The following is a 44319-nucleotide window of genomic DNA, read 5'->3' as shown; positions in this document are numbered from 1 at the left end:
CAAATCCAATAAATCCTAATTCAGACAATTAATGGAAACTTCGGTGCAAAACGCCTTGAATTCAAACAGGTTTACAATCATTACTGCCCCGAAAATATAGGCTGCAAAAACAATGGAAACGACAAAAAATAATCCTCCAATCATCAAATCCTATAAATCCTAATTCAGACAACCAATCCTAATTCAAACAACAATGAGCAAATTTACCGACACCTCCGAAAAAGCCTTTCAACACCTCATTGTCAAACATCTGGTCGAACAAAACGGCTTCCGCGAATCCCGTTCAACCGACTTCAACAAGGAGTTCTGCATCAACTCCGAACAGCTTGGTGAATTTATCCGCACCACCCAGCCCGAAACCTGGGAGATGATTCAACGCAAGGGAGAGCGGGCTTTCCTGGTGCGCCTGGATGCGAAAATCGCTAAATTGGGAGTTGTCGAGGTATTACGAAAAGGAGTAAAGCATTTCGATAAAACCGTCGATCTGTTTTATCGTCAGCCATCGTCCAATTACAATGCAAAGGGCCTCAGGCAATACGAAGCAAACATATTCTCAGTCACGCAAGAGTTGATCTACAGTAACGACAATGCCAACCGCCTCGACTTAACCATCTTCCTGAACGGTTTGCCGGTAATAACGGCAGAATTGAAGAATCCACTGAGCGGTCAAACCGTGTACAATGCCATTCGCCAATACCAAAACGACCGCGACCCCAAAGATAAAATATTTGCCTTTGCCCGTGGCATGGTGCATTTTGCAGCCGATACCGAGTTGGTATTTATGACCTCGCAGCTCAATAAGAAAAATACCTTCTTTCTGCCCTTCAATAAAGGGTTAAACGACGGAAAACCAATCCCTCCATTTGGTTCCGGCAATCCGGTGAACCCGGAAGGACTGAAAACGCACTATTGGTGGGAAGAAGTCCTCACGAAATCGTCGCTGGCAAACATCATCGACAAATTCGCCCAGGTAGTGGACGAAGAGGATGAGGAAACGAAGAAGGTGAAACGTAAAATGATTTTCCCCCGTTATCACCAGCTCACAGCCGTCCGGCAAATCCTGGCCCATGCAAAAGCCAATGGCGTAGGCAATCGCTACCTTGTTCAGCATTCGGCCGGTTCCGGGAAATCAAAATCGATTGCCTGGCTCGCTCACCAGCTGCATGGCTTGTACGATACTTCCGGCGAAGTACACCTGTTCAACTCGGTGATTGTCATTACCGATCGCATCGTGCTCGACAAACAATTGAGTGACGACATTAAGCAGTTCGCGCCTAAACGGGGAATTGTAGAACACATAACGGGCGAAAACGGCAGTAAAACCAGCCAACTGAAAGAGGCTTTGGCAAACCAGAAAAAGGTAATTGTTTGTACCGTGCAAACATTCCCATTTCTGCTCGACGAAATGGCCGACATGCCTGCCATGAATTTTGCCATCATCATCGACGAAGCCCACAGCGGTCAAAGCGGCCAAACGGCCTCTAAAATGAATGCCGTTCTGGCCGACAAGCATACCGAAGAAGAAGCTGAGGAGGAAAAATCACTCGAAGACAAAATAAACGAACTGATTGAAAGTCGGAAAATGATTACCAACGGTTCGTATTTCGCGTTTACAGCTACGCCTAAGAATAAAACACTCGAAACCTTCGGTATAAAATCGGCTGAAACCTATACCGACGAGTATGGCGAACTGAAACATAAATTCTATGCCTTTCATGTGTACAGCATGAAACAGGCTATCGAGGAAGAATTTATTCACGACGTATTAAAGAACTACACCACCTATAGTTCATTCTATAAACTCATCAAGGCAGTGGAGGATAATCCCGAGTTCGATACCAAACAGGCGCAAAAGAAACTGAGGGCCTATGTCGAAGGCCACGAATTTGCCATTGGTGAAAAGGCTAAAATCATGATCGACCATTTTCACCGCGATGTGAAAGGGCTCATCAATAGCGAAGCAAAAGCAATGATCGTGACCAAGAGTATTGAGTGTGCCATCAAGTACAAGCTGGCTTTCGACGAATACCTGAAAGAAATCAAATCGCCCTGGAAGGCCATTGTGGCTTTCTCGGGCAAGAAAACATATAACGGAGTCGAGTACGACGAAGTGTCAATGAATAATTTCAAAAACTTCCGCACCAACATCCCGAAAAATTTCAAACGCAATGAGTACCGCTTCCTGATCGTGGCCGAAAAATACCAAACCGGCTTCGACGAACCGAAGCTCCATACGATGTACGTCGATAAAAAACTCGCGGGCGTACAAACCGTACAAACCTTATCGCGTTTAAACCGGGCTTACAAACCACACAAAAAAGACACTTTCGTCCTCGACTTTTTCAACGAAGCCGAAGACATACAAAAAGCGTTTGCTCCTTACTATACCGCAACCATTTTAAGCGAAGAAACCAACCCGAATAAATTGAACGATTTGGTTGATAGCTTGGAGGAATTTGAGGTTTATACGGAGGCCCAAATCAACGATTTCTTCGTAAAATATATCGCTGGCGAAGACCGTACCAAACTCGACCCGATTATCGACCGGTCAGCCGCTTTTTTTAAAGACGAACTGGCAAAAGACCAGCAAATTGATTTCAAAGCAAGGGCAAAGTCCTTTCTGCGCGTTTATAGCTATCTCGGCAAAATTCTCGATTTTAATAACCAGTCGTGGGAAAAACTATTCTGGTACTTAAAGCTTCTGGTGCCAAAGTTGTACATTGAACAAACCGACGATCTGGCCGAAGGTATCCTCGAGAGTATCGATATGGAAAGCTATCGTCCTTCTAAGCAAACAACACAGAATATAATATTAGCCGAAGAGCCGGGCGAAGTCTCTCCCATACCTGTCGAAATAACCGGTGGTACCGCCGAACCAGTTTTAGATACCCTGGAGAATATTCTGAGCGCCTTCAACCAGCGTTTCGGCGATATCGATTGGTCCGACAAAGACAAAGTGCGTAAGATCCTGACCGAACAACTCCCTGCCGAAATGAAAGCCAGCAAGGAGATCATGGATGCCATCCAGCATTCCGATAGGCAAAATGCCAAAATCTCATCCGATAATAAAATTGAAGAGCTCATGCAGCAATACCTCTTCACCCAAACCGAAATCTTCAAAAAATTCACAACCGACAAAGATTTCGAGCGCCGCTATAAAGAATACATCTTCGACATGCTTATCGCAACGAAAGCTGGTGGCGATAGGATCGGGTTGTAGAGGGGTGCAACGTAGTAATACCGTATAAACTGAAAAACAAACGATGAAAATAGGTAAACTCGAAAAGGTGGACATCCGCCAACTATGGATCGGCGAGGCCAGTGATTTCACACCCTGGTTGGCAAAAAAAGAGAATATGGAGTTGCTGGGCGATGAAATTGGAATCGAACTCGAAGTGGTTCAGCAAGAAAAAAATGTGGGCTCCTTTCGTGCCGATATCTTATGCCGCAGTACCATCGACAACCATAACATTTTAATCGAAAATCAGCTCGAAAAAACAGACCATACCCACCTGGGGCAAATCCTGACCTATGCCGCGGGCCTCGATGCCGTGACAATTATTTGGATTGCAAAAAAATTCACCGAAGAACACCGCGCTGCAATTGACTGGTTAAATAAAATTACCGACGACAAATTCAACTTCTTCGGCATTGAAATCGAAGTGTACCGCATTGGCGATAGCCTGCCAGCCCCATTCTTCCAAATAGTCAGCAAACCTAACGATTGGTCTAAAGCAGTGAAAGCAACTACCCAGAGCCAGGAGCTTACGGAGACTAAGGCTCTAAACCTCGAATATTGGCAAGCAATGAAGCAGTATTTAGAAGATAAGGGAACATTGCTAAAGCAGCAAAAACCTCTACCTCAACACTGGACAAACTTCGCGCTTGGAAAAACTGACATATACATGGCAGCAGTGGCAAGTGTTCGCGATGGGTTTATTCGGGTGGAACTGAACATTAACACAACAAATGCCAAAGAGCAGTTCCGGATATTGCAATCAAAATACGAAGAACTTGCAGCGGTTGAAATTGGTGACAAAATCTTTTGGAATGAATTGCCTGACAGAAAAGTGTCACTTGTCAGTCTGGAGAAATCGGTTAATGTGGCAGACAAATCAAACTGGCCGGAACAACATCAATGGTTATTGGAAAACCTGGAGAAATTCGATAAATTCTTCCGACCAAAAATTAAAAACCTGTGAGTGTAAGGTACAAAAAAGCCCGGATTGCCGGGCCAATTTCTTCAGGGAGAACTGGATTGAAAACTCCCAACGGATTGTTCGCAATCACTGTCTCCCATCTTATATTTTTAACAATGATGATCTCCTTTACAAAACAAAATTAGTGCAAAAAATTGGATTTACAATGAATAATGCTACAAAATACTTTGTCAGTCGCTGTAATGAATTACTAAACCAAAAAACGTTTGACTCTTATCGCGTCAGTCTGCACAACCCCGTTAGTATTTTCAGAGAGTTAGAAAATACCATCAAAAAATTTCATAACAAGCAGGTAAAAAAGTATAACCCAACGATAACTGCTATCGTTGGTGAAGCGATTCAGATAGCTGAAAATGAGTGTATTGGTGGAGTGTTGGAGTTAAGTAATTACAAGAAGCATCAAGTTATTAGCATATTAAGTGCTTCCGCGAAAGATGAAAAGAGAATAAAATCGCTTTCACTGCTTTCGCGAAGTCTCATTCGTGCTAACAACGATTTTAAGTTTAATCTGTTCCGCGAAATAGAGTCATTGTTGATTGCTAATGAAAGTGTCGACATCAAAAAGATAAATTGTTTGTCATCCTGGTTGATGAGTGAGTTAATTTATACTGGTTATTCGAGGTCATTTATAAAAAGTCGGATAAGCAAATTCTCTGATTCATTAAATAGTGGTAACGCATTGCAGCCAGCATTTGTCAAATTTAGGTGTACCCTAAATCATGGTCCTGAAACTTATCGAGTTATTTTTAAAATTAAACTAAGCCAAAAGGACGCCTTTAGAGTGAATTCAGGCTCGCTATCTGTATTGGATGAGTTTCCTGGCCAGTTCCGAGAAAATGATCGGATTAAAAAGTCTTTTAGAAGTTTGAAAGCTGACGAGTTATATATCTCCATAAGTATTGATGCTTTTGATTTTAAAGAGGCAGTTAAGGATTCGTATCAACGAATTTCTGAGATTATTGATATAAATATTCTCCATCAAAGTGTTAATACGATAGTGTTTGAAAAACAAGCGTTTGCTTACCATTTGAGTTCTAGGAGATTTCGAATGGAGCCTTTAGAAGAGCTCCTTGACGGTTTCTACACCTATCAGGAACAAGAATTTGAAAGGTTTGCACAAAATTATACAACGGTTACTGAGGGAACTTCATCACGAGAAAAACTGAGATCAGCTATTCGCTTCTATAAATTAGGTAATGAATCAGCTGAACTTGAGCATAAAATTTTGAATTATTGGATCGGCTTTGAGCAGCTTTACTCATCCGAATACACCGATGAAGACTCAATAAATCGAATTAAAAATTTCTTTATAGCATTAAATTCATCCTTTTATATTCAGCGTAGGGCCAATTATTTGATTGATACATTGAATAGGTTCGCAATTACCCTTGAAGGAAAATCAATCGAAAAAAGTCATTTGTTCTCGCATGCAACGATGGAAGTGATCAAGTCTGCCTCAGTTGACGATCCATTAGCTTTTCATCGGTTGGAAAAGTATATTGAGCTTTTTTACGGGAAAAAGACAATTCAGAAATCCTTGGAAAGACATTCTACGAGGCTGGAACAACATCTTACCAGAATATATCGCATCCGCAACGAAGTTGTGCACGAAGGTCGTGCATCTGCCAACCTGGAATTAGTCGCAGGCCATTTAAGACACTATCTGCTTTTTTCGATAGAACAGATTACGCACGCTTTGGCTGAAAATCCAGTCCTCGAAAATTTGGATGATGTCTTTGTATGCTTTGAAAATCTATTCGAACAGGTAAAAACAGCCGAAAATATTCAGCAAGTCTTTAACATTTGCGATTACAAGGGATACATGGAATAAACTTAGTCGGAAGTATGAATATGAGGAGTGAGTAATAATTTGTTTTTTCTTCAGGGGCTGTTATTTTTCAATTTCAGCACTAATCATTGTTCGAGGCACATTCAGAAAACAACGTACGAGACTATTGACTTTAAGATCATACCTATTAAATCCGGATTTTTAATCCGATTTCCCGCCTCCCTCTCATTTGAGCGAAGCAGTAACGAGAGCTTCCCTGCCCGTCATTTCCAACGACAACAAACCACAACCCCCAAACACCCACAAAGTGCTCAACTTGAAACCTGAAACTTGAAACCTGAAACTTGAAACCTGAAACCTGAAACTTGAAACTTTCCCAGCCCATCCTTTCCAACAACAAAATGTACAGCCACAATACATCGCGGCCACCCACCCAGCGAGGAAAGCCCCCGTACGGCCACGGCATGCCGTGGCCATTCACTAACCTTCAAAATCCACCACCGGCCCAAAATTTCCCCAACTTTTGGAGAATGTTCGTTAGGCCAGTCTGCCGAATCGCACCACTTTTTAAAACTCAGCAACTGTTGAACGGAGCGGTGCGCGGGCCGTCAAAACGCCCGGCTGAGGGTTCGTTTTGACAAGATTTTTGCTTCCTTTTCATCGACTGGAAAAGGAAGAGTCCGTCCGGCTTGAGGACAATAAACTCCAAATAAACGTAGTTTCCTCCGGCTACTCCGCTACCCCTATTTAAGCCCAGCGCAAACAAGGCCCTGGAAAGTTATCAGTCATCCTGAACTTGTTTCAGGATCTATATCAAAGAGTGAATCCATTACCCCGTTGAGCGAAGCGGAAATAGCCTGTCACGACGACTTTCGGGAAGAGCTTCCCTGCCCGTCGTCTCTAACGACAATCGGTATGGTCTCGGTACAGCTTAGGCATCACAGCTGAGTATCGCTCCTTCAGGTATAACCAATAATAGAATCTTTCTAAATAAACTTTTGCTTATTATCCTGTTTTTTATTTTCCTTAATTTTATTTTTCAGGATTAGAATTTCGGGAAAGTGTTAATATGCCAATGCATTCACCCTCCGGATCTTGTCTGGAATCCCCTACGCGTAACGTGTTAAATAAAACAATTAATGTAAACCTTTAATGTATTTCATCTATGAAAATCAAACATTTATTTTATTTTGTGGTGTCACTGAGTCTTCTGACTTCTTGTTCTAAAAACTTCTATCAGGTTTATCAGGTGAAAACAGATAAACAAATGATTACAGAGAATAACGGTCTGATCTATGAAGATAACAATTGTGTGGTAGCGTATAACTTATGGGAAAGAAACGGCAATATCGGATTTCAGTTTTATAACAAAACAGACGAAAACATTCAGCTGGATTTGGAAAAAAGCTTCTTCATCATAAATGGTACGGCAAAACAATACTATCAGGATCGCACCTTTACCTATTCATCAACGATCAGCAAAGCAGCATCAAAAGGAGTTACAGGAGCATCTGCCCTAAGCGGAATCAATTATTTTGGTTTATTAAAAACCAATACCCTGGCAGCTACCTCGAACGTAAGTGCAATGACATCTTCTGGCGATGCTGTGTCATACTCAGAAAAGAAAATCATGACAATACCGCCCAAAGCATCAGTAATTATATCCGAATTTGCGATCAACGATGCCTTGGTGCGCGACTGTAAATTATTTAAATACCCAAAAGCGAAACAAATTAATAGCGTTTCATTCAATGAAACAGAAAGCCCGATCCAGTTTACAAACCGGATCACGTATTCGTTGGAAAGCACAGCTGAACCAGTTGTATTTGCGAATAATTTCTATGTTGCTGAAGTAACCAATTTCCCGTCCAAAGAAATTTTTGACTATAAATATGACGAGTTTTGCGGACAAAAAAGTAGCGAAAGGATACCTTTTATGAAACCCGAGGCTCCGGACAAGTTCTACATCCAATATACCAAGGGGATGGATTCCTGGAAACATTAAAATAGACATACGAAAAAAGAGGAAAGCAAATAAATCACTTTCCTCTCCGGGGGATCAAGTGCCATTTGCAATGGCTACTCTTTCCTTTTTATACTGGATTTGCCAGTCCGAATAAATTTCGGAATCTAAAGTTAATTGCTTTCTGCGAAAATTCAGTTTTCCCGGCCAATTAATCGAAGTCCGCTGTCGGGATTCATAAGCACTTCCCCGGGACGTCCGATTTCCAATCGGCCATTCGGGTGCAGCGGATTCCAATCCGCTGATCTTCACCCCCTGCGCAGGTAACGGTATACTGCTCCTCCTTTTTTGCAGCTAAATACTTGAAGCTTGCAGCCCCAACTCGCTGTCTTGCCTCACGGCGTTTGTGCCAGGCTTGTGTCGCCACAATCCCGCCCCGCACTTGTTCGCCTGCGTCAGCTCATTGCGCTGGCACTTGGGCGAGAATACCTGCTGATCTTAATACCAACCATCCTTCACCGGTAGCGGCTCTAATTTATCCCGGTCAATGCCCTTCATCAATTCATCATCATCCTCAATAAACGGATCATACCAGTCTGCCTTTTTTCGAGCCCAGGCAAGCCAGTTCTGTTGCTCATCGCTAAAATCATTGCTGGCGCTGAAAACCTCCTCGTAGGTATCAAGAAATGCTCTTATGGTTTCGGCTTGATGCCAACGTTTTTGCAACCGAAATAAGTCCTTAAATTTTTCAAGCTCAGCATTAACCCGTAGCCTGCGCTCTTTTTCAAGCTGCTTTTGTTCAGCTTCCTGTTTCCGTCTAATTGCCGACTCGATTTTCACCCGGTGTTCTTCCAGCCCCTCAGCGATAATCCGCTCGACAATAACATCGACTTTTTCTTCAAGTTTCACGTAGGGCTTGTCGTAATACTCTTTTCTTCGCCAGGAACACAGCTCAGAAACAAAAACTAAAATTCCGGTGTGTTTGTAGTCATATTTGGGCCATGTCCGTTGAGGGTCTTTATTTGGCACGCGCTTCCGTTTCTCCCGAATATGTATGGGGATTTCAACATCAATAATCACAACAGCGGTGTGTCCTTGTTCATCAGCTCTGACTGCGTAGCCCCGTGCGTTGAGGCCCTTGATGATCATGTCGAAAATGGACAATGCCCGCTCGCGATGCTCCTTTGAAACATAAATCGATAGATGAGGAATACTTTTTTGAAGCTCTTCCCAGTTATCCCGTGCAATCCGGGATTGACGCTTAAACTCATTACGAGTCTGGACCACCAGCGGATGTTCTCTTTGTTTTTTGTTAGCCTCGGGTAGATGAGTAGCTACTTTTTTACCTTCACCGCAAGTATTGTTTGTGCTATTACTTTGTTCTCCCGTTTTAGTGCTCCGCTGTTTCTTCTTCGGTTTGTCTTCCAATACCACAACCTGTTTCGGATCGACCGATTTCGGCAGCGCTGTAATCTCAACCGACTTCCCAAACTTTAATTTCGACCAATAAGCTGAGTGGGGAGTAGGAATACCCAGTTCTTTGCATTTATTTCGAATCACTGCTTCGTTGAAATCAAGTCGTTTAGCGAGTCTGCTGATAGACTCTTTCCATGCCAGTTGATGTAACTCTTCAATGGTAAAACTTAGTTTTTTAGTTTCCATAGCTTCCTGTTTTTAGTGCTCTAGTTTACGAGGTATGATTCCCATCGGGAAGGAAACTGGTTGGTGGTGTACGGTTTGACTCCAGCTGATTTTGCAATCCCGACCTATTAAATCCGGATTTTTAATCCGATTTATCGCCTCCCTCTCATTTGAGCGAAGCAGTAACGAGAGCTTCCCTGCCCGTCATTTCCAACGACAACAAAACACCCCCAAGCTCGATCTCGCGTCGTTCCCCGGAAATTCTTTAGGACAGTCTGCCGAATAACACCACTTTTTAAACCCCGGCAACTGTTGAACGGAGCGGTGCGCGGGCCGTCAAAACGCCCGGACGAGGGTTCGTTTTGACAAGATTTTTGCTTCCTTTTCATCGAATGGAAAAGGAAGAGCCCGTCCGGCTTTAGGACAATAAACTCCATATAAACGTAGTTTACTCCGGCTACTCCGCTACCCCTATTTTAGCCCAGCGCAAACAAGGCCCTGGAAAGTTATCAGTCATCCTGAACTCGTTTCAGGATCTGTATCAAATAGTGATCCCATTACACCACCTCCCCCTCGTTTGAGCGAAGCGGCAATGAGGGGTTATTGCCCATCCTTTCTAACAACAAAAACCATAACTCCAAAGCTCCAAACACAGCCCGAACTTGAAACCTGAAACCTGGAACTTGAAATTTGGAACCTGAAACTTGGAACTTGAAACGTCAAAACGCCTGCCTCTCATTTAAGCACAGCGCAAAAAACGCCCCAATGGAGCTGTCAGTCGTCCTGAGCGTGTTTCTGGAGCTGTATGGCTTTTTTTATGCTGAATTAATCACTAAAATTGTACAGATATGTATCGGCTAAAATGGACAATCTCAACTGGCATAAAATAAAATCGGGTGATAAGCAGGCGTTTCGTCTGCTTTTCGATGAATATTATGCTTCTCTTTGTCTTTATGCAAACTCCGTGATTAGTAATCTTGAGCTTTCGCAAGATATTGTTAGCGATTGCTTTATCCGGATTTGGGAACGCAGAGAAACAATCAATGTTAATTCTTCCCTTAAAAATTACCTCCTCCTGGCCGTTCGAAACAGCATGTATAGCTATCTGAGATCTCCGGAAAGCCGAAAAATCGACCTTGATTCAATTATCACGAAGCTTGAAAACACTCCGGTTGAAGAATATGACCTTGAAAAAGAAGAAACCATTCGTAAAGTTTTTGAAGTAATGCAAGAACTTCCGGAGCAACGAAAAAAAATTCTTGAACTGGCAATAGTGAATGGAATGACCTATAGTGCTATTGCTGAGTTTCTGGGTATTTCCGTTAACACCGTTAAAACTCAAATGTCGAGGGCTTACCTTTTTCTCCGGGACAGATTGAAAAATGATCGCCTGCTGCTATGGTTTTTCTTCAATAGATTAAAATAATTCGCTTTTACTGTCACCCGATTGTCTGTCCATGGCGTCCTTTATCTGTAATATCGGATGTATATGGAAAGCAATAAAATTTGGGAATTAGCTGTCGGTAGCCTTCATAAAAGCCTGAATAAAGAGGAAGAAGAAGAATTTGGCAAAATAAAAGATACAGACGAAGTCCAAAAGATCATTCGACAGGTAAATCAGGTTCATTTTAAAACCGCCAATAGCTTACTTATCCATCGTGTCAACAAAGAAAAAAATTGGGAATATATTAACCATCAAACCCCCACTGAGTCAAAATACAGAAAGTTGATGATTCATTCCCTAAAATATGCTGCTGTTTTTGCTCTTGCACTCCTGATTGGAATCATGGTACCCAGGTTCTTTGGGCCAGATACGGATGAGCTCCCGTTGAATACAATTGAACTGGAGTGGGGACAAATGAGCAAATTAACACTCTCTGATGGCACCGAAGTTTGGCTAAATGCAGGGACGAAATTTGAATATCCAACCTCCTTTGATTCACGAAAACGAACCGTAGTGCTTAGTGGCGAAGCTCAATTTAAAGTAGCCCGTAACGACAAAATCCCATTTGAGGTCAAAACAAAATCAGGCACAATCAAAGTACATGGTACTACCTTCAATGTCGAGTCTTACGATGACGATCCAAACTTGGTGGTAACCTTAATTGAGGGGAAAGTGTCTGTTAATGATGTGCACGAAAATCCCTTAGTGGTATTAGAGCCCTCAGAGCAATTTATTTTCAATAAAATTACAGGCGAAACAAATCAACGAAAAATCAATACCGAATTTTATATCACATGGATTAATGGAAAAATTTTGCTGAATGAAACGAAACTTTCAGACCTGGCAAAAATACTGGAAAGATGGTATAATGTTGATATTGACTTGCTTGGTGAAAATATAGAAGATATTAAAATCTCGGGAACCATCATCAAAGGAAAACCGCTCGACCTGTTTCTGAAGATTCTGGAGAGTATGTATGGAATCGAATACGAGCTAAAAGCCAATAACGATAGAAAAGACGAATTAAAAATTTTTAAAAATTAATTGCCTATGGTTCTTTGATGTTGGGTTCAAAAAACGGTGAAAGTGCCCACCACTCTCACCGTCAAACGTTTTAACAATTTTCCAACCATTAAAACATTCAAATTTATGAAAAAAATTAACGTGAGCTATTGCCATAACCGGCAATGGCGAAAACTACTTTTAATTATGAAATTCGCATGGATTTTTATTTTGGCCGGATTCTTTGCTGCGAATGCAGAAACATCCTACTCCCAAAATACAAGGCTTGATCTAAAATTGGAGAATGCATCACTCAAATCAATCCTGCACGAGATAGAAGAAATATCTGACTACTATTTCTTCTACAAAAGTGATGAAATTGAAAATTTAAACGGTATTTCTATCGATGCCAAACAAGAGTCAATTCAGACAGTACTGGATAAACTGCTGGCTGAAAATGGATTCATTTACGAAATCCACGACCGCTATATCATGATCAAGAAAGGCGGAGAAAGCAGCACAGAAGCAGACTTATCACAACAACAGCAAGATGTTTCCGGGAAAGTATCAGATTCTTCCGGCATCCCGTTGCCGGGCGTTACCGTCGTCTTAAAAGGAACCACACATGGGACAATTACAGATGCGAACGGAACTTATGTCTTGGCAAATGTCCCGGGCAACGGAGTATTGGTTTTTTCGTTTGTGGGGATGAAGGCACAAGATGTTCCGGTAACCGGAAAAACAACCATTAATGTAATTTTAGAAGAAGAAACCATCGGCTTGGAAGAGGTGGTTGCCATTGGATATGGCACTCAGAGTAAGCGGTTTGTTACAGGTTCCATATCCTCAATTGATATGGAAGAATTTAAAACATTATCCCCGGTTACCAATGTATCACAAGCTATTGGAGAAGTGGCCGGGGTTCAATTTTTAAACAATGGTAGACCCGGACAGGGAGGATCTATTCTCATCCGGGGCCAAAACTCATTGGGAACGAGCAGCTCTCCTTTGATTGTTCTTGATGGCATCATTTTCGAAGGCAGTATCTCCGATATTGACCCTCAGGATATCAAAACCCTGGATGTTTTAAAAGATGCTGCCTCATGTGCAATTTATGGTTCAAAGGCAGCAAACGGCGTAATCATGATTACCTCAAATAAAGGTTCATCATCCAAACCTGAAATTCGGATCAATACAACTTACGGAATTTCTGAAGCCAGCCGTTGGTTGCCAATGCCTTCAAAAGAAGAATACATTCAACGAAAAAGGGATTATTACACGCAACAACTTGAAATCGCAGGCAACGACTTGGGGGTAGATGTGAACGATATGACCCAGGTGCTGGATCCGGAAGAATATGAGAATTATTCAAATGGGAAGTTTACCAGCTTTAAAGATTTGGTTGGACGGCAGGGGCAACTTTCAACGCTCGACTTAAGTGTTTCCGGCAGAACAGATAACACAAGTTATTTATTTTCGGGATCTTTAAGTAATGATGTTGGATTAATTCTGGGTGACAAACAGGAAAAAGTATCTTTTCGCATTAACCTTGAAACAAAAATAGCTGGCTGGTTGACCGTCGGAACCATGTCCTTCTTTACTTACAGAGACCTTTCCGGAATAGTTCCCGATTTGTCCGATGCATACGACGATTCACCCCTCGGCAATTTCTATTATCCTGATGGTAATGTGAAATTCAATCCGATCTCAGCAGACGCATCAACCTACAATGCCTTGTATAATTATGAATTGACCGACAACAAAGAAATCGGCAAGAACTTGTTCAGCAACATGTATGCTAACATCGACTTCCCGTTTTTGAAAGGTTTATCTGCTAAGATTAACTACTCGCCCAACATGGAATGGCACAATGAGTACTCTTTTCGAAGACAAGATCCCTATTCTGCCGGGAATACCACAAACGCCGTAAAAAACAATAGAAACATCACCCGCTGGGTTTGGGAAAGTATTTTAAATTATAAAAAAGACCTTGGAGAAAACCACAATATTGATGTCACGCTGATGTATGGCCGAAACAAATATTCCCAGGAAGAAACAAACGTGGAAGCCGGATTATTTGAAATCGGAATTTTAGGATATAACAACTTCGGACTGGGCAGCAACTACGAAATAAACACTCCTGCCGTTGAACGATTTGGAGTTTCATCGCTGGCTAGGGTGAACTATACGTTAATGAACCGGTACATGCTGTCAGTAGCAGCCAGAAGGGACGGAAGTTCTGTCTTTGGCGAAAATCATAAATTCGGGGTATTCCCTTCCTGGGCGATGTCATGGATCGCCTCAGAAGAATCATTCTTTAAAAACATTGAGCTTATTAATTTCTTGAAATTCAGACTGTCTTATGGAGAAAGCGGAAATAGTGATATCCCTCCTTATCAAACGCAAAGTCTGAATAGGAATATTTACAATGTAGTAGGAAATAATACCGGGAGCCCTATTGCTTTTATTCCCGATATTAGTGTAATGGGTAATGAAAATATCCGATGGGAAGCGACCAAATCATTTAATCTAGGCTTGGATTTTAGCATCTGGGAAAATAAGCTAAGCGGATCAATTGATTTGTATAAAAAAACAACAACTGACCAACTTGTTAAAAGGAATATTCCACCGACTAACGGATATGAATCAACCTATGATAATATTGGGGAAGTAAGTAATAAAGGAATTGAGCTTACACTCAATACCAAAAATGTGGATACCCCCGAATTCTCGTGGCAAACTTCATTCAGCTTTGCATACAATAAAAATAAAATAGTTCATTTATTTGGCGATATTGACGGCGACGGTATTGAAGATGATGCACTGGACAACAACTGGTTTATCGGAGAGAACATAAACTCATACTTCGACTACAAGTTTGACGGAATTTACCAGGAGAGTGAAAATAGTGCAAATCCGCTCTATTTTGCTGGCGATATCAAATTGAAGGATGTTAGCGGAAATGGATCCGTTAATATTGAGGATCGCACCATTGTCGGGAACGGAAAATTTCCCGATTTCACATTAAACCTTAGCAATACGTTCAGGTATAAAAATCTGTCATTTTATATTTCAATGAACAGCATGCTTGGATGGGTGGCTCCTTTCGACCTTGTTTATTCGCATGGGGTCAACAGGGCCATGAACTCCCTAATGGTTGATTATTGGACTCCCGAAAATAAATCTAACGAATTGCCTTCCTTATTGTATTCAAATGCCGCTCATAACAATCATTACTATATCAGCCGCGATTTCCTGCGCATAAAAAATGTGTCTTTGTCTTACGATATCAATAAACTGAATATGCCGGTAATCAATAAATTCAAGTCTTTGCGCGTGACTCTAAATGTAAATAACTTATACACTTTCACGAAGTGGTTAGGTCCGGATCCAGAGAATGCCCAGGATATTACTTCTAATAAAGGCAGCGACGACCTTTACCCTATGCCAAGAACCTATTCCATAGGGCTTAATATGAGCTTTTAATTACATCCATTTCTAAAACAAGAGAAAAATGAAAACATCGAAAAATAATATCCATGCTAAAAGAGGCCTCAAATGGTTGTTGATGCCCTTGGTATTGATAACTGCTTTGATCTTTAACGCATGTAACGACAAAGATTTATTGGAACAGGTGTCTAAATCAAATTTGACTGATGATGCTGTTTTTTCTTCAAAAGCAGGCTTTGAGTACTATCTTTCAGGTCTTGTTTTTCAGTTTCGCGACGAATGGAGACGCGGCGATCGAGACTATTGGTCTCAGTTTTGGGGAACCGATATGTATAACTGGATTGATCCCAATGAAAGGCCCCAACGCGGCAACTGGGCAATTAACTTGACTCCCGAAAATGCGGATAGCAAAAGATATTGGGATTGGGCTTATCAGAAAATGATTCCCATGGCCAATAGGGTGATCTATTTTGCAGAAAAAGATGATGTAAGTGGTATCTGGGCATCTGAAGAAGAAAAAAATGCACTGGTAGCAGAAGCCCGTTTTTTTCGTGCATGGACCTATAACATTTTGGCCAACCTGTTCGGAGATGTTGTTATCGTTGAGGCCGGTACGCCCGAACCCATTTACGACTTTCAAAGATCGCCGAGGCAAGACGCATATATGTTAGCTCGTAAGGATCTTGAATTTGCCGCGAAATGGTTGCCCGAATTAGTTGACGCCAGTAAAGAAGGTCACCCGGTTCGTGCAGCCGCTCAACACTTGCTGGCAGAAGTATGCATCAGTTTAGGTGATTATGATGCGGCTATTGCCAGTGCTACCGATCTTATCGGCGATCCTAATTATCACCTGATGACAACACGTTTTGGCAACGAAATAGATAAACCTGGTGATGTCTTTTCCGATCTGTTTAAAGAAGGCAATTATAACCGGTCATCCGGAAATAAGGAATCTATCTTGGTTTGGCAAATCACAGAGTATGCGATTGGTGGTGCAGGTACTCGTGCAAACGGTAATAATTTTCCACGGGGATGGGCTCCTTTCCTGGTGGACTATATCGGAAGCGACGGGAAGAATGGGTGGGTTTATAATCCTTCAACAAATCCGGCAGGGGTAGATACGCTTGGTGGCGTTTCATTGGGCCGCGGCGCAGGATTCGTCCGCCCGTCAAACTATGCGCTTTATGAAATTTGGGCAAACAATTGGAACGATATGCGTAATTCCAAACACAACATAAAAAGAGAATTCTACTTTAACAATCCTCAATCATCATTTTACATGCAAAAATGGGACCCTGCAATTCATGCCAGAAGTGAGAAAGACACTTCTAGGCTGGTCTATCCGTATTCGCTAAAAGTAGAAGGCCCATTCTTCCAAGGTGGAGATGGTTCTTACAAAGGTCGATCCACGAAGGATGTTTATGTGATACGATTGGCTGAAACATACTTGCTTCGGGCCGAAGCTTATTTTAAGAAGGGTGATCAGGAAAATGCAGCAGCTGACATTAATGTGGTTAGGGCAAGAGCAAATGCAGCTCCAGTATCTCCCGGTGATGTCGACTTAGATTACATCTTGGATGAACGTGCACGAGAACTGATGGCAGAAGAACCGCGTGTCCGCACCCTTATCCGAATGGGCAAGCTCGTAGAGCGTGTCCGGCTATACGACATCGACCAAACGTCCAGGGAGACCATTCAGGACTACAATCAATTTTGGCCCATCCCCCAGTCGGCAATCGATGCCAATACAGGTGCTGTTTTGGAACAAAATCCGGGATATAATTAGCTGGAATTACAGAATGAAGGAATGATTTTTTATTCGGTCCCTTTAGGGAACCCGAAATAAACGTGGGACAGTTCCGACTCTCTGGCTATATTTCCTTTTATTAGTTATAGCAATTACATAGATGAGATGGGCAAGTGGTTTTTTAGCTACTTGCCCAATCTCTTATTCAGTCATGGTAAATCAAACAAATAGATGACGAAATATTCGAAATTAGTTTTGCTCTTTAGTGTAGGATTCATGATCCTGGCAGCATCTTGTCACAATAATCCTGACAAGAAAAAGAATGTACACGATCCCTATATCAAACATGGAATTGTTTTCTATCAAGAAGGTCGTTATGCTGGATGGCCGGCAAATCATGGAATATGGTCCTGGGATAACGAAATATTGGTTGGATTTGTGGAAGCAGCTTTTAGGGAAGCAAAAGGATTACATCCCTACGATCCTAAAACGGCAAGGAACAAGTACGCAAGAAGCAAAGATGGCGGCCAAACCTGGTTGATTGAAGATGCTTTTGATCACGGGCAAACAGCAAAGGGACAGGATAATGCCATTGACGATGAATATGCTGTCGTTCCAACACCCATGAGTGAACCGGTTGGAGATTTTTCAAATCCCAATTTTATCCTCACTTTTCTTAGGCATAACAACCACAATGGACCTTCTCATTTCTATTATTCTAATAACAAGGGGGTAAATTGGAAGGGCCCTTTTATTTTTCCTGATATAGATAAAAATGGCGTGGCTACTCGTACCGATTATAGCATTGATGGAGAAAAGGAACTAAGTGCTTTTATTACGGTTGCCAAGCCGAATGGTAAGGAGGGCAGGGTGGCATTGGTTCGGACTACCGATGGTGGTATAAACTGGCATATCGTATCTTGGATTGGTGCGGAATCCGATGGCTTTGACATAATGCCCTCCTCATTACGTTTGTCGACCACCGAATTGCTGACCGTTATTCGAACCCGGACTAAAGATAAGCAGGATTTATTAACCAGCTATCTGACAAAAGATAATGGTAAAACATGGGAAAAACTGAAGGACCCGGTAGCTGATACCGGTAAAGGAGGATCACCACCGACTTTGGTAAAACTAAACGATGGTAGATTGGCCTTGGCGTATATCTATCGCAGTGAAACGGGATCTCGTGTAAACATCAGGTTTAGTTCCGATAACGGCAGAAACTGGGGCGATGAAATCGTTCTCCGCAGTGGCGACGGCGCTACTCGCGACGTGGGTTATCCTCGGATGGTTCAAAGGCCGGACGGAAAAATAGTTATAATTTACTATTGGAACAATGCCAATCAAGAAGGAGCAAAACCATACCGATATATCGCTTCAACAATCGTTGATCCAAACGACTGGGGACAATAACTGTTTTGCTTCCTTGTTGCTTAACTTTTGTTGGCATATTCTGTGTGGCCTCAGCTGTCGGGATTTGTATCCCGACCCTGCTAAATCCGGATTTTTAATCCGATTTCCCGCCTCCCTCTCATTGGAGCGAAGCGGCAACGAGAGCTTCCCTGCCCGTCGTTTGTAACGATACAAACCACAACCCCAAAGCAACAAACACAAGCCCGAACCTGGAACTTGAAACTTGAAACCTGAAACTTGAAACTGTCACCCCTCCCTCCGGCAATCTTTACATAACAGCTTCCTATAGAACACCCGCTACGCCTCCCGCTCCGTAAGCCCTAACGCCTTGCAGCCGGTACGCTCCGTGCCTACGCGTACCCGCTTTTAGGCTAACAGCGGCCTTGCTACTTTGCCTTTCCGTTGCACTCCAAGCCAAAGCAGCAAGAAGATTAATTATGGGCTTACTTACGCGCTTAAGCGGCTCCGCTCTGTCCTATAGGGCCATTATGTAAAAATTGCCCCCCGCGCACCCGGAAACCCGGCATCCTCCTAAGCCCGACACCCAGCCAAACGGCCTCAAAAATCCCCGCCACCCTTTCAGCGGTGCAGGGCATGAAGTGTTTAACGGCCAATGCCTGCGGCAGCTTCGTTCCCCCTCACTTCAGGACACTTCAGTGGCTCCACTACGTTCCGCCAACCTTCGTGCCCTTGCGTTCCGGCTCACTCAGCCACCTCGGCAACCCGCGCGGGAGTGCCGTCTTCATTCCATTTCGCTCACCCAACCCGCCGTTCCATTCCGCTTCACCTTGGCTGTCCCAACCGCACCAAGCCACCCTGACAGCCAACATCGAAGCTCCATTCCACCCAACCCAATTCGCTGCATTCCATTCAGCCGCCACCCCCGCTTCCCCCAACCCGATCAGCGGTATGCCCTGCGAAATTGTTTACCCCATCCGTCCATCCCGAGCCAACCTTCCCTCACGGCTTCATTGACCGCTTAGGAAAGATAAGCCCCGGGTCTGAAATTGTCCAAAAGACTACGGCATAAACCCACATCCCCGCACACAACCCATTTATTCCGTTTCCTTTTGGTCATTTCATCCCCTAAACTTCCCGGGTGCCTAAGCGTTCAATGAAGCCCCATGCTGCTCAATGATCAAAGTCTGCCCGGCTAAACGCAAATTGACGCATTGTAAAGCACGATATTCCGGCAGCTAAACCCCTGTGTGTATTATTGATAACTTAGATTAACTTGTTTGGAGAAAGCTAATACCAACTCCATACCAAGTCCATATAAACAATGTTCAATAGTTAATTTTTTATTGCCATGGGTAAAATTTCACAAGGAATCTTAGGTGGCTTCTCCGGCAAGGTCGGAACAGTCATCGGTGGTAGCTGGAAGGGCATCGACTACATGCGAAGTGTAGCTGCCAGTGTTTCTAATCCAAGAACGCCAGCTCAAATGGATCAGCGAACCAGATTCGCAACTGCAATTAGCTTTCTGCAACCGCTAACCAGTTTTATTCGTGTAGGGTTCAAAAATTATGCAGTTAAGATGAGTGCTTTCAACGCAGCGATGGCTTACACGCTTCGGAATGCAATCCTGGGCGACTATCCGGATTATTTCATCAACTATGCCGATGCATTGGTTTCCCGGGGAAGTCTTCCCGGAGCACTCAATGCGACGGCAGCTTCAACTGTTCCCGGACAGGTCAATTTTACCTGGGAGGATAATTCTGGCGATGGAGCAGCCCTGGCGACAGACCAGGTACTGTTGGTTCTTTACAATCCGTTGAAAAAGCAGGCTGTAACTGTGATCGGTGGCAGTACTCGTTCAGCAGGAAGTCAAGTGGTAACCGTTCCCTCAGCATTTGCCTCGGATGAGTTGAATTGCTACATTGCATTCCAGAACGAAAACCTATCGGAGGTATCTAATAGTACCTACCTGGGTGAAGTTGTGGTATCTTAGTCGATGGTGTTTCAAAGAATTTTAGCAAGCCGCTTTCTGAAAAGAAGCGGCTTTTTTGTTAGTACTTTTGTTAGTACAAATGAAAAAGGAGTTACAATTTTTGATTGTAACTCCTTGATTTTCAGTGGAGAATATCGGAATCGAACCGATGACCTTTTGACTGCCAGTCAAACGCTCTAGCCAACTGAGCTAATCCCCCATCGCATTTTGCACGGCAAATATAGTAATATTTTCAAAACTCCATCCTGAAAAATTGCTTTTTGGTTTGATTTTTGTTTTTAGCACTGAAAGCCAAAGTTTTATCAAACCTAAAACAATCGTCATGAAAACAAAAAAAACGAAACAGGCCGACCTGGAGTCCCGGCGACCATTCTTTTTTGCAATCGGGCTGGTGGTTTCCCTCGCCCTCGTGCTCTTGTCTTTTAGTTGGAAAACACCCGTAAAGACTCCGCCTCAAATGGGGCAAGTGGACTGGGACGCCCCGGATGAAATCGTTATTCCGTCCACCGAACCGGAGCGGAAAGTAGCGCCACCGCCGATGGTTATCGAAGAAATCATCCTGGTGGACGATACCCGCGAAACTAACGAACTGGAGCCGGATCTATTCAACACGGAAATTGATGCCGGTGAGGCGATCTTCGTCAATACCCTTGTGGCCGAGCGTCCTGCAGAAACCGATGAACAAGTTGTCGTTAACTTTGCCGAGCAGATGCCTGAGTTTCCCGGTGGCATGACAGCCCTGCTGCATTTTATCAGCCAGAACATTAAATACCCGGTGTTGGCGCAGGAAAACGACATTCAGGGTAAGGTATTGGTTCGTTTTGTCGTCAATATCGATGGCAGCATCAGTGATGCAATCATCGTTCGTGGCGTTGATTCCTCACTCGACCGCGAGGCTTTGCGGGTGGTGGGCAACATGCCGCGCTGGAAACCCGGAATGCAGGCAGGTCGAGCGGTGCGGGTTAGTTATCACATTCCCGTCACCTTTGTGTTACAATAAAAGTTGTGTAGGATGCGATTTTTCAAATCCGTGAATATTTTGGGGGCCGGTTGTTGCTTTTGAAGATTATTTTCTATCTTTAAGCCCTCAAAAGTAAAAAGTTTCTGTAACAAGAATAAACTTCTAAAACTGAATTATGGAATTAAAGAAATCACCTAAAGCTGATCTTGAGAGCAAAAGAAATATCTTTGTTCAGGTCGGGTTAGTGATCTCTCTGGGCCTTACATTACTGGCATTTGAATGGACCTCAAAGGTCGATCAGGCAGCTTCGCTGGGTACGGTAATGCAACAAGAGGTTGAAGACGAGATTATTCCGATTACCCGCCAGGAAGAGGTAAAACCACCGCCACCACCACCACCACCAAAAGTTGTTGAGGTGTTGACGATTGTAGACGACGACACGGAAATTGAAGACGAATTGGAACTGGAAGATACCGAAGCTGACGATCAAACGGTTATCGATGTGGCTCCGGTAATCCAGCGTGAAGAGGAAGAAGCTGAAGAGAGTGAGGTATTCTTTATTGTAGAAGACATGCCCGAATTTCCCGGGGGCGAGCTGGCTTTGAGAAAATTTATTGCCAACGCCATCAAGTATCCGGTGATTGCACAGGAGAACGGTATTCAGGGAAAAGTGTATGTCAACTTTGTGGTGGATAAAGACGGAAGCGTAACCAATGCCCGTATTGCCCGTGGCGTGGATGCTTCGTTGGATAAAGAAGCCCTTCGTGTAGTAAACAGCCTTCCAAAATGGAAACCAGGTATGCAAAGGGGTAAGGCCGTACGTGTATCTTATACGGTGCCTATTAGCTTTGTATTGCAATAACGATATTTGTTAGTACGAAAATCCTGGTTTCGAATCTTTCGGGACCAGGTTTTTTTATGGCTTAAACTTTAGTTGAATGATCGATACATCTCCGCAACAGGAAACCGCCGTTTTGGTTGGCCTGATTAATCAGGACCAGGATGAAAAGCAGGCTCAGGAATATTTGGACGAGCTTGAATTTTTGGCTGACACAGCCGGGGCTGTCGTGAAAAAGCAGTTCTTTCAGCGGTTGGACATTCCCAATCCGGTCACCTTTGTTGGTTCGGGTAAGCTCGAAGAAATTCAGAACTACATCAAGATTCATGAGGTAGATACGGTGATTTTTGATGACGAACTGAGTCCTACCCAGTTGCGCAACATCGAGCGCACCCTGGAGTGCAAGGTGCTTGACCGCACGAACCTGATCCTGGATATTTTTGCCAAACGGGCACAGACAGCCCATGCCAAAACCCAGGTGGAGTTGGCCCAGTACCAGTACTTACTTCCGCGGCTGACCCGTATGTGGACACACCTGGAACGTCAGCGTGGGGGGATCGGTATGCGCGGCCCGGGGGAAACCCAGATAGAAACCGACCGGCGTATTATTCTTGATAAAATTGCCCGCCTGAAAGAGCAGCTGGTGAAAATTGACAGGCAGAAGGCCACACAACGAAAAAACCGTGGGAAGCTCGTTCGTGTAGCGTTGGTGGGCTATACCAATGTGGGCAAGTCAACCATTATGAACATGCTGGCCAAGTCGGAAGTGTTTGCCGAAAATAAGCTGTTCGCTACGCTCGATACCACTGTCCGTAAAGTTGTGATCGGGAACTTGCCTTTCCTGCTTTCCGATACGGTTGGATTTATTCGCAAATTGCCCCATGGCCTGGTTGAGTCGTTCAAGTCAACGCTGGATGAGGTGCGCGAGGCTGATGTGCTGGTGCATGTAGTAGATATTTCGCATCCCGGTTTTGAGGAACAGATTGATACGGTAACCCAGACCTTGAGCGAAATTGAAGCTGGCGATAAAACGACCATTTATGTGTTCAATAAGATTGATGCTTTCGATTATATCCGTAAAGATGAGCACGACCTGAGCCCGAAGACCAAAGCGAATTTTTCGCTGGAGGACTGGAAGAACAGCTGGATGGGCAAGAAGAATACCCCCTCTTTGTTTATTTCGGCAATTGAAAAGCAGAATGTGGATGAATTTAAGAAAACCTTATATGAGGAAGTGCTGAAGGTGCATGTGACCCGCTTCCCGTATAACGACTTTCTGTACGATCCCGAGTGGATTCTTACTCCGGAGGAGGAGTAAATTATTGGGGCGTGGTTTGGAAAATGAAAAAGCGGAGGATGTTGGTCCTCCGCTTTTTTTGATCGATATCTGTATTAAGCGATTTTCTCCTTAAAAACAGTGCCGACCCCAGCTTATTCAGCTGTTTGTTCGCCTTCGGCAGCAGCGTCAGCAGCGGGTGCTTCTTCTGCAACTTCTTCTGAGGCTTCGGCTGCAACAGCAGCTTGAGCTTCGGCAGCCAATTCGGCTTGTTTTTTGGCAAGCGCGGCGGCCCTTTCTTCGTTAACTTTGGCTTCTGCCTCCAGACGTGCTTTTTTCGATGTGTCAGCATCTTTTGACAAGCGGTCTTTTTTAGCCTGGATTTTCGACTCTTTTTCAGCCATCCATGCGTTGAAACGGCGTTCGGCCTCTTCTTCCGTGAAAGCACCTTTGGCTACCCCGCCTTGCAGGTGTTTCATGTACAACACTCCTCTGTACGACAAAATTGCCTTTACAGTGTCAGTCGGTTGGGCACCATTGTTCAGCCAGTTTAAAGCTTTATCAAAATCAAGATCGATCGTAGCAGGATTTGTATTTGGATTATAAGATCCAATCCTTTCAATGAAACGACCATCTCGTGGTGCCCTGCTATCAGCTACCACAATGTGGTAGTAAGCGTAACGTTTGCGACCATGTCGCTGCAATCTGATTTTTGCTGGCATTGAATGAAAATTTAATTGATAAACAATTTGTTAAAATGTGGCGCAAAGATAATCTTTTATTTTTGAACCCAAACCAACACGCTGAGATAAAATTCAGTTAGATTTTGTATTTTAGTCTTTTAATACCCGAAAAAAATAAAGAATTGACAGCTGCGTTGAGTCGTAGAACGGCTTCCTCTTTTGGGGCTGATGAAAATATTTCAAAGGAAAATTAGGGTGTAGCCGCAACTATTTCGGTTCCGTTTCATCTGGTAAGAAATGAATTTTCACAAATGAAAAACAGAATGACTATGAAAAAAATGTTCTTTCCCGTTTTGGGATTAGCCTTGCTGGCGGGTTTTTGGGCCTGCGACAATGAGGAGATAATTGCCGATGGCGATGGCGATGCGTTTATTGTAACGAAGGTTGTTGGGGATGTACCCGTACATGGGCTGGCGCTGCATGCGATGGGCAATCTGCCTTTTTCGTCGGTCACGGCGGTTGACGACGACGGCACGAGCTTTTCGCTCAAATCCTACAGCGGGTACGAGTATGAGTTTTATTTTGAAACCGATGATGAAGACTATTTGGATGAACTTCCCGTAGTTGGAACCTACGAGTTTACGATGAACCTGAAGCGCGGGGAGACGCTGGTGTCCACCGACGAATTGACGGATGATATCATTGATCCGGCCACGCTCACCAAGTGTGAGTACAATGCTACGGGCAGTCGGATCGAGATAACCTGGGAAGAAATGGACAATGCCGATTATTTTGTCGTCCTGATGAAAGATGCAAACAACGCCACCGTATTCATCAGCGCCGCCTTAACCGGCAGCAGCACAGGTTTCAATATCAGTAGTTCCACGGCATCCTGGGCAAGTGGCCAAACTGCGGAAGACGGTGAAACCTATGCCGTTGAAGTTCACGCTTTCATGTATGAACCTACCGGTACGTCGCTTAATTTGCAGGCGAAATCCATTGCAACAGCCACGGCTGTTTGGGGCGGCAACTAATTTTCATTCATCACTCCGGAAAGGCGGATAAGCGGTCGGTTTATCCGCCTTTCGCGTTTCCGTTCGTCAACGGTTTATAATGCTGTAAGGGTTGAATAATCCCGCTTGATTTCCTACTTTTGCGAAACTAAAAACAAAACGATATGATTTTTAAGGAGCAACTCAAAGAGCTTGCTGAGCGCCGGGATGCGCTGAGGAGGCATCTTTGACTACGATGCAAAGTTAATTCAGTTAAAAGAAGAAGACCTCAAAACGCAGGATCCTGAGTTTTGGAACAAGCCCAAAGAGGCCGAGGAGCAAATGCGGACGATCCGGTCGATCAAGGTGTGGACCGAGGGCTTTGACAAAGTAAACCAGGCCATGGAAGATTTGCAGGTCATGTTTGATTTTTTTGAAGCCGGAGAGGCCGAAGAGGAAGAAATAACCGACCAGTTCAACGAAACCCTGTTGTTGGTGGAGCAGTTGGAAACCAAGAATATGCTCCGGAAGGAAGAGGATAAGCTGGGCGCTGTTTTGAGGATCAATGCGGGAGCTGGTGGTACCGAAAGCAACGACTGGGCCGACATGCTTATGCGCATGTACCTGCGCTGGGGCGAAAAAGAAGGCTATAAAGTGAAGGTTTCCGAATTCAATGCCGGCGACGAAGTGGGGGTGAAAAATTGCACCATCGAGTTTGAGGGTGATTATGCCTATGGCTACCTGAAGAGCGAAAACGGTGTGCACCGGTTGGTACGTTTGTCGCCCTTCAATGCACAAAATAAGCGGATGACCTCCTTTACTTCGGTATTTGTTGCCCCACTGGTGGACGACTCTATCGAGATCGAAATCAATCCGGCTGACATTACCTGGGACACGTTCCGATCGGGCGGGGCAGGAGGACAAAATGTGAACAAGGTGGAAACCGGGGTGAGGCTGCGCCATGCTCCCACCGGTATCATCATCGAAAATACCGAAAGCCGTTCACAGCTCGGAAACAAAGAGAATGCCCTTCGTTTGCTCAAGTCGCAACTGTACGAGCTGGAGCTGCGCAAACGACGCGAAGCGGTTCAGCAAATCGAGTCGCAAAAGAAGAAAATTGAGTGGGGCTCTCAAATCCGCTCTTACGTCCTTCAGCCGTACAAATTGGTTAAAGATGTGCGTACCGGACATGAAACTGGAAATGTGCAGGCCGTGCTCGATGGCGAAATCGACGGTTTTATCAAAGCGTTTTTGATGCAATTTGGTGATGAATAACAACGTGCAAATTCGGCTGGCGACACCCGATGACGCGCCGGAGATCCTGGCGATTTATTATCCCTACATCTTGGATACGGCGGTCACCTTCGAAGAAGAAGTTCCCTCGTTGGATGAGTTCCGGCAGCGGATCAATTCCATTCTGGAAGAATGTCCTTTCTTGGTTTGTGAGATTGGCGGACAGCTCGCCGGGTATGCCTATGCCGGGCCATACCGCACAAGGGCTTCGTATCGTTGGAATAAGGAAGTGTCGGTTTACGTGCACGATGCTTTTCAGCGGAAGCAGGTTGCCCGGGCTTTGTACTTGGCCCTGTTTGAACTCTTGGCCAGGCAGCATGTAGCCAATTTGCTGGCCGTAATTACCCTGCCCAATGAAGGCAGTGTTCGCTTGCACGAACAAATGGGCTTTAAACCTTGTGGCGTTTTCAATCGGGTGGGTTTCAAACTGGGGCAATGGCATTCTGTGGGCTGGTGGGAACTTTCGCTGCCGGAAGCCGATAAGTCGAATCCTGCGGAACTGATTCCGTTTGGAACTTTCCGGGAAAATCATTCGTTGGACGAAATCTTTCAAAAAGCAGCCTCATTGGTGAAGATTTCCTGATTTTTACTTGAACATTTCATAAATTCCTGCTTTCTTACATAAAAGAAAGGAGATGGGGATGCAAAACATCAATGACTACATAAACAGGGAAATCAGTTGGCTGTCATTCAATGCCCGTGTGTTGCAGGAAGCCGACGATCCCAACGTTCCTTTGTTCGAACGGCTTCGGTTTATCGGCATTTTTTCGAATAACCTGGATGAATTTTTCCGGGTGCGGGTGGCCTCCGTTCGGCGGATGGTCGATTATGGCGACGATGGTACGTTGCTGGGGAATTTTACGCCCGAAGATTTGCACGAGGAAATCCAGGAAGTTGTGTTCCAGCACCAGCTGAAATCGCAGGAAATTTACCGGCGACTCATGGCGGAAATGGCTGCTGAAAACATATTCATGATTGATGAAACTAAGTTGGGACAGGAACAGGGCGTTTTTGTCAAACGGTATTTTCATGAAAAGGTGTTGCCCAACCTGGTACCCATCATGTTGAGCAAAACCAATAAGTTTCCCTACCTGCGCGACCGCTCGGTTTATCTGGCCATCAAATTGTCGCGCCAAAGCAAACCGCAGAAGTATGCCTATGCGCTGGTCCGGGTCCCGAGCCTTTCGTTGTCCCGTTTTTTGGTGCTGCCCGAGAGTCAGGGGAAGAAATTCGTGATGATGCTTGACGATGTCATCCGGTATTGCATGCCCGATATTTTTCCTTTGTTCAATTACGATAAGTTTGAAGCTCACACCATCAAAGTAACACGCGATGCGGAGCTGGAACTGGATGAGGACATTTCGAAAAGCTTCATCGAAAAGATGGAGCTGAGCCTTAAACGACGAAAAATGGGCACGCCCGTCCGTCTGATTTACGACCGGCAAATCCCGGAAGACCTGTTCAATTTCATCATCAAAAAGATGAAGCTCGACCTGGAAAACACGGTGCCCGGCGGACGCTACCACAACCATAAAGATTTCATGAACTTTCCGGAGATCGGTGAGCCGCATCATTATTACAAACGGCTGACGCCTATTAGGCATAAGGATTTGCACCCGCACGAAAGTATCCTGAAAAAGCTCCGGCAAAAGGACATCATCCTGCACTATCCGTATCAAAGTTTCATTCACTTTATCGACCTGCTGCGCGAGGCGGCTATCGACCCTAAGGTGACCGAGTTGGGGATTACGATTTACCGGGTGGCCGACAATTCGCGGGTGGTGAATGCCTTGTTGAATGCCATCCGGAACGGAAAAAAAGTTACCGTCGTTATTGAGTTGCTGGCTCGTTTTGACGAGGAGGCCAATATCTACTGGTCCAATAAGTTGCAGGAGGAAGGCGCCCACGTCATCAATGGGGTGCCGGGGTTGAAGGTGCACTCGAAAATAGCCTGGATCAAGCGGAAAGAGAAAAAAGTTTTTCGCAACTATGCTTATGTGGGCACGGGCAATTTCCACGAATCCACAGCCCGTGTTTACGGCGACGAAGGTTTGCTTACAGCAGATCCGCGCATTGCCGACGAGGTAGCCAAGCTTTTCAGCTTTTTCAAACAAACCTATCGCAATTATAATTACGGGCATCTGATTGTGAGCCCATTCCGCATGCGCGATTTTTTCACCGAGATGATTGACCGGGAGATTGAACTCGCTAAATCGGGCAGCCGGGCTTATATGATTTTGAAAATGAACAGCCTGATTGATCCGGGTATGATGGATAAATTGTACGAAGCTGCCCGTGCCGGGGTAAAGATTAAGCTGATTGTGCGGGGAATTTTTGGCCTGCTCACCGAATCGGAGGGGGTGCGCGAAAATATCGAGGCCATCAGTATTGTGGATAAATACCTGGAGCATTCGCGGATTTTCCTGTTTGGGAATGGTGGCGACGAGAAAATTTTCATTTCATCGGCCGACTGGATGCCCCGTAACCTGAACGGTCGGATTGAAGTAGCCTGCCCGATTTATAACGAGGAAATTCAGCAGGAATTGAAAGAGATGTTGAAAATTCAATTGCGTGATAATACCAAATCACGTATGCTCGACAATGCCCTTTCCAACAACTATAACCGGCAACATGCCGAAGGACGTTACCGGGCTCAGGAAGATTATTATCAATACATAAAAGGAAAACACCAGATTATCATGAAAATATATCATAACCCGCGATGTTCAAAAAGTCGGGCCGGCTTGTTGTATTTGGAGGAGAACGGTTATAAAACAGAAGTGGTCAATTACCTGAAAGATGGCCTGACCGAAGCGGAAATTCGCAGCATCATCGAAAAAACAGGCATGTCGGCTTTTGAGCTGGTCCGTACCCAGGAAGAGTTATATAAAACCCAGTTCAAAGGAAAGGAAATGAGTGATGACGAATGGGTGACGGTTTTAGCGGAAAATCCCCGGTTGTTGCAGCGGCCAATTGTCATTAACGGGAAGAAGGCCGTGCTGGCACAACCTCCCGAAGCCATTGAGAAAATTCTGTAATTAACCTGCTTTTGTTTGAAGCATCGTTATTTCTTGCTGTAATTCGGCCTGCCGTTTGAGCGCTTTCGACAGGCTCAGGGCGTCAATCACTGCTTGCTTGTCGTAGCTTTCCAGGATGATATAGTAATAACGTTTGCCAAGGAAAACAGCTTTCAGGTTGCAGTCGGCATGCGTGGCAATAAATTCAATGACCCCGTTGTCCTTGCCATCCATGTATGAAACCTTTTCCCATTTTGTATTCATGAAATCACTCTGATGATTCAGGGCGGTGCCCACTTCAATGGTTTCGGTTTTTGCCTGAAGGTCACCGTCGTAAACACGGATGCCGGTATGGTTGAGCCATTCTTCGCCGTAATAATTGCTCGAAATGTAAAGCTCTCCGCGCTCATCCAGGTAGATTTGGATGAATGATTTGTTCCAGCGCCGCTGAAATTCCTGCCGTTTATGGATGTATTGGGTGTAACGGTCGAACTCGGTTTTCTCTTTCACAAAGTTTTTCTCCAACTCTGCGACGGCCTGGTTGAGTTTATCCAGCTCATCCTGCTTGCGGAACAAGATGTCGCCGTAGATTTGCTTCTGAAACTGCTTGGCCGCCGAAATTTCCTGGATGGCTGTTTTATAAGCTATTTGGATTGAGTCGGCCTGCAACAGCGCTTGCGCCGTGTCGCCTTGCTGGTAAAGCAATTGGGCTGCCTGGAGTTTCTCGGCGGCCTGTTGACGCTCCGATTTGCCACAGGCGGGAAATAGGGCTACTGCTAAAAAAAACAAAACTGCCGGCATCAGTTTCATGGCATATGGGTTTAAGGTCACAGACCGATTTATTATTTTCGTCATTTTTTCTTTCATAAATTGTCAGAAACCAGAAAAGCGGGAACACAAATGTCAGGTCGTTTTTGAGTAGTTCCTTTTGTACTCCCAAAACGTCAAAGAAAATTAATAATTATCAGGATGGAAACAAATTCAGTCGTTTTTTTTCGGTCGCAACCATATCCGCAACTGCCCTCGAAACCGATCATAGCAGCCTGGAAGATTAAAAATCCGGGCAATATTGGCAGTCTTATCCGGTTGGCCGACAATATTGGTTGCGAAGAATTATTTTTACTGGATGATGATAGTCCCAAGCGAGAAGCTTCCATAAAGAAAACGGCCGGGCTGAGCTACAAGAATGTCAAGGTGCAGTTTGTTTCCTCCGACCGTTTTTTCGGGATGATCCCTGCCGGCTATACCACCTGTGCCATTGAAACGGCCGGGCCGTCCGTGAATATCTACGAAACCCGCCTGCCTGAAAAAATTGTATTCCTGCTGGGTAGCGAAACCCACGGGCTTCCGGCTGAGTTGTTGAGCCAATGCCAGCTGGTGGTTCATATCCCCATGACCGGAAAATGTATGTCGATGAATGTCTCTCATGCCCTGGCTGTCGGTTTGTTTGAATGGTTGCGGCAACAATTTTTTCAGGCGGAATAGTTTATTAAAATAGATTATTTCTATTTTTATGGAGATTAAATAGAAAAATCATGATCACGCTAACCCAGTTGGAATACATTGTTGCGGTAGATACGTTTCGTCATTTTGGACGGGCAGCCGAGCATTGTTTTATTACGCAGCCTACGCTTAGTATGCAAGTTAAAAAGTTGGAAGAAGACCTGGAGGTGGTCATTTTCGACCGCAGTAAACAACCACTGATCCCAACCGATGTTGGTAAACGCATCATTGAGCAGTCGCGCATTATTCTTGGCGAATCCGAGAAAATAAACAACATTGTCAAGGATCATAAAAACCTAATTTCGGGCGAGCTGAAAATCGGGATCATTCCTACACTGGCTCCATACCTGTTGCCGCTGTTTATAGGAAATTACAAGCGTAAATACCCCAATATTCTGATCAAGGTGGAAGAATTGACCACGGAAAACATCATCGATCACCTTAACCGAGATTTGCTGGATGTAGGCATCCTGGTTACCCCGCTGCGGGAAGACCGGATCAGCGAGAAGCCGATTTTTTACGAGGAAATGATGCTGTATGTGCACGAGAACCATCCGCTTCACGATAAACAGGAAGTGAAGGTGAAGGATATTGCTGTGCCCGAAATTTGGTTACTTAGCGACGGGCATTGTTTCCGTCATCAGGTGATTAATCTGTGTTCCTATAAAGGAGCGTCGAACGAAGAGCTTCCGTTTCATTTTGAGGCCGGCTCGCTGGAGACGCTCATGAACATCATCGACAAAGAAGGTGGAATAACGCTGATACCGGAATTAGCGGCCCTGGAAATGTCCACCGAGCGGTCGAGGCATGTGCGTGCGTTTGACGATGTGACGCCTTTGCGTGAGGTGAGCCTGGTGTATTCGCGTCACTTTGCCAAAAATAAACTGATCGAACTGCTTTGGAAAGAGATCGTTGCCGCCATGCCCCAGAACCTGTTGAACAAATCGCGCGGAACAATTGTGGAATGGCGGTAATTTTTTTCATTTTTTTATTTGCAGTTTCAAAAATCTTCTATTTCTTTGCATCGCTGAAATCAAAAACAGCTCTACTAAACGAAGCAGAGAGTGATTTTAGAAAAAATACTGAAAAATATTTGGAGGCTAAAAAAAATGACTTATTTTTGCAGTCCCAAATTCAGGGAAACAAATGATGGCCCGTTCGTCTAGCGGTTAGGACGCCAGGTTTTCATCCTGGTAGCAGGGGTTCGATTCCCCTACGGGCTACTTTAAAAAATTTATCTGAGGAATAAGAAAAATGGCAAATCATAAATCGTCAAAAAAGAGAATCAGACAAGACCAAGAGAAAAAGGTCGAAAATAAATACTACGCTAAAACAATGCGTAATGCATTGAAAAAGTTGCGTGCTACTACCGAGAAGGAAGCTGCAGTGGCTGAATTGCCAAAAGTGACTTCTATGATCGATCGTTTGGCTAAGAAAAATGTTATTCATAAGAATAAAGCAGCTAACCTGAAAGCAAGTCTTGCTTCTCATATCAACAAGCTCTAAAAAGACAAATCAAGATATTGAAGGCCTCTTCGCAAGAAGGGGCTTTTTTTGGCTTCCTGCTGTCCGGTTCATATATTTTTCATAACTTAGTTCGTATCATATCCTGGCGATGTATAAAAAACTAAGTATCAAAGAATGGGCAGTTGAAGACCGGCCGCGGGAAAAACTGCTGCTCAAAGGTACCCGTTCCCTGTCGGATGCCGAGTTGCTGGCAATTTTAATTGGTTCGGGCAATCCAAGCGAATCGGCTGTTGAGCTTTCACGCCGTATTCTGGCTTCGGCCAACAATAATCTGAATGAACTGGGCCGTAAGCAGGTGCCCGATCTGCTTAAGTTTAAAGGCATCGGCGATGCCAAGGCGGTGAACATTATCGCCGCGCTTGAGCTGGGCCGCCGCCGGAAAGAGCAGGCTGCCTCCGAAAAGGTGGTCATCACCCACAGCCGCGATGCTGCTGGTTATTTCAGTCCGTTGCTGGAGGATTTAAGCCACGAAGAATTCTGGGTACTGCTGCTTAACCGGTCAAATACGGTCATCGATAAGTTTATGGTCAGCCAGGGTGGGCTCACGGGCACTGTTATTGATGTCCGTGTTATTCTGAAAACCGCCCTGGATAAATTGTCCAGCTCGCTGATCCTTTGCCACAATCATCCGTCCGGGAACTTGAAGCCCAGCGAAGCGGACCTGAAAGTCACCAAAAAAATTAAGGAAGCCGCCGCGCTGATGGAAATATCTGTACTCGATCATGTGATTATTGCCCATGATCAGTATCTTAGCTTTGCTGATGAAGGAATGCTGTAATTGATCCTCATGATAACTGTTTTTACATCGGAACTGACCAACCGCTTACGCTACATTTTCGAACTTTATTTCGAAGAGCTGTTGCAGGTGCCGGTTTTGTTTGTGACCACTGAGCAGGAGTTTGAGCGGGCACAGGGAGCGCGGTTGAACTATTCTAACCGGGAATTTTCTTTTTGTCAGTTGAATTTGCGCCCTCATGCACTCTTGTTTCAGAAGGAATTGTGCTACCAGGATTTGACAGCCATTTCCTGTAACGATGAACTGTGCTTTTTAAAAAGTTCCGGCGATTCGTTTTTGCCCTTTGATCCGTTTGCTGCCGGCTTCTTTCTGGTTAGCCGTTACGAAGAATACCTGGAGCGGCAGTTTGGCAAACACCGGCGTTACCCGCCACACCACAGTGTGCTCCACCGCAACAAGCTGCTTCAGCGTCCGGTGGTGAATGAATGGGCCTTGTTGCTGGCCCGGAAAATTCAATCTCATTATCCCGACTTCAGGTATCAGCAGGCGGCATTCAATTTTTTAACTACGATAGATGTGGATAATGCCTGGGCCTATAAGAACAAAAGCTGGCCACGCATGGCCGGTGCAACACTGAAGGCTGCGCTGAACGGAAACTACCAGGCGAACCGGGATCGTTTCCGGGTATTGGCCGGAAAAGAAGATGACCCGTATGATACGTATAATTATATTCGCCGGGTCTATCAACAAAAGGCTGATCACCTGCGCTTTTTCTTTTTGCTGGGCCGTCCGGGGCGTTACGACCGGAATGTGTCGCCCCGAAACGAAAATTATCGGCAGCTGATCCGCGAATTGGCTGCCACATTTCCGGTTGGCATTCATCCTTCGTACCGTTCATCCATGATCAAATCGGAGTTGCGCCGCGAAATTAACCTGTTGAAAGATATTACCGGAGAAATGGTAGATGCCAGCCGCCAGCATTTTCTGAGACTGGAACTGCCCAAAACCTACCGGCGGTTGCTAAAGGCTGGCATTAAAACAGATTACACGATGGGCTATGCCGAATGTCTGGGTTTCCGTGCAGGCATTGCCAGTCCGTTTTATTTTTATGATCTTAAATTTGAGGAGAAAACATCGCTTCGTGTTACTCCTTTTCAGGGAATGGATGTTACCCTGAAAGATTACCTGAAACTTTCGCCGGGGCTGGCATTGGATGAAATCCGAAAACTGATGCTCGAAGTGAAAAAGTTTGGCGGCACGTTCGTCAGTATCTGGCACAACGAAAGCCTGAGCGATCAGGGAGACTGGGCCGGTTGGAGGCAGGTTTTTGAAGAAATGACCGCACTGGCAATAAGCTTGAAGGATGGATCCGAATAAACTGAATTACCTCGACTACGAAGATATTGACCCGGACAAATGGGACTATTGTTTGGGCGAAGCGCCTAATTCGCTGATCTATGCCCAATCGTGGTACCTCGATAAAGTATGTGAAAAATGGGACGCGCTGGTGCTGGGCGATTACCGATATGTGATGCCGCTTACTTACAACAAAAAATGGGGCGTATCGTATCTGTATCAGCCCATGTTTTGTCAGCAACTGGGTATATTTCCGCCACCTCCCCGGAATATCAGGTGCTTGTTTCAGGAAGAATTGTTGCGTCGTTTTCCTTTTGCCGAAATAAATTTAAATGCCATGCATTTGCCGGTCGATGGGTTGGGCGCATCAGTAGCCCGGCATAATTATCTGCTTTCGCTGGTTGATCCTTACAGTGCCCTGGCCGAAAACTATTCCAAACATACCAAACGCAAGTTGAACAAGGCTGCAGAAAACCGGTTAAGTTGCATTTCCGGTGTTTCCATTAAGGAGTATTTGCAGTTTAAGAAAGAAAATATGGCCGTGAAAATCAACAAGCAAACGTTTCTGAAGTTGCACAATATTCTCGCGTTTGCCATCTCGCGCAACCTGGGGCAAATTTATGGCGTGTACGCTGAGGATAATTCGTTGTGTGCAGCTGCTTTTTTTATCAGGCACAAAAAGCGGGTCACCTACCTGAACGCCGCCTCCAGCGAGAGCGGTAAAAAACTCCAGGCTATGTATTTTCTGGTTGACCGGTTTATTGCCGAACATGCCGGCAAAGAGTATGTGCTCGACTTTGAAGGTTCGATGGTGCCCGGCGTGGCCCGTCTTTACCAGGGTTTTGGCGCCACACCCGAACATTACAGCCACCTGGCCTGGAACAACCTTCCGCCCTACATTAAATGGTTGAAGCGATGAGGGAGACTATTCGCCGGTTTGTTCATATTGCTTCCGCTATGTTGCCTTTTCGTTTGTTGCGATCGGGAAAACTGCCGGTATTGCTACCGTTTTATCACTTGGTGAGTAATGATGAACTTCCCTATCGGATGAATTATCACTATCCTTCGGTTGCTACTTTTGAATCTGATCTGGATTTTCTTCTTCAACATTATAAACCTGTTGGTTTGGATGAGTTGTTGTCGGGCAAAAGTCTGACGAAAGCTTTTCATCTTAGCTTTGATGACGGGTTGCGGGAATGTTACGACGTGGTAGCCCCCATCTTAAAACGAAAAGGTGTGCCGGCCACTTTCTTTGTAAATCCGGCTTTTGTGGACAACCAGGATTTGTTTCACAGGTACAAAGTCTCTGAAATCGCGGCTTTACTAAAAGAGAAGAATATCCACATCAGCCTGCAAAATACATACGCGGATTTGGATTCGCTGGATGAGTTGGCTGCCGACCTGGGCCTGAACTGGCACGAATTAATGTCCGAAAGACAGCCGTATATGACCACCCCGGAAATCCGCAGCCTGCAACAGGATGGTTTTACGATCGGCGGCCACAGTATGGACCACCCGGAGTTTTGGCTGTTGGATGAAGAAAGCCAGCTGGAGGAAATCCGGGAGAGTATGGCGTGGATCAACCAAACTTTTGCTCCGCAGATAAAGGCATTTGCTTTCCCGTTTTCGGATGTGGGCGTGCCTGATTGTGTTTTCGAAGCCTGCCATGAAGAGCGCTTGTTCGACGTCAGCTTTGGGACGGCAGGCTTGAAGCGAGAGCGAATGGAATGCCATTTTCAGCGTGTGCCGATGGAAACAGATCAACCGGCAACTGCGGCAAAGCGGTTGAAAGCTGAATACCTGGCTTTCCAGTTGAAGCGGTTGATAAACAGGCACTACGCAAAACGGCATTGATATGGAACTAAGGAAGGTTCTTTTGAAAGATATGGACGCCTTTGTGCAGACGAATTGGTTCCTCCAATTGCCCGACCAGCCGGTGAGTTTGTTGCGAGCGGATTCGTACCTCCATAATCCACATGCGTTGCCCGATGATCCGGTGTTGTATTTTTTGCAGGAAGCGGACCGGATTATTGCTTACCGGACGGTTTTTCCGGCCCGGCTGACCAACGAGGAAAAACGTTTCGCCTGGTTGAGCGGCAATTGGGTCCACCCTGATTTTCGGCGGCAGGGCCTTTCCGATAAGTTGCTGCGAGAGATTGTCATCGATTGGGAACAGCGCCTCCTGTTTACCAACTACGCACCGGCTTCGTTGCAGTTGTACCTGAAAACGCAGTTGTTTCATCCGGTTTATGCGGGAGTAGGGCGGCGTTTTTACTTATTTGCCCGGACCAGGAAACTGTTTCAGTTACGCTACCCTCAGTTGAAGTGGGGATGGGCTGGGGCAGATTTTCTTATTCGTTTGGCGGCATCGATCAGGCTGCTTGCTTTCAAAAACAGAGAAGAGAAAGATTTCTCCTTTCAGAAAATGAGGTGGCCGGACGATGACTGTTTACAGCTGGCTGAAAAGCAACAATCAGAATCCCTTTTTCTGCGAGGAAGGCGGGAACTGCAATGGATATTGCGCTTTCCCTGGATTTCGACGGTTGATGGTCAACAGGCTGATCGGTATGCTTTTTCTTCCTTTGCCGAGCAATTTTTTTATCAAACCGTCAAGGTTTTCCATCACGGAAACTTCGTCGGCTTTTTGATGTATTCGGTGCGCGATGCCCACCTGAAAACCTTGCATGGGCATTTCGAGATGGATTGCACGGCACCCTTGGCCCGGTTTCTTGTTCAGGCAGCGGCCGTTAACCGTCTGGAAATGATTACCGTGCTTAATCCTGCGCTGGCGGAAGCCATATTCCGGGCATCTTCTCCGTTTCTCTTTTCGAAAAAAATCAATCATCAAATTTATGCTTCGTTTCCGGTATCGGCTAAAAACCTGAAAATTCAGGATGGCGAAGGCGATTTTATCTTTAGTTAATTCCCCCGAAAACCGAAAATTTGATTATTTTCGCCAAAATTTTTTGTCATGTTAGTTCATAACCTTAGCGAATCCAATTCTATTTTCAATCAATACCTTGCAGAGATCAGGGACGAGCATATCCAGAAAGATCCGCTTCGTTTTCGGCGGAATTTACAGCGTTTAGGCGAAGTTATTGCCTACGAGATCAGCAAGACCCTGGATTACAAAGTGACCAACGTAAAAACGCCACTGGGAATCGCCAAGGTGCCTACCCTGACCCAACAACCGGTGTTATCTACTATTTTGCGTGCTGGTTTGCCGGTACAGCAGGGATTTCTCAATATCTTCGATAAAGCCGAGAATGCCTTTATTTCAGCGTACCGCAAGTATGATGAAGAGGGCGAATTCCACATTGAATTTGAATACCTGGCCTCGCCCGATTTGAATGAAAAAGTGGTGATTATTTCCGATCCGATGCTGGCATCAGGAGCTTCCATGGAAATTGGTTACAAGGCCATGTTGCAGAAGGGAACGCCCAGTCATGTTCACCTGGTGGCCATTATTGCCAGCCGCAAAGGGGTGGAATACGTGCGCGAACATATTGACGGCAGCAATGTAACCCTCTGGGTAGGGGCCATCGACGAAGAGATGACCGTAAATTCCTACATTGTTCCCGGTCTGGGTGATGCCGGCGACCTGGCCTTCGGCCCTAAGAGCGATTCACATTAATCCTGAAATATAGACCGGGATCGAGCATGTTCCCCAACTGGTTGGGTGAGTGGTTGATGTAGAGGTGGTTGCCGTTCTCCGTTTTCAAAAATGTGCATTTCCCCTGCATAAAATAGCTTTCAATTTTTTGTACCGGAATTGATTAATTGTTGAAATTATTTCTGAGCCAAAAGTACGGTGGGTGTGCTTCCCCTGAAATTTTAACTGGTCGGGTAGTCTGCTGGTGGGGATGAAGGGTTAATTTTTGGTGTTCAACCGATAATTAAATGGAGTCAGAAAATTTTTCGAATTGGTCTGCCGCTATCTTTGTCTAAGTGAATTACCAATGAAGAAGATTGTCCGCCTCTTGCTTTTTCTGCTGATTGCCTGTCACCTGTCTTCGGGAGGTATGTTGCCGACAGCCAGCCGGGTTCCAGTTCTGCAGGAATCGGTTGAACCTTTCATTGGAAATAAGGAGGTCGCTACCATTCAAAGTCCGGGTAAGTTTCCGCTGTATCTATATCAAAACGAAAATACAGTAGCTGAGACGATCACCGGAAGCTTCCGTTTTCACACGATTACCTTACCTGCAGGACAGGTTGTGCCGCGCAATTTTTCTTTTCGGAATGACATTCGTTTAACCTTTTACGTGATCGACCAAGAGGCGCCTGTTCCTGTGTTTATCCGGGGACATGCCTTGCTCTGTTAGCTTCCTGTTGCTTTTTATGTTGAGACACAAGCCTGATTTACCGGAGATCAGGCTGTTATCATGTGCCTGTAACTAGCAGACAGATATCCGGTCATCTTATTTAAATTCAACTCCTTGCAACATGAAAGATATACAACAAAAACCTGTGCCCGACCAGCAGCCGAAGAAGAAAATCAGCGATATCGCCCTGACCTTTATTGGCTTGGCTGCACTAATTGGTATTCTTATGCTGATAAAGTTCATCCTGCAACAGATGAATATCCTGGGCTAAGAGAAAAAAAGAGGCTGTCCGATCGGGCAGCCTCTGATATAAACAGGGAATTTGAAATTATCCGCATTTGGATGATCCGCAGTCGGGGCAAGTCAGGCAGCCTTCCTGGTAGATCACATTGTTGGAACCACATTCACCGCAGGTTGCTCCTTCAGCAATCGTTCCGTTCGGGATGTACTTTTTCAGGGCACGGGCCACACCGGCTTTCCAGCTGTTGATAGTTTCGTTGTCGAGTTGCAGGCTGGTTACCGTGTCCACTACTTTGTGGATTGGCATTCCATGACGCAAGATTCCGGAAATAAGTTTGGCGTAGTTCCAGAATACGGGATTAAATTTGTAAGACAATCCTTCGATGGTGGTTTTGTACCCGCGTTTGTTGGCGTACTGGAAATCATAGCGCGAGTTGCCATCTTCGTCGCGGCTTTTGATGATTTTCCCGTGTGTGACCGATCGGGGCAACAAAATGCCATCTTCGTCATCCTGCAAACCGGTGAAGATCTCATAAGGTTGGTCATCGATCAATCCGATAAATGCCACCCACTTATCTTTGTTGTTTTGGAAGCGAACCACATCGGCATCCAGTTCTTCGGGCCGTTTGGTCGGAAATGGCGAAGATCCTTTTTTCTTTTCTTCCTTTTTATTTGAGATCAAAACGCCCGATCGTGAACCGTCGCGGTAAACCGTCACCCCTTTGCAGCCACTCTTCCAGGCTTCGAAATACAGGCGGCCAACAAGTTCTTCTTCCACATCGGCAGGCAGGTTGATGGTAACACTGATGGAGTGGTCCACCCATTTCTGGATACGACCTTGCATGCGTACTTTGTTCAGCCAGTCTACATCGTTTGAGGTAGCTTTGTAGTAGGGCGATTTCTGTACCATTTCATCCAGTTCTTCCTGGCTGTAATTTTTTGAACTGTCGATGCCGTTGGCTTCCATCCAGGTCAGGAACTTGTGGTGGAAAACGATGTATTCCTCCCAGCTGTCGCCCACTTCATCAATAAAATCAACACGTACGTTTTTGTCGTTCGGGTTCACTTTCCGGCGACGTTTGTAAACCGGCATAAATACGGGCTCGATGCCGGAAGTTGTTTGGGTCATCAAGCTGGTGGTACCGGTGGGGGCAATGGTGAGTAGGGCAATGTTGCGGCGTCCGTATTTTACCATATCCTGATAGAGCGCTTCGTCTTCTTTGCGGATGCGGGCAATCATCGGGTTGTTCTTTTCGCGTTCGGCATCATAGATTTTGAACGGGCCACGTTCCTTGGCCATGTTTACCGACGAGCGGTAGGCTTCAACAGCCAGGGTGCGGTGGATTTCCTCACTGAAATCGGTGGCGGCATCTGTTCCGTAACGCAAACCCAGGGCGGCCAGCATATCGCCTTCAGCGGTAATGCCTACACCGGTACGGCGGCCTTCGCGGGCCTTGGTTTTGATTTTCTCCCATAAGTGGCGTTCGGTATATTTGATTTCAGGATCTTCCGGATCGGCGTCAATCTTACCAATGATGGCATCAATCTTTTCCAGTTCCAGGTCGATGATGTCGTCCATGATGCGTTGGGCATATCCCACATGTTCCCTGAACTTGTCGAAGTTGAATTTGGCTTCGGCAGTAAATGGCTTTTCAACATATTCATAGAGGTTGACGGCCAGCAGGCGGCAGCTATCATAGGGGCAAAGTGGAATTTCGCCGCACGGGTTGGTTGACACGGTGCGGTAACCCAGGTCGGCATAGCAGTCCGGTACCGATTCTTTGATAATGGTGTCCCAGAACAGGATTCCCGGTTCGGCCGATTTCCAGGCGTTGTAAACAATTTTCTTCCATAGGGCATTGGCGTCAATCTCCTTTTCGTACATCGGACTGGCGGCGTCAATGGGGTATTGCTGGCGATACGGAATCCCGCCTTCAACCGACTTCATAAAGTCGTCGTGGATTTTTACCGACACGTTGGCGCCGGTTACTTTTCCCTGTTCCAATTTGGCATCGATAAACTTCTCCGAATCGGGGTGCTTGATGGATACGGAAAGCATCAGGGCGCCACGGCGTCCATCCTGGGCTACTTCTCGCGTTGAGTTGGAATAGCGTTCCATAAACGGTACGATCCCGGTTGAGGTCAGTGCCGAATTTTTCACCGGCGAGCCTTTCGGGCGGATGTGCGAAAGATCGTGTCCAACGCCACCGCGTCTTTTCATCAGTTGTACCTGTTCCTGGTCGATTTTCATGATACCGCCGTAAGAGTCAGAATTACCTTCGTTTCCAACGACAAAGCAGTTGGAAAGGGAGGCAATTTGATAATCGTTTCCGATACCGGTCATCGGACCACCTTGCGGAACAATGTACTTAAAGTCTTTCAGCAGCTGATAAATCAGTTGCTCATCCATGGGGTTGTTGTACTGCTGCTCAATCCGGGCAATTTCGCTTGCCAGGCGCTTGTGCATGTCATCGGGGGTTTGCTCGTACAGGTTGCCGAACGAGTCTTTCAGGGCATATTTGTTTACCCAAACCCTTGCTGCGAGGTCATCGCCGTTGAAGTACTTCAACGATTCCCGGAACGCTTCGTCCTGAGAAAATGTTTTTTTGCCCGCCAGGGGCTCTGCTGCCACATTTTTGAAAGCCATAGACCAAAAAATTAAATCTGTTGTTTTGTTAACTGATTGTAAACTTGAGCTTAAATCAGTATTTGGTGGATTGGAATTCCTTCATGCAATATAGTGTACGGAGGAAAAAAAAGGAATACTATTTTTTGGGAACTGCATTAAAGTTATCAACTAAAATGTGTTAGTTGATTGATATACAGTGATTAGATGTTTTGATAATTAAAAAAAGTTTACCAAAACGGTAAATAATCATCAGGAGGTGACTTGAAAAGTTAACAGAAAATGAACGGTTTAGCGTGTATTTGGCGCTGCTACGTTTGTGTTTCGAAATTGGTTTCAGAAAAAGTTAATTGTTAAAAACTTTTTCCAATACCAGTTGGGTGGCGCCAATATTTTCCGACATGAATTGGCGGCAACCCACCGAAATCCCGGCCCGTAATTCGTCCTGTCTGATTAGCTGATCCAGTTGAGCGGTTAGTTCGTTGGCATTTTTAACCGGAAAGGCCAGTTTTCGGTTGACCAGTTCCACGGCTTCCTGAAATTTGAGATAATTGGGGCCGAACAAAACAGGGATGTTGTAGATGGCCGCTTCGAGCGTGTTGTGGATGCCCACGCCAAACCCACCGCCAATGTAGGCCACATCGGCATACCGGTAAATACTGGACAGAATGCCGATGGAGTCGATAATCAAGATGCGGCTGTCTGTGAGTTGGTCAGCGGCTGACGAGTAGCGAGCGGCTTTTTCCGGCAGCAAGGCCAGCAGTCGCTTTACATTGACTTCTTTCACTTCGTGCGGGGCAATAATCATCTTGACCGTTTTGTTTGTTTTAAGGTATTCGGCCAGAATTTCCTCGTCGGGCTGCCACGAGCTGCCCGCAACAATTAGTTTTGCGTCGCCTTTAAACGCGGCAATTTGCGGAAGTTCTTTCCGGTTGGCCGCGATCTCCGCTACCCGGTCGAAACGGGTGTCGCCGGTAACAGTGTAATTGGAAAATCCAATACTTGCCAGTAAGTTGGCCGATTGCTGGTTCTGAACGAAGAAGTGCTCAACGCCCTGCAAAATATTGCGGTACCACCTGGCCCGAAAGCCTTTTTGAAAAAATAATTGCTCGGGCCGGAAAATGGCTGAAACCAGATACAGGGGAATTTTCTGGCGGCTTAATTCATGCAGGTAGTTTTTCCAAAATTCATATTTGATGAAGAAAACTTTCTCCGGTTGCACCAGGTTGATGAACCTTCGGGCGTTGGCCGGTGTGTCGGCTGGCAGGTAGCAGATGAAGTCAGCCACTTCGTAGTTTTTGCGTATTTCGTAGCCCGAAGGCGAAAAGAACGTGAGCAGGATTTGGTAGCCCTGATGTTGCTTTTTGATGGCTTCGATCAGCGGACGGCCCTGTTCAAACTCGCCCAGCGAGGCGCAATGAACCCAAATCAGCGGTTGTTTGCCGATCGATTTGCTCTTCAAATAAGGAAAAACCGACTTTTGTCCTTGGTGCCAAAAGCGTGCTTTGGGGTTGACGGGAGCTGCCAGCCAGGCTGCCAGCCGATAGATGCGGATGCCGAGTTGATAAATCAGGTTCATGAGGGCAAAGGATGTGAAAATTCAGACGTCAAAAATAGGAATTAAATTGGTATGCGGTGTTAAGTCACAGTCTCAGTATTCAGTCCCAGTATGCAGTTATGATTGCAGTTGAATGGGATAAGTGAATGCTGAGGCTGAGACTGCCAACTAATTATTGTAGTTGCGACTCCAGATATCCGATATCCTTTTTCCGGTTTGACGCCAGGGATGCTTCTACGGCCAATTGGTCGCAACGCTCGTTTTCGGGGATGTTGGCATGGCCTTTTACCCAAACAAAACGTACCTGGTGTTTTTCGTATATTTTCAGAAACCGCTGCCACAGGTCTGCATTCTTTTTGCCGGCAAAGCGCTTTTTGACCCAGTTCCACACCCAGCGTTTTTCAACGGCATCAACCACATATTTGGAGTCGGAGTAAACGGTGACCTGGCTGTTCTCGACTTTTAAAGCTTCGAGCCCGATGATAACAGCCAGCAACTCCATGCGGTTGTTAGTCGTCAGATCAAATCCATCGGAAAGTTCTTTGCGGTGTGGCCCCGACAGTAGCACCACCCCGTAGCCTCCGGGGCCGGGGTTGCCACGTGCTGCGCCGTCGGTAAAGATTGTGATGCGTGGGGTTTCAGTCATTTGTTTCTTTTTTTTGCAAAGATAATATTCGGATGCGAAGTGCAGGCATTCGTTGTTTCGCAATAAAAAAGGCTGCCGGGCAGGCAACCTTTTAATATTGTTTTTAGAGAGTGGGCTACAGG

General features: G+C 45.3%; 36 protein-coding genes and 2 tRNA genes (1 of these 38 running past the window's edge). 29 read left to right on the top strand and 9 right to left on the bottom strand.

The window, feature by feature from the left end; translation table 11 throughout:
* Positions 1-193: 193 nt before the first annotated feature.
* From N2K84_RS08350 to N2K84_RS08335, 4 genes are all read left to right on the top strand, one after another.
* On the top strand, positions 194-3220 hold the full coding sequence (locus N2K84_RS08350; RefSeq protein WP_282591339.1) for a type I restriction endonuclease subunit R: 3027 nt from the start codon (positions 194-196) through the stop codon (positions 3218-3220).
* 43 nt (positions 3221-3263) lie between these two features.
* A complete protein-coding gene (locus N2K84_RS08345; RefSeq protein ID WP_282591338.1) occupies positions 3264-4202 on the top strand; it encodes a DUF4268 domain-containing protein in 939 nt (312 codons plus the stop codon).
* Positions 4203-4365: 163 nt separating this feature from the next.
* Positions 4366-6051: a hypothetical protein gene (locus tag N2K84_RS08340; RefSeq protein ID WP_282591337.1), complete on the top strand. Its 1686-nt coding sequence runs from the start codon at positions 4366-4368 to the stop codon at positions 6049-6051.
* Between the two features lie 1225 nt (positions 6052-7276).
* Positions 7277-8014, top strand: a complete 738-nt coding sequence (locus N2K84_RS08335) for a hypothetical protein (RefSeq protein ID WP_282591336.1) — start codon at positions 7277-7279, stop codon at positions 8012-8014.
* 456 nt (positions 8015-8470) lie between these two features.
* Here N2K84_RS08335 and N2K84_RS08330 read toward each other — a convergent pair whose 3' ends face one another.
* Positions 8471-9634: a hypothetical protein gene (locus N2K84_RS08330; protein WP_282591335.1), complete on the bottom strand. Its 1164-nt coding sequence runs from the start codon at positions 9632-9634 to the stop codon at positions 8471-8473.
* A gap of 841 nt (positions 9635-10475) precedes the next feature.
* Here N2K84_RS08330 and N2K84_RS08325 point away from each other — a divergent pair.
* The 5 genes from N2K84_RS08325 (at position 10476) to N2K84_RS08305 (ending at position 18672) form a co-directional block, all read left to right on the top strand.
* Positions 10476-11039, top strand: a complete 564-nt coding sequence (locus tag N2K84_RS08325) for an RNA polymerase sigma-70 factor (RefSeq protein ID WP_282591334.1) — start codon at positions 10476-10478, stop codon at positions 11037-11039.
* A 63-nt stretch (positions 11040-11102) separates the two neighbouring features.
* A complete protein-coding gene (locus N2K84_RS08320; protein WP_282591333.1) occupies positions 11103-12101 on the top strand; it encodes a FecR family protein in 999 nt (332 codons plus the stop codon).
* A gap of 105 nt (positions 12102-12206) precedes the next feature.
* Positions 12207-15545, top strand: a complete 3339-nt coding sequence (locus tag N2K84_RS08315; RefSeq protein ID WP_282591332.1) for a SusC/RagA family TonB-linked outer membrane protein — start codon at positions 12207-12209, stop codon at positions 15543-15545.
* Positions 15546-15573: 28 nt separating this feature from the next.
* Positions 15574-17295 carry a RagB/SusD family nutrient uptake outer membrane protein gene (locus N2K84_RS08310; protein ID WP_282591331.1) on the top strand — a complete coding sequence of 574 codons (1722 nt, stop codon included), beginning with the start codon at positions 15574-15576 and terminating at the stop codon, positions 17293-17295.
* 192 nt (positions 17296-17487) lie between these two features.
* Positions 17488-18672, top strand: a complete 1185-nt coding sequence (locus tag N2K84_RS08305; RefSeq protein ID WP_282591330.1) for a sialidase family protein — start codon at positions 17488-17490, stop codon at positions 18670-18672.
* A 665-nt stretch (positions 18673-19337) separates the two neighbouring features.
* Here the strand turns inward: N2K84_RS08305 and N2K84_RS08300 are convergent.
* The gene (locus N2K84_RS08300; protein ID WP_282591329.1) at positions 19338-19502 is read right to left on the bottom strand and encodes a hypothetical protein; all 165 of its coding nucleotides are present in this window, start codon (positions 19500-19502) and stop codon (positions 19338-19340) included.
* A 479-nt stretch (positions 19503-19981) separates the two neighbouring features.
* On the opposite strand from N2K84_RS08300, the gene N2K84_RS08295 reads away from it, so the two are divergent.
* Complete coding sequence (locus N2K84_RS08295; RefSeq protein WP_282591328.1) at positions 19982-20623, top strand: DUF6266 family protein; 642 nt, start codon at positions 19982-19984, stop codon at positions 20621-20623.
* 125 nt (positions 20624-20748) lie between these two features.
* Here N2K84_RS08295 and N2K84_RS08290 read toward each other — a convergent pair.
* Positions 20749-20822 (bottom strand) — tRNA-Ala (locus N2K84_RS08290).
* Positions 20823-20945: 123 nt separating this feature from the next.
* On the opposite strand from N2K84_RS08290, the gene N2K84_RS08285 reads away from it, so the two are divergent.
* From N2K84_RS08285 to hflX, 3 genes are all read left to right on the top strand, one after another.
* Positions 20946-21623, top strand: coding sequence for an energy transducer TonB (locus tag N2K84_RS08285; RefSeq protein ID WP_282591327.1), 678 nt, complete (start codon positions 20946-20948; stop codon positions 21621-21623).
* A gap of 136 nt (positions 21624-21759) precedes the next feature.
* Positions 21760-22446, top strand: coding sequence for an energy transducer TonB (locus tag N2K84_RS08280; protein ID WP_282591326.1), 687 nt, complete (start codon positions 21760-21762; stop codon positions 22444-22446).
* Between the two features lie 76 nt (positions 22447-22522).
* Complete coding sequence (hflX, locus tag N2K84_RS08275; protein ID WP_282591325.1) at positions 22523-23740, top strand: GTPase HflX; 1218 nt, start codon at positions 22523-22525, stop codon at positions 23738-23740.
* A gap of 113 nt (positions 23741-23853) precedes the next feature.
* Here the strand turns inward: hflX and N2K84_RS08270 are convergent, their stop codons facing one another.
* Positions 23854-24420, bottom strand: a complete 567-nt coding sequence (locus N2K84_RS08270) for a 30S ribosomal protein S16 (protein WP_282591324.1) — start codon at positions 24418-24420, stop codon at positions 23854-23856.
* A 290-nt stretch (positions 24421-24710) separates the two neighbouring features.
* Here N2K84_RS08270 and N2K84_RS08265 point away from each other — a divergent pair, with 290 nt between their 5' ends.
* From N2K84_RS08265 to ppk1, 4 genes are all read left to right on the top strand, one after another.
* Positions 24711-25415: a hypothetical protein gene (locus N2K84_RS08265; protein ID WP_282591323.1), complete on the top strand. Its 705-nt coding sequence runs from the start codon at positions 24711-24713 to the stop codon at positions 25413-25415.
* Positions 25416-25558: 143 nt separating this feature from the next.
* A protein-coding gene (prfB, locus tag N2K84_RS08260) for a peptide chain release factor 2 (protein WP_428221983.1) occupies positions 25559-26648 on the top strand; the annotation gives its coding sequence in 2 pieces (ribosomal slippage) (positions 25559-25612 and positions 25614-26648; 1089 coding nt in all).
* Positions 26641-27249 (top strand): GNAT family N-acetyltransferase, encoded by a 609-nt coding sequence (locus N2K84_RS08255; RefSeq protein WP_282591321.1) that lies wholly within the window; start codon positions 26641-26643, stop codon positions 27247-27249. The genes prfB and N2K84_RS08255 overlap by 8 nt, the downstream gene beginning before the upstream one ends.
* 58 nt (positions 27250-27307) lie before the next feature.
* Positions 27308-29704 carry a polyphosphate kinase 1 gene (gene ppk1, locus N2K84_RS08250; protein ID WP_282591320.1) on the top strand — a complete coding sequence of 799 codons (2397 nt, stop codon included), beginning with the start codon at positions 27308-27310 and terminating at the stop codon, positions 29702-29704.
* Here ppk1 and N2K84_RS08245 read toward each other — a convergent pair whose 3' ends face one another.
* Entirely contained in the window at positions 29705-30493 is a 789-nt protein-coding gene (locus tag N2K84_RS08245) for a hypothetical protein (protein WP_282591319.1), read from the bottom strand.
* A gap of 159 nt (positions 30494-30652) precedes the next feature.
* On the opposite strand from N2K84_RS08245, the gene N2K84_RS08240 reads away from it, so the two are divergent.
* The 12 genes from N2K84_RS08240 (at position 30653) to N2K84_RS08185 (ending at position 39398) form a co-directional block, all read left to right on the top strand.
* On the top strand, positions 30653-31168 hold the full coding sequence (locus N2K84_RS08240) for a TrmH family RNA methyltransferase (RefSeq protein WP_282591318.1): 516 nt from the start codon (positions 30653-30655) through the stop codon (positions 31166-31168).
* A gap of 50 nt (positions 31169-31218) precedes the next feature.
* Positions 31219-32160 (top strand): hydrogen peroxide-inducible genes activator, encoded by a 942-nt coding sequence (locus tag N2K84_RS08235; protein ID WP_282591317.1) that lies wholly within the window; start codon positions 31219-31221, stop codon positions 32158-32160.
* 177 nt (positions 32161-32337) lie between these two features.
* Positions 32338-32409: transfer RNA gene (locus N2K84_RS08230), tRNA-Glu, on the top strand.
* 31 nt (positions 32410-32440) lie between these two features.
* Complete coding sequence (rpsT, locus tag N2K84_RS08225; RefSeq protein WP_282591316.1) at positions 32441-32692, top strand: 30S ribosomal protein S20; 252 nt, start codon at positions 32441-32443, stop codon at positions 32690-32692.
* A gap of 109 nt (positions 32693-32801) precedes the next feature.
* On the top strand, positions 32802-33491 hold the full coding sequence (radC, locus tag N2K84_RS08220) for a RadC family protein (RefSeq protein ID WP_282591315.1): 690 nt from the start codon (positions 32802-32804) through the stop codon (positions 33489-33491).
* A gap of 9 nt (positions 33492-33500) precedes the next feature.
* Entirely contained in the window at positions 33501-34826 is a 1326-nt protein-coding gene (locus tag N2K84_RS08215) for a polysaccharide deacetylase family protein (RefSeq protein WP_282591314.1), read from the top strand.
* Complete coding sequence (locus N2K84_RS08210) at positions 34813-35724, top strand: GNAT family protein (protein ID WP_282591313.1); 912 nt, start codon at positions 34813-34815, stop codon at positions 35722-35724. The genes N2K84_RS08215 and N2K84_RS08210 overlap by 14 nt, the downstream gene beginning before the upstream one ends.
* Positions 35721-36659, top strand: coding sequence for a polysaccharide deacetylase family protein (locus tag N2K84_RS08205; RefSeq protein WP_282591312.1), 939 nt, complete (start codon positions 35721-35723; stop codon positions 36657-36659). Before N2K84_RS08210 ends, N2K84_RS08205 begins: the two co-directional genes overlap by 4 nt.
* Position 36660: 1 nt before the next feature.
* Positions 36661-37728, top strand: a complete 1068-nt coding sequence (locus tag N2K84_RS08200) for a GNAT family N-acetyltransferase (RefSeq protein WP_282591311.1) — start codon at positions 36661-36663, stop codon at positions 37726-37728.
* Between the two features lie 48 nt (positions 37729-37776).
* Positions 37777-38439, top strand: a complete 663-nt coding sequence (gene upp, locus N2K84_RS08195) for a uracil phosphoribosyltransferase (protein ID WP_282591310.1) — start codon at positions 37777-37779, stop codon at positions 38437-38439.
* Positions 38440-38764: 325 nt separating this feature from the next.
* Positions 38765-39127, top strand: a complete 363-nt coding sequence (locus N2K84_RS08190; RefSeq protein ID WP_282591309.1) for a hypothetical protein — start codon at positions 38765-38767, stop codon at positions 39125-39127.
* Positions 39128-39248: 121 nt separating this feature from the next.
* The gene (locus N2K84_RS08185) at positions 39249-39398 is read left to right on the top strand and encodes a hypothetical protein (RefSeq protein ID WP_282591308.1); all 150 of its coding nucleotides are present in this window, start codon (positions 39249-39251) and stop codon (positions 39396-39398) included.
* A 57-nt stretch (positions 39399-39455) separates the two neighbouring features.
* Here the strand turns inward: N2K84_RS08185 and N2K84_RS08180 are convergent, their stop codons facing one another.
* From N2K84_RS08180 to queA, 4 genes are all read right to left on the bottom strand, one after another.
* Positions 39456-42014: an adenosylcobalamin-dependent ribonucleoside-diphosphate reductase gene (locus tag N2K84_RS08180; protein WP_282591307.1), complete on the bottom strand. Its 2559-nt coding sequence runs from the start codon at positions 42012-42014 to the stop codon at positions 39456-39458.
* A gap of 325 nt (positions 42015-42339) precedes the next feature.
* Positions 42340-43572, bottom strand: coding sequence for a 3-deoxy-D-manno-octulosonic acid transferase (locus N2K84_RS08175; protein WP_282591306.1), 1233 nt, complete (start codon positions 43570-43572; stop codon positions 42340-42342).
* A gap of 151 nt (positions 43573-43723) precedes the next feature.
* Positions 43724-44197, bottom strand: coding sequence for a ribonuclease HI (gene rnhA, locus N2K84_RS08170; protein WP_282591305.1), 474 nt, complete (start codon positions 44195-44197; stop codon positions 43724-43726).
* Between the two features lie 115 nt (positions 44198-44312).
* Positions 44313-44319 carry the end of a tRNA preQ1(34) S-adenosylmethionine ribosyltransferase-isomerase QueA gene (queA, locus tag N2K84_RS08165; RefSeq protein WP_282591304.1) on the bottom strand. The gene runs 1043 nt beyond the window's last position, so only the last 7 of its 1050 coding nucleotides appear in the window; its start codon lies off the right edge, out of view — the gene reads right to left on this strand; it ends in the stop codon at positions 44313-44315.

The organism is Gaoshiqia sediminis (assembly GCF_025907915.1).
Taxonomy (GTDB): domain Bacteria; phylum Bacteroidota; class Bacteroidia; order Bacteroidales; family Prolixibacteraceae; genus Gaoshiqia; species Gaoshiqia sediminis.
Note: the sequence above shows the minus strand (reverse complement) of the source record. Positions and strands in the feature narration are given on the sequence as shown.

What these genes read in the sequence shown, in the direction of transcription:
- N2K84_RS08295 (WP_282591328.1), top strand. Translation starts at nt 19,982, where the DNA reads ATGGGTAAAATTTCACAAGGAATCTTAGGTGGCTTCTCCGGCAAGGTC.
- radC (WP_282591315.1), top strand. Translation starts at nt 32,802, where the DNA reads ATGTATAAAAAACTAAGTATCAAAGAATGGGCAGTTGAAGACCGGCCG.
- N2K84_RS08270 (WP_282591324.1), bottom strand. Translation starts at nt 24,420, where the DNA reads ATGCCAGCAAAAATCAGATTGCAGCGACATGGTCGCAAACGTTACGCT.
- N2K84_RS08185 (WP_282591308.1), top strand. Translation starts at nt 39,249, where the DNA reads ATGAAAGATATACAACAAAAACCTGTGCCCGACCAGCAGCCGAAGAAG.
- N2K84_RS08285 (WP_282591327.1), top strand. Translation starts at nt 20,946, where the DNA reads ATGAAAACAAAAAAAACGAAACAGGCCGACCTGGAGTCCCGGCGACCA.
- N2K84_RS08320 (WP_282591333.1), top strand. Translation starts at nt 11,103, where the DNA reads ATGGAAAGCAATAAAATTTGGGAATTAGCTGTCGGTAGCCTTCATAAA.
- rpsT (WP_282591316.1), top strand. Translation starts at nt 32,441, where the DNA reads ATGGCAAATCATAAATCGTCAAAAAAGAGAATCAGACAAGACCAAGAG.
- N2K84_RS08280 (WP_282591326.1), top strand. Translation starts at nt 21,760, where the DNA reads ATGGAATTAAAGAAATCACCTAAAGCTGATCTTGAGAGCAAAAGAAAT.
- N2K84_RS08235 (WP_282591317.1), top strand. Translation starts at nt 31,219, where the DNA reads ATGATCACGCTAACCCAGTTGGAATACATTGTTGCGGTAGATACGTTT.
- N2K84_RS08330 (WP_282591335.1), bottom strand. Translation starts at nt 9,634, where the DNA reads ATGGAAACTAAAAAACTAAGTTTTACCATTGAAGAGTTACATCAACTG.
- hflX (WP_282591325.1), top strand. Translation starts at nt 22,523, where the DNA reads ATGATCGATACATCTCCGCAACAGGAAACCGCCGTTTTGGTTGGCCTG.
- N2K84_RS08305 (WP_282591330.1), top strand. Translation starts at nt 17,488, where the DNA reads ATGACGAAATATTCGAAATTAGTTTTGCTCTTTAGTGTAGGATTCATG.
- N2K84_RS08335 (WP_282591336.1), top strand. Translation starts at nt 7,277, where the DNA reads ATGATTACAGAGAATAACGGTCTGATCTATGAAGATAACAATTGTGTG.
- N2K84_RS08265 (WP_282591323.1), top strand. Translation starts at nt 24,711, where the DNA reads ATGAAAAAAATGTTCTTTCCCGTTTTGGGATTAGCCTTGCTGGCGGGT.
- N2K84_RS08325 (WP_282591334.1), top strand. Translation starts at nt 10,476, where the DNA reads ATGGACAATCTCAACTGGCATAAAATAAAATCGGGTGATAAGCAGGCG.
- N2K84_RS08310 (WP_282591331.1), top strand. Translation starts at nt 15,574, where the DNA reads ATGAAAACATCGAAAAATAATATCCATGCTAAAAGAGGCCTCAAATGG.
- N2K84_RS08205 (WP_282591312.1), top strand. Translation starts at nt 35,721, where the DNA reads ATGAGGGAGACTATTCGCCGGTTTGTTCATATTGCTTCCGCTATGTTG.
- N2K84_RS08180 (WP_282591307.1), bottom strand. Translation starts at nt 42,014, where the DNA reads ATGGCTTTCAAAAATGTGGCAGCAGAGCCCCTGGCGGGCAAAAAAACA.
- rnhA (WP_282591305.1), bottom strand. Translation starts at nt 44,197, where the DNA reads ATGACTGAAACCCCACGCATCACAATCTTTACCGACGGCGCAGCACGT.
- N2K84_RS08200 (WP_282591311.1), top strand. Translation starts at nt 36,661, where the DNA reads ATGGAACTAAGGAAGGTTCTTTTGAAAGATATGGACGCCTTTGTGCAG.
- N2K84_RS08190 (WP_282591309.1), top strand. Translation starts at nt 38,765, where the DNA reads ATGAAGAAGATTGTCCGCCTCTTGCTTTTTCTGCTGATTGCCTGTCAC.
- N2K84_RS08210 (WP_282591313.1), top strand. Translation starts at nt 34,813, where the DNA reads ATGGATCCGAATAAACTGAATTACCTCGACTACGAAGATATTGACCCG.
- N2K84_RS08255 (WP_282591321.1), top strand. Translation starts at nt 26,641, where the DNA reads ATGAATAACAACGTGCAAATTCGGCTGGCGACACCCGATGACGCGCCG.
- N2K84_RS08240 (WP_282591318.1), top strand. Translation starts at nt 30,653, where the DNA reads ATGGAAACAAATTCAGTCGTTTTTTTTCGGTCGCAACCATATCCGCAA.
- N2K84_RS08345 (WP_282591338.1), top strand. Translation starts at nt 3,264, where the DNA reads ATGAAAATAGGTAAACTCGAAAAGGTGGACATCCGCCAACTATGGATC.
- upp (WP_282591310.1), top strand. Translation starts at nt 37,777, where the DNA reads ATGTTAGTTCATAACCTTAGCGAATCCAATTCTATTTTCAATCAATAC.
- N2K84_RS08340 (WP_282591337.1), top strand. Translation starts at nt 4,366, where the DNA reads ATGAATAATGCTACAAAATACTTTGTCAGTCGCTGTAATGAATTACTA.
- N2K84_RS08300 (WP_282591329.1), bottom strand. Translation starts at nt 19,502, where the DNA reads ATGTTGGCTGTCAGGGTGGCTTGGTGCGGTTGGGACAGCCAAGGTGAA.
- N2K84_RS08315 (WP_282591332.1), top strand. Translation starts at nt 12,207, where the DNA reads ATGAAAAAAATTAACGTGAGCTATTGCCATAACCGGCAATGGCGAAAA.
- N2K84_RS08245 (WP_282591319.1), bottom strand. Translation starts at nt 30,493, where the DNA reads ATGAAACTGATGCCGGCAGTTTTGTTTTTTTTAGCAGTAGCCCTATTT.
- ppk1 (WP_282591320.1), top strand. Translation starts at nt 27,308, where the DNA reads ATGCAAAACATCAATGACTACATAAACAGGGAAATCAGTTGGCTGTCA.
- N2K84_RS08215 (WP_282591314.1), top strand. Translation starts at nt 33,501, where the DNA reads ATGATAACTGTTTTTACATCGGAACTGACCAACCGCTTACGCTACATT.
- N2K84_RS08350 (WP_282591339.1), top strand. Translation starts at nt 194, where the DNA reads ATGAGCAAATTTACCGACACCTCCGAAAAAGCCTTTCAACACCTCATT.
- N2K84_RS08175 (WP_282591306.1), bottom strand. Translation starts at nt 43,572, where the DNA reads ATGAACCTGATTTATCAACTCGGCATCCGCATCTATCGGCTGGCAGCC.